General features: G+C 40.1%; 50 protein-coding genes (1 of these 50 running past the window's edge). 14 read left to right on the top strand and 36 right to left on the bottom strand.

All coding sequences use genetic code 11. The features are described 5' to 3' along the window. Positions 1-2074, top strand: the 3' portion of a protein-coding gene (locus IE056_RS15365) for a prolyl oligopeptidase family serine peptidase (protein ID WP_189605612.1). The gene continues 62 nt to the left of window position 1, outside the view; only the last 2074 of its 2136 coding nucleotides appear in the window; its start codon lies off the left edge, out of view; its stop codon occupies positions 2072-2074. 121 nt (positions 2075-2195) lie between these two features. Next, the gene (locus IE056_RS15360; RefSeq protein WP_189605611.1) at positions 2196-3170 is read left to right on the top strand and encodes an ABC transporter ATP-binding protein; all 975 of its coding nucleotides are present in this window, start codon (positions 2196-2198) and stop codon (positions 3168-3170) included. A gap of 15 nt (positions 3171-3185) precedes the next feature. Here the strand turns inward: IE056_RS15360 and IE056_RS15355 are convergent, their stop codons facing one another. The 10 genes from IE056_RS15355 to pdxA form a co-directional block, all read right to left on the bottom strand. After that, positions 3186-3641, bottom strand: a complete 456-nt coding sequence (locus IE056_RS15355) for a transcription elongation factor (protein WP_189605610.1) — start codon at positions 3639-3641, stop codon at positions 3186-3188. Between the two features lie 3 nt (positions 3642-3644). Next, positions 3645-4313: a monofunctional biosynthetic peptidoglycan transglycosylase gene (gene mtgA, locus IE056_RS15350; protein ID WP_189605609.1), complete on the bottom strand. Its 669-nt coding sequence runs from the start codon at positions 4311-4313 to the stop codon at positions 3645-3647. A 3-nt stretch (positions 4314-4316) separates the two neighbouring features. Beyond that, entirely contained in the window at positions 4317-5432 is a 1116-nt protein-coding gene (locus IE056_RS15345; protein WP_189605608.1) for an NAD(P)/FAD-dependent oxidoreductase, read from the bottom strand. A 117-nt stretch (positions 5433-5549) separates the two neighbouring features. Further along, complete coding sequence (locus IE056_RS15340; RefSeq protein ID WP_189605607.1) at positions 5550-5933, bottom strand: dienelactone hydrolase family protein; 384 nt, start codon at positions 5931-5933, stop codon at positions 5550-5552. Positions 5934-6079: 146 nt separating this feature from the next. After that, complete coding sequence (accC, locus tag IE056_RS15335; RefSeq protein WP_189605606.1) at positions 6080-7432, bottom strand: acetyl-CoA carboxylase biotin carboxylase subunit; 1353 nt, start codon at positions 7430-7432, stop codon at positions 6080-6082. Positions 7433-7487: 55 nt separating this feature from the next. Beyond that, the gene (gene accB, locus IE056_RS15330) at positions 7488-7988 is read right to left on the bottom strand and encodes an acetyl-CoA carboxylase biotin carboxyl carrier protein (protein ID WP_189605605.1); all 501 of its coding nucleotides are present in this window, start codon (positions 7986-7988) and stop codon (positions 7488-7490) included. A 31-nt stretch (positions 7989-8019) separates the two neighbouring features. Next, on the bottom strand, positions 8020-9015 hold the full coding sequence (locus IE056_RS15325; RefSeq protein ID WP_189605604.1) for a beta-ketoacyl-ACP synthase III: 996 nt from the start codon (positions 9013-9015) through the stop codon (positions 8020-8022). 169 nt (positions 9016-9184) lie between these two features. Next, positions 9185-9382: a 50S ribosomal protein L32 gene (rpmF, locus tag IE056_RS15320; protein ID WP_029033380.1), complete on the bottom strand. Its 198-nt coding sequence runs from the start codon at positions 9380-9382 to the stop codon at positions 9185-9187. 9 nt (positions 9383-9391) lie between these two features. Beyond that, on the bottom strand, positions 9392-9928 hold the full coding sequence (locus IE056_RS15315) for a YceD family protein (protein ID WP_189605603.1): 537 nt from the start codon (positions 9926-9928) through the stop codon (positions 9392-9394). A gap of 96 nt (positions 9929-10024) precedes the next feature. After that, positions 10025-11080: a 4-hydroxythreonine-4-phosphate dehydrogenase PdxA gene (gene pdxA, locus IE056_RS15310; RefSeq protein ID WP_189605602.1), complete on the bottom strand. Its 1056-nt coding sequence runs from the start codon at positions 11078-11080 to the stop codon at positions 10025-10027. A gap of 61 nt (positions 11081-11141) precedes the next feature. On the opposite strand from pdxA, the gene IE056_RS15305 reads away from it, so the two are divergent. After that, entirely contained in the window at positions 11142-11732 is a 591-nt protein-coding gene (locus IE056_RS15305) for a riboflavin synthase (RefSeq protein WP_189605601.1), read from the top strand. An 11-nt stretch (positions 11733-11743) separates the two neighbouring features. Here the strand turns inward: IE056_RS15305 and IE056_RS15300 are convergent, their stop codons facing one another. Further along, positions 11744-12016, bottom strand: coding sequence for an Fjoh_0651 family PID-CTERM protein (locus IE056_RS15300; RefSeq protein ID WP_189605600.1), 273 nt, complete (start codon positions 12014-12016; stop codon positions 11744-11746). A gap of 323 nt (positions 12017-12339) precedes the next feature. Here IE056_RS15300 and IE056_RS15295 point away from each other — a divergent pair, with 323 nt between their 5' ends. Next, complete coding sequence (locus tag IE056_RS15295; protein ID WP_189605599.1) at positions 12340-13407, top strand: transporter substrate-binding domain-containing protein; 1068 nt, start codon at positions 12340-12342, stop codon at positions 13405-13407. Positions 13408-13418: 11 nt separating this feature from the next. On the opposite strand, the gene IE056_RS15290 is transcribed toward IE056_RS15295, so the two are convergent. The 4 genes from IE056_RS15290 to IE056_RS15275 form a co-directional block, all read right to left on the bottom strand. Next, positions 13419-13802 (bottom strand): ribosomal maturation YjgA family protein, encoded by a 384-nt coding sequence (locus IE056_RS15290; RefSeq protein ID WP_189605598.1) that lies wholly within the window; start codon positions 13800-13802, stop codon positions 13419-13421. Between the two features lie 82 nt (positions 13803-13884). Further along, the gene (locus tag IE056_RS15285) at positions 13885-15147 is read right to left on the bottom strand and encodes a hypothetical protein (protein WP_189605597.1); all 1263 of its coding nucleotides are present in this window, start codon (positions 15145-15147) and stop codon (positions 13885-13887) included. Continuing rightward, positions 15137-15685, bottom strand: coding sequence for an RNA polymerase sigma factor (locus tag IE056_RS15280; protein ID WP_189605596.1), 549 nt, complete (start codon positions 15683-15685; stop codon positions 15137-15139). The genes IE056_RS15285 and IE056_RS15280 overlap by 11 nt, the downstream gene beginning before the upstream one ends. Positions 15686-15720: 35 nt before the next feature. Next, entirely contained in the window at positions 15721-16218 is a 498-nt protein-coding gene (locus IE056_RS15275) for a hypothetical protein (RefSeq protein ID WP_189605595.1), read from the bottom strand. A gap of 300 nt (positions 16219-16518) precedes the next feature. Here IE056_RS15275 and IE056_RS15270 point away from each other — a divergent pair, with 300 nt between their 5' ends. Further along, positions 16519-17982 carry an aldehyde dehydrogenase family protein gene (locus IE056_RS15270; RefSeq protein WP_189605594.1) on the top strand — a complete coding sequence of 488 codons (1464 nt, stop codon included), beginning with the start codon at positions 16519-16521 and terminating at the stop codon, positions 17980-17982. Between the two features lie 169 nt (positions 17983-18151). Here IE056_RS15270 and IE056_RS15265 read toward each other — a convergent pair whose 3' ends face one another. From IE056_RS15265 to ric, 12 genes are all read right to left on the bottom strand, one after another. Beyond that, on the bottom strand, positions 18152-19504 hold the full coding sequence (locus IE056_RS15265) for a Gfo/Idh/MocA family oxidoreductase (protein WP_189605593.1): 1353 nt from the start codon (positions 19502-19504) through the stop codon (positions 18152-18154). A gap of 22 nt (positions 19505-19526) precedes the next feature. Continuing rightward, positions 19527-20291, bottom strand: coding sequence for a 3-keto-disaccharide hydrolase (locus IE056_RS15260; RefSeq protein WP_189605592.1), 765 nt, complete (start codon positions 20289-20291; stop codon positions 19527-19529). Between the two features lie 329 nt (positions 20292-20620). Further along, on the bottom strand, positions 20621-20911 hold the full coding sequence (locus IE056_RS15255; protein WP_189605591.1) for a DUF6755 family protein: 291 nt from the start codon (positions 20909-20911) through the stop codon (positions 20621-20623). Between the two features lie 2 nt (positions 20912-20913). Further along, complete coding sequence (locus IE056_RS15250) at positions 20914-21435, bottom strand: QcrA and Rieske domain-containing protein (protein WP_189605590.1); 522 nt, start codon at positions 21433-21435, stop codon at positions 20914-20916. Between the two features lie 10 nt (positions 21436-21445). Further along, entirely contained in the window at positions 21446-22015 is a 570-nt protein-coding gene (locus IE056_RS15245; protein WP_189605589.1) for a 4Fe-4S dicluster domain-containing protein, read from the bottom strand. Between the two features lie 60 nt (positions 22016-22075). Further along, a complete protein-coding gene (locus tag IE056_RS15240) occupies positions 22076-24295 on the bottom strand; it encodes a molybdopterin oxidoreductase family protein (protein ID WP_189605588.1) in 2220 nt (739 codons plus the stop codon). Between the two features lie 23 nt (positions 24296-24318). After that, a complete protein-coding gene (locus IE056_RS15235; protein ID WP_189605587.1) occupies positions 24319-25374 on the bottom strand; it encodes an MFS transporter in 1056 nt (351 codons plus the stop codon). Between the two features lie 407 nt (positions 25375-25781). Beyond that, positions 25782-27377 carry an MFS transporter gene (locus tag IE056_RS15230; RefSeq protein ID WP_189605586.1) on the bottom strand — a complete coding sequence of 532 codons (1596 nt, stop codon included), beginning with the start codon at positions 27375-27377 and terminating at the stop codon, positions 25782-25784. Positions 27378-27397: 20 nt separating this feature from the next. Further along, positions 27398-28891 carry an MFS transporter gene (locus IE056_RS15225; protein ID WP_189605585.1) on the bottom strand — a complete coding sequence of 498 codons (1494 nt, stop codon included), beginning with the start codon at positions 28889-28891 and terminating at the stop codon, positions 27398-27400. A gap of 560 nt (positions 28892-29451) precedes the next feature. After that, positions 29452-29910 carry a hemerythrin domain-containing protein gene (locus tag IE056_RS15220; RefSeq protein ID WP_189605584.1) on the bottom strand — a complete coding sequence of 153 codons (459 nt, stop codon included), beginning with the start codon at positions 29908-29910 and terminating at the stop codon, positions 29452-29454. A 34-nt stretch (positions 29911-29944) separates the two neighbouring features. Then, entirely contained in the window at positions 29945-30412 is a 468-nt protein-coding gene (locus tag IE056_RS15215; protein WP_189605583.1) for a hemerythrin domain-containing protein, read from the bottom strand. Positions 30413-30553: 141 nt separating this feature from the next. Further along, a complete protein-coding gene (ric, locus tag IE056_RS15210) occupies positions 30554-31279 on the bottom strand; it encodes an iron-sulfur cluster repair di-iron protein (protein WP_189605582.1) in 726 nt (241 codons plus the stop codon). 238 nt (positions 31280-31517) lie between these two features. Here ric and IE056_RS15205 point away from each other — a divergent pair, with 238 nt between their 5' ends. The 4 genes from IE056_RS15205 to IE056_RS15190 all read left to right on the top strand — a co-directional run bounded on the left by IE056_RS15205 (position 31518) and on the right by IE056_RS15190 (position 36097). Continuing rightward, on the top strand, positions 31518-32786 hold the full coding sequence (locus tag IE056_RS15205; protein ID WP_189605581.1) for a chloride channel protein: 1269 nt from the start codon (positions 31518-31520) through the stop codon (positions 32784-32786). Between the two features lie 8 nt (positions 32787-32794). Beyond that, positions 32795-33274, top strand: coding sequence for a hypothetical protein (locus IE056_RS15200; RefSeq protein WP_229793781.1), 480 nt, complete (start codon positions 32795-32797; stop codon positions 33272-33274). Between the two features lie 352 nt (positions 33275-33626). Next, the gene (locus IE056_RS15195; protein ID WP_189605580.1) at positions 33627-34433 is read left to right on the top strand and encodes a universal stress protein; all 807 of its coding nucleotides are present in this window, start codon (positions 33627-33629) and stop codon (positions 34431-34433) included. Between the two features lie 410 nt (positions 34434-34843). Next, on the top strand, positions 34844-36097 hold the full coding sequence (locus IE056_RS15190; RefSeq protein WP_189605579.1) for a site-specific integrase: 1254 nt from the start codon (positions 34844-34846) through the stop codon (positions 36095-36097). A 155-nt stretch (positions 36098-36252) separates the two neighbouring features. On the opposite strand, the gene IE056_RS15185 is transcribed toward IE056_RS15190, so the two are convergent. The 4 genes from IE056_RS15185 to IE056_RS15170 are packed head-to-tail and all read right to left on the bottom strand — an operon-like array spanning position 36253 to position 41019. Then, the gene (locus IE056_RS15185; RefSeq protein ID WP_189605578.1) at positions 36253-37497 is read right to left on the bottom strand and encodes an NAD(P)/FAD-dependent oxidoreductase; all 1245 of its coding nucleotides are present in this window, start codon (positions 37495-37497) and stop codon (positions 36253-36255) included. A gap of 12 nt (positions 37498-37509) precedes the next feature. Then, on the bottom strand, positions 37510-38511 hold the full coding sequence (locus tag IE056_RS15180) for a 4-hydroxyproline epimerase (protein ID WP_189605577.1): 1002 nt from the start codon (positions 38509-38511) through the stop codon (positions 37510-37512). A 3-nt stretch (positions 38512-38514) separates the two neighbouring features. Next, positions 38515-40083: an aldehyde dehydrogenase (NADP(+)) gene (locus IE056_RS15175; protein ID WP_189605635.1), complete on the bottom strand. Its 1569-nt coding sequence runs from the start codon at positions 40081-40083 to the stop codon at positions 38515-38517. A 21-nt stretch (positions 40084-40104) separates the two neighbouring features. Beyond that, positions 40105-41019, bottom strand: coding sequence for a dihydrodipicolinate synthase family protein (locus tag IE056_RS15170; protein WP_189605576.1), 915 nt, complete (start codon positions 41017-41019; stop codon positions 40105-40107). Between the two features lie 137 nt (positions 41020-41156). Here IE056_RS15170 and IE056_RS15165 point away from each other — a divergent pair, with 137 nt between their 5' ends. From IE056_RS15165 to IE056_RS15145, 5 genes are all read left to right on the top strand, one after another. Then, positions 41157-42017, top strand: coding sequence for an AraC family transcriptional regulator (locus tag IE056_RS15165; protein ID WP_189605575.1), 861 nt, complete (start codon positions 41157-41159; stop codon positions 42015-42017). 339 nt (positions 42018-42356) lie between these two features. Further along, the gene (locus IE056_RS15160) at positions 42357-45557 is read left to right on the top strand and encodes a SusC/RagA family TonB-linked outer membrane protein (RefSeq protein ID WP_189605574.1); all 3201 of its coding nucleotides are present in this window, start codon (positions 42357-42359) and stop codon (positions 45555-45557) included. Positions 45558-45567: 10 nt separating this feature from the next. Further along, entirely contained in the window at positions 45568-46992 is a 1425-nt protein-coding gene (locus tag IE056_RS15155) for a SusD/RagB family nutrient-binding outer membrane lipoprotein (protein WP_189605573.1), read from the top strand. Between the two features lie 30 nt (positions 46993-47022). Further along, positions 47023-48705, top strand: coding sequence for a gamma-glutamyltransferase (gene ggt / locus IE056_RS15150; RefSeq protein ID WP_189605572.1), 1683 nt, complete (start codon positions 47023-47025; stop codon positions 48703-48705). A gap of 27 nt (positions 48706-48732) precedes the next feature. Beyond that, a complete protein-coding gene (locus IE056_RS15145) occupies positions 48733-49806 on the top strand; it encodes an alpha/beta fold hydrolase (RefSeq protein ID WP_189605571.1) in 1074 nt (357 codons plus the stop codon). A 305-nt stretch (positions 49807-50111) separates the two neighbouring features. On the opposite strand, the gene IE056_RS15140 is transcribed toward IE056_RS15145, so the two are convergent. From IE056_RS15140 to IE056_RS15120, 5 genes are all read right to left on the bottom strand, one after another. Further along, positions 50112-52355: a S9 family peptidase gene (locus IE056_RS15140; protein ID WP_189605570.1), complete on the bottom strand. Its 2244-nt coding sequence runs from the start codon at positions 52353-52355 to the stop codon at positions 50112-50114. Between the two features lie 16 nt (positions 52356-52371). Beyond that, positions 52372-53760: an aminopeptidase P family protein gene (locus tag IE056_RS15135; RefSeq protein WP_189605569.1), complete on the bottom strand. Its 1389-nt coding sequence runs from the start codon at positions 53758-53760 to the stop codon at positions 52372-52374. A gap of 14 nt (positions 53761-53774) precedes the next feature. Then, entirely contained in the window at positions 53775-55451 is a 1677-nt protein-coding gene (locus IE056_RS15130; RefSeq protein ID WP_189605568.1) for a M1 family metallopeptidase, read from the bottom strand. 373 nt (positions 55452-55824) lie between these two features. Then, entirely contained in the window at positions 55825-57132 is a 1308-nt protein-coding gene (locus IE056_RS15125) for a SusR-related protein (protein WP_505973599.1), read from the bottom strand. Further along, positions 57114-57515, bottom strand: coding sequence for a hypothetical protein (locus IE056_RS15120; RefSeq protein WP_189605566.1), 402 nt, complete (start codon positions 57513-57515; stop codon positions 57114-57116). Before IE056_RS15120 ends, IE056_RS15125 begins: the two co-directional genes overlap by 19 nt. Positions 57516-57671 lie beyond the last annotated feature (156 nt).

Here is a 57671-nt window from a genome sequence, read left to right as displayed (position 1 = left end):
AGCACAAGAACAAACTGCCTTGAATTATCCTGAAACTAAAAAAGTAGATACGGTGACCAACTATTTTGGTACCGATATCAAAGATCCTTACCGCTGGCTGGAAGATGACCGCAGCGAAGAAACAGAAGAATGGGTGAAATCCCAGAATGAAGTAACCTTTGGTTATCTTGAATCTATTCCTTTCAGAGAAGAATTGAAAAAACGTCTTTCAGACCTCTGGAACTATGAAAAGATTGGTGCCCCGTGGAAAGAAGGAGATTATATCTATTTTTCCAAAAACGACGGACTCCAAAACCAATACGTTATTTACCGGAAAAAGAATGAAAACGACACACCTGAGATCTTTTTAGATCCGAACAAATTCAGTGAAGACGGAACCACTTCTTTAGGAGGATTGAGTTTTTCTGAAGACGGAAAAACCCTCGCCTACAGCATTTCTGAAGGTGGAAGTGACTGGAGAAAGATCATCGTAATGGATGCTGAAACACGCGAAATCAAAGAAGATACTTTGGTAGATGTGAAATTCAGTGGGGTATCATGGAAAGGCAACGAAGGTTTCTACTATTCCAGCTATGAAAAGCCCGAAGGAAGTGAACTTTCTGCAAAGACAGATCAGCATAAACTATACTACCACAAACTGGGAACAGATCAGGCGAATGATGAATTGATCTTCGGTGGAACTGCCGATCAAAAACACCGTTATGTAGGTGGAAGTGTTTCAGAAGACAATCGCTACCTCTTCATTTCAGCAAGAAATTCGACTTCGGGAGGAAAAATGTTTATGATGGATCTTTCCGAAGCAAATCCACAACTGGTGACTATTCTTGACCATGAAGAAACAGATTCTTACGTGATCGAGAATGTAGGCAGCAAATTATACATTGTTACCAACCGCAATGCACCGAATATGAAGATCGTAACGGTTGATGCTTCCAATCCCGCTCCCGAAAACTGGGAGGATTTCATACCTGAAACCGAAAATGTATTAAGTCCTTCTACCGCCGGTGGATATTTCTTTACCGAATATATGAAAGACGCGGTTTCTAACGTAAAACAGTATGATTACGAAGGAAATCTTGTACGTGAGGTAGAACTTCCGGGAGTTGGTTCTGCAGGAGGTTTTGGAGCCAAAAAAGAAGATGATGTACTATATTATTCCTTCACAAATTATGTAACACCTGGAAGCATTTATAAATATCAGATCGAGGAAGGAACTTCGGAATTGTACAACAAACCAGACATCGATTTCAATCCTGAAAATTTTGAAAGCGAGCAGGTTTTTTATACTTCAAAAGACGGTACAAAGATTCCGATGATCATTACCTATAAAAAAGGCCTGGAACGCAACGGAAAGAATCCGACTATCCTATATGGTTACGGCGGTTTCAACGTGAGCTTAACGCCTTCTTTTAGCATTGCAAACGCCGTTTGGATGGAGCAGGGTGGAATTTATGCCGTTCCTAACCTTCGCGGTGGCGGGGAATACGGAAAAGAATGGCACAACGCCGGAACAAAACTTCAGAAACAAAATGTTTTTGATGATTTCATTGCAGCTGCCGAATACCTTATCGAAGAAGATTATACTTCAAAAGATTACCTGGCAATCCGGGGAGGTTCCAACGGCGGACTTTTAGTTGGTGCCACCATGACCCAACGTCCCGATCTTGTGAAGGTTGCTTTACCTGCTGTGGGAGTGCTCGATATGCTACGTTACCACACCTTTACTGCCGGTGCAGGCTGGGCGTATGATTATGGAACTGCCGAAGACAATGCTGAAATGTTTAATTACCTGTTAAATTATTCCCCGCTTCACAACGTGGATAAAGGAGTAGAATATCCTGCAACTCTGATCACCACAGGTGATCATGATGACAGGGTGGTGCCTGCACATTCCTTTAAATTCGCAGCCGAATTACAGGAAAAACAGGCAGGTAACAATCCTGTTTTGATCCGTATTGAAACAAATGCAGGTCATGGCGCCGGAACTCCAGTAAGCAAAACCATCGAGCAGTACGCAGATATCTTCGGATTTACCCTCTACAATATGGGATTTGAAGTATTACCTGAAAAATAGATAACTAAAGTATAAGGATAACAAAACCTTATTCAAATACTGAAAAGCCTCCGGATTAACATTTTCGGAGGCTTTTTTTATACCCAAATCGTTCCTACCTTTATACTCTTAACTCCCATCAATGCTAAAGGTCAAAAAAATCTCTTTCGGATATTCCAAAAAACTCTTCATTAAGAATCTCAGTTTTAATGTACAAAAAGGAGAAAACGTTTCCATTATTGGTGCCAGCGGATGTGGAAAAAGCACGCTTTTGCAGATCATCTATGGATTGCATCACGTGAAAGGACAAATATTCTGGAATGAAAAAGAGCTTTTAGGACCAAATTTCAATATTGTCCCTGGGGAAGAATTCATAAAATACCTCACGCAGGATTTTGATTTGATGCCACCGCTAACTGTTGCAGAAAACGTGGGCAAGTTCTTATCCAACATGTATCCCCGGAAAAAGCAGCAACGTGTAAAAGAACTTCTGGAGCTGGTAGAAATGGCAGACATGGCCAAAGTCAAAGCAAAATTCCTTAGCGGCGGACAGCAACAGAGGGTTGCCCTGGCCAGAGTTTTAGCCAAGCCTCCCGAAATTTTGCTTTTAGATGAACCTTTCAGCCATATTGACCATTTCAGGAAAAACAACCTGCGCAGAAACCTGTTTTCATACCTGAAAGCACAGAATATCACCTGTCTTGTTGCTACGCACGACAGTACCGACGCTCTCTCTTTTGCCGACAAAACCCTCGCCATGAGGGCCGGGAAAATCATAGCAGAAGGTTCCCCCGAGGAACTTTACCGCAAGCCCAAAAATGTGTATGTAGCATCCCTTTTTGGAGAAGTGAATGAGCTGCCAACAAAGCAGTTTTTTCCACATGAAAGATTAGGGGAAAAAGTCATTCTATATCCTCATGAAATTGAAGTAGGCACAAGTGCAGGTGTGGAAGTACGAGTGAAAAATTCCTATTTTAAAGGTCAGCACTTTTTGATCGAAGCTGAAATCAATGGCGAAAAAATCTTTTTTGAATCTTCGGAGAAATTGCAGCCGGGAAGAATAATGAAGGTAATTGCTTCAGAAAATCTTATAAGATCCAGGCTGGGCAATAACTGAGGTTTTCAACAGAAATTAATAAATTTTTAATATTTCATTTTTTACTCCGTTGAAGGTAAAGAAATCACCCACATTTTTCCCTAACATCGCCTTGGCTACAGGTGAACCTGCTCCAATGGCGTAAAACTTCTCCCCGCCAATTTCTATCTCACCCGCAGGGATGGAAATAAAATAATTTGCTTTTGCAGTTTTTACCACACTGCCAAACTCCACTTTTTCGAAATTCTGCTTTTCTTTGATCATCGAAAGTGTCTTTGTGAGTCGGCTTAATTGTTCCAGTTGACCCGATAGTTTCTCAAATTCCAGGTGCAGCATTGCTCTACCGGTTTCGTATTTATCGCCCATGGAACATTTGGTTTCCAGCTTTAATGCCTCTTCCAGATCGGCTATTGCGGTATGGATCTTTTTTATGCGGTCTTCCACATAAATACCGGCAGCGGCTTTAAGCTTTTGTTTATTATCTAAAGTCATTCGTTATTCTAAATTTAAACGGCCAAGATTCTGCATTTGCCGTTGGATCCAGCCTTTTCTTTGCTGAATGTAACTGCTGGCAGGATTGGCATTGTATTGCCGCGGATTGGGTAAAACAGCTGCGATCGCTGCTGCTTCAGAAGATGAAAGGCTCTGTGCCGGTTTCCCGAACCAGAATTGTGCAGCAGCTTCTGCTCCATATACTCCTTTTCCCATTTCGATGCTATTCAGGTACACCTCCAGGATTCGCTCCTTGCTCCAGAACAATTCTATCAAAAAAGTGAAATACACTTCAAAACCTTTTCTCACCCAGCTGCTTTGTGGCCATAAAAATACATTTTTAGCAGTTTGCTGAGAGATTGTGCTGGCCCCACGTGCCCTGCGGCGGGTTTTATTTTCTTCTATAGCCTTTTTGATAGCTTCGTAATCAAACCCGTTGTGGTTTGGAAAATTCTGATCTTCACTCGCTACCACTGCCAGTGGCAAAGCCGGAGAAATCTCCTCCATCGGAACCCAGTCGTGCCTGATCTCTTCTTCGGGATGTTCAAAATACCGGATCGCCATCAACGGAGTAAAAGGCACCGGAACCCATTTAAATAACACTACCAGAAAAATTGTAATCACAAAAAACCATCCGATGATTTTAATTATGATCCTGAAAAATCGCTTCATAAATTACTTTATTAAATCTGCAAGTTCTTTTCCCACCAGGCTGCCAATAGCAATGCCCATCCCTGCCAGCCGCACTCCGCAGAAAATATTTTCCGATACCTGTTCAACTACCGGTTTCTTCTGGTGTCCAACACCCATAATTCCGCTCCAGCGGCGGTCTACCTCAAAATCTGCATGCGGCAGAATGGTCGTTTTCAGGAGTTCATCCAGCCTGTTCTGTATGAGAGTCGTTTCTGCCATTTCTGTGGTTTCTTCGGTTTTAATATCCAGATTTCTTCCACCTCCCAGTAAGATGCGGTCATCAATATTCCGGAAATAGTAAAACCCTTTATCTAAATGAAAGGTTCCTTTGATCTTAAGATCGGCGATTGGTTTGGTGATCAAAATCTGCGCCCTTGCCGGCTTTACTTCAGTTATTCCAAATCTTGAAGCGAATCCGTTGGTGGCAATCAGTAATTTTTTTGTCAAAAACTCTAATTGATCGGTTTTTACTTTTACAGCTCCGCTAGCTTCCTCCACTTCCTCTACTGTTACATTATTAAGGATCTTCACCCCCACCGCATGAACTTTATGAAGCAGGGCTGCCATCATTTTTCCGGTGTGGATCTGGCCCTCGTATTTACTGTAGATCAGTTTTTCCTGAATATTTTCAAACCTGAATGTATTATCTTTTATACTGAAAATATCCTCTCCAAAAAGAGGTTTCAGCAATTGATTTACCTTTTTGAGGTTTGCACGACAGTGATCATATAGCTCTTTATCTTCGGAAGTAAATAATTCATATCCCCCGTGGGATTCATAGCCAATGATCGCATCTCCCAGGTTCTTCCGAAGCAATTCCAGGCCACTGACTCTCTTTTTGATCAGCTGGAGCACTTCTTCTTCAGGATGATGTTTTAGATCCTCCAGGATCTCCGAAATGCTTCCGAAGCAGGCAAATCCGGCATTTTTCGTGCTGGCACCATTAGGAAGCAATCCTCGTTCAAGGATCAAAATATTGGCATTCGGGAACCGTCTTTTTAACTGAAGTGCGCAATTAAGACCTGTGATACCACTACCAACGATAGTATAGTCAATGTTGGAAAACCAGGTTTGTTGTTCCCAATAGGAGAAGTTCATTTAATAATTAATTTTTAAATCTCAGGGATTTGAAAACCTGTGAGGTTTGTGTCAAGACCTGCGATTCTAGGAAAGGAATCAATTTACTGATTTATTATTAACAACAGAAAACTATTCTTAATTACCAGTAACTTCCAATATCCAGCTTTTGACATCTTCCAGAACTTCAGGGGAAAATGTCTGTTTGATTTCCGAATATTCATTGGGCAAACCATTTTTACTTTCCTGGAACAGATGGTTAAAATTGTCATACTCCTTGATTGTCACATTTTTGTTCCCGGCTTTTTTAAGGCTATTTTCTATGGTTAGTAAATTTATGCTTGAAATTACCTGAACATCATTTTTGCCATTTATTGCCAAAACGGGAATTTTTACTTTTGCCAAAGCAACGGCTGGGTCATTTTTCAACAAACCAACCATCCAGACACCCGTAAATTGTTTGCTTAGTTGTGCAATCTCTTCTTCCTGAAGCGGGAAATTTCCCTTTTTACTATTATCCATTAAAAATAGGAATAATAATAAGAATTTAAAATCTGCTGCTGTTAATCTTAAATATATCAAACAAAAACCTCACAGGTTAAAAATCTGTGAGGTCTATAGAGTTATTTAATATAAAAGAAGCCCCGGAAATTCCGGGGCTTTGATTGTTATTCTTCTATTACAGGTTTCATTTTGAATGTTTCCATGAATTTTGTGGTGTAATTACCCGCCACATAATCTGGCTCATCCATTAACTGGCGATGGAAAGGAATGGTTGTTTTCACCCCTTCTATCACGAACTCATCCAGTGCTCTTTTCATCTTGTTGATCGCCTCTTCCCTGGTTTGGGCAGTGGTGATCAATTTGGCGATCATGGAATCGTAGTTTGGCGGAATTATATATCCACTATAAACGTGAGTATCTATTCTCACCCCATGTCCACCCGGCGCATGCAAATTAGTAATTTTTCCCGGCGAAGGCCTGAAGTTGTTATAAGGATCTTCGGCATTGATACGGCACTCAATGGAATGCAATTGCGGGAAATAATTTTTTCCTGAAATAGGAATTCCGGCGGCTACAAGAATCTGCTCCCTGATTAGGTCATAGTCAATTACCTGTTCGGTAATTGGGTGCTCCACCTGGATTCGGGTGTTCATCTCCATAAAGTAAAAATTCCGGTGTTTATCCACCAAAAATTCTACCGTACCGGCTCCTTCGTATTTAATATATTCAGCAGCCTTTACTGCAGCTTCTCCCATTTGCTTCCGAAGTTTATCGGTCATGAATGGAGAAGGTGTCTCTTCGGTTAATTTCTGGTGACGACGTTGTACAGAACAATCCCTTTCAGATAAATGACAGGCTTTTCCGGAGCTGTCTCCAACAATCTGAATTTCGATATGCCTTGGCTCTTCGATAAGCTTTTCCATGTACATACCGTCATTTCCAAAAGATGCTGCTGCTTCCTGGCGGGCAGAATCCCAGGCGGCACGAAGATCTTCTTTCTTCCAAACGGCACGCATTCCTTTTCCACCACCTCCGGCAGTAGCCTTAAGCATCACCGGAAACCCCATGTCCACAGCAATTCTTTCTGCATCTTCATAAGAAGGAAGAATTCCTTCAGATCCGGGTACGCAAGGAACACCGGCAGCACGCATGGTAGCTTTAGCTGTCGCCTTATCCCCCATTTTATCAATCATATCGGGGCTGGCACCAATAAATTTTATATTATGTTCGGCACAGATCTTTGAAAATTTAGCATTTTCAGATAAGAATCCGTATCCTGGATGAATCGCATCGGCATTGGTAATCTCCGCCGCAGCAATGATGTTTGAAATTTTAAGGTAAGACAAATTACTTGGGGCAGGTCCTATACACACAGCTTCATCTGCGAACCTTACGTGCAGACTTTCGGCATCAACAGTAGAGTAAACAGCCACTGTTTTAATCCCCATCTCCTTACACGTGCGGATAACACGCAGGGCAATTTCTCCCCTGTTGGCAATTAATATTTTTTTAAACATACCTTTATTTTTTATGCAGACGGGTTGACAACCTCATCTGGCGATGGTATTATTTTTAAGATGGATCTACTAAAAATAACGGCTGATCAAATTCTACAGGAGAAGAATCGTCTACCAATACTTTTACTATTTTTCCTGAAACTTCACTCTCTATCTCATTGAAAAGTTTCATTGCTTCGATCACACAAAGAACATCTCCTTCTTTAATAGAAGTTCCTACTTCTACAAACGGACCTTTATCTGGTGATGGTTTACGATAAAAAGTTCCGATGATAGGAGATTTTACAGTGATGTATTTAGAATCATCCTGAGCAGCTGAATCTTTTTCACCAGAAGATGGAGCTTCAGTCTGAGGTGCTTGTGAGGCGGGCTGTTGCTGCATTTGTGGTTGCTGTTGCATTCCTCCCATTGGTACCTGTTGTACAATGGTAGTTTCCCGGTTCTCGTCAGATCCTGTTTTGATGGTGATTTTGATATCATCCATCTCCAGTTTGACCTCACTGGCCCCAGATTTTGCTACGAATTTGATTAAATTCTGAATTTCTTTTAAATCCATAATATTGAATTAAAGTGTTGGGTTTTTTGTTTTAAGAATTGTATGCCCATTTCAAATAGATAGATCCCCAGGTGAAACCTCCTCCAAATGAAGCAAAAATTAAGTTATCTCCTTTTTTCAGTTGCTTTTCAAAATCACTCAATAACAACGGAAGTGTTGCTGAAGTGGTATTTCCGTATCGCTGAATATTCTTAAGAACTTTTGAGTCGTCAAGTTTCATTCTATTTGCTGTGGCATCAATGATACGCATATTTGCCTGATGCGGCACTAACCAGTCAACATCTTCGTTGGTAAGGGAATTGCGCTCCATGATCTCGGCACTAATGTCTGCCATGTTCGAAACAGCAAATTTGAATACTGTCTTTCCATCCTGGTGTACAAAATGCTTTCTATCGGCTACTGTTTGAGCTGAAGCTGGTAAAATAGAGCCACCGGCATCAATTTTCAGGAATTCTCTTCCCTGGCCATCACTTCTTAGCATTTCATCCTGCAGCCCAAATCCTTCATGATTTGGTTCAAAGAGAGCTGCTCCCGCACCGTCTCCAAAAATTATACAGGTAGTACGATCTGTATAGTCAATAATTGACGACATTTTATCTGCGCCAATGACGAGCACCTTTTTATACCTGCCAGATTCTATATAAGCAGCCGCAGTAGACATTCCATATAAAAATCCTGAACATGCTGCCTGTAGATCATACGCAAAGGCATTGGTTGCCCCAATTTCTGTTGCTACATAAACTGCTGTTGAAGCGACAGGAAGATCGGGTGTTGCAGTAGCAACGACCACCAGGTCTATCTCTTTAGGGTCCAGACCAGATTTAGCTATAAGATCTTTTGCGGCATTTATGGCGAGGTAAGAAGTTCCTTTATCGGGATCTTTTAATAGTCGGCGCTCCTTAATTCCGGTTCTAGAAGTAATCCATTCATCATTAGTATCAACCATCGTTTCCAAAACCTTATTGGACAACACAAAGTCGGGTACATATGCGCCTACAGCGGTGATTGCTGCCGTGATTTTACTCATAAAAATGATTTTATGCCCGGTACAAAAAATTAAACATACCTGTATATCAGGAATGTACTAAATGTTCTTTATACAGCGGTGCAAATTAAGGTGTTTTTAGCACTTTTTCAACTTAAAACAAAAAACTCTCACAATGTGAGAGTTTGTCTAAATTTCAAAGCTCTGAAAATTAAGCCTCTACTTCTTCAGTATTATCAATTAAAACCTGCCCACGGTAATATAATTTACCTTCATGCCAGTGAGCTCTGTGATACAAATGTGCTTCTCCTGTTGTAGGATCTGTAGCAATTTGAGGAACAGATGCTTTATAATGTGTTCTTCTCTTATCTCTTCTCGTTTTGGAGATTTTTCTCTTAGGATGTGCCATGGCTGCGTATTATTTATCGTTTAATAAATTCTTTAATTTGTTCCATCGAGGATCAATATCCTCTTCTTCTATTACTTCTTTTTGTTTTGGACTTAACTCCTCAAGTTTTTCCAGTACTTCAGATCTTAATGACCCGTCTATAACTCCCGGGTGAACTCTTTTTGAAGGTACGGCTAAAACGATCAACTCATAAATATACTGTTGTACATTTACTTCAAATTCTCCATGCGGAAGAATTAACAGATCCTCGTTATCATCATTGTACTCCGGCCCGAACTTTACTACCAAAAATAATTCACTGTCAATTGGCTGGTCGTAAGGCTCATTGGTAAGATCACAAAAAATGTTTACCGTTCCCGATGCTTTAAATGTTAATTCCATCATGGTCGACTTCTTATCCAGGATAAGGTCGATCTTTAGGTCTGAACTATTAAATTCATCGTAATCAAAATGTTCAAAGAACTTATTGTCAATACTGTACTCAAACCCGTGCTTTCCCTGTTTCAGTCCTACAAAAGGGATTGTAAACTCCTTTAAATTCCTCATTTCATCATCAGTTTCGAGTGCCTTTCCCTTGGGATAAGGCGGGTGCAAAGATATAAAAATTAATTAATTGGGACTTCTTTATAAACAAAATTATGTTTATATCTTTTTTCCCTGCTTTTTAAGGACATCTTTGGTAAGTTCCATATACTCCATCCTGTTTCTGTAAATATCAATTGCTTTAAACACCGCCTCTTTGAATGAATGGTGATCGGCTTTGTTTTTCCCTGCTATTTCATAAGCCGTACCATGATCTGGGGAAGTACGCACTTTTTTAAGTCCGGCAGTGAAATTCACTCCGTTGCCAAAAGATAGGGTTTTAAATGGAATAAGCCCCTGGTCATGATAGGCCGCGACAACGGCATCAAAATTTTTATAATTTCCGGAGCCAAAAAAGCTATCGGCAGAATAAGGTCCAAAAACCATCTTTCCGTTGTTTCTGATATTTTCAAGTGTCGGTTTCAGCACTTCTTCATCTTCCTTTCCAATGACACCATTATCTCCGCTATGTGGATTAATTCCTAAAACTGCTATTTTTGGTTGCTGAACCCTGAAATCCTGCTGTAGAGTCTTATAGATTATATTTATCTTTTTTTCAATCAATTCAGGAGTAATGGCTGCAGCCACATCTTTCACCGCAACATGATCTGTAAGTAAGCCTACTTTTAATCCGGCTGCTTCAGGAGTGATCATAAACATGAGACTATCACCTTCAAGTTCTTTTGCCAGATAATCTGTATGTCCGGGAAAATTAAAATTTTCGGACTGAATATTATGTTTATTGATTGGTGCGGTCACCAGCACATCTATATGATCTTCCTTCAATGCTTTTGTCGCAGCTTCCAGAGATTTAAAAGAATATTCACCGGCTACTTTATCCTCTTCTCCGAAATTGATAGGCACTGTTTCCTTCCATACATTTACCACATTGACTTTTCCTTCAATGGCCTGGGAAGCATCTTCCACCCCCTGAAACTTGATATCAAATTTAAACCTCTTATTCAGAAAGGAAATAGTCTTTGCTGAAGCGAAAATAACAGGGGTACAGAAATCAAGCATCCTTGGATCTTCAAATGTCTTTAAGGCTATTTCACTCCCTATCCCATTAAGATCTCCAATACTGACTCCTAATTTTATTTTTTCGGCTGACTTCATAATTCGTTCCCCGTTTTTATTGTTAATTTTACAGGCAAAGGTAATTAATATAATAGTAAATATGTTCACAGGTATCATTGAAGAACTGGGGGAAATTGCAGAGCTAAAAACAACAGCCGACAACCTGAATATTAGAGTAAAGGCAAAAATGACTCCTGAATTGAAGGTGGATCAAAGTATAGCCCATAATGGTGTATGCCTAACAGTGGTTGCTATTGATAGTCCCTATTACACTGTTACCGCTATAAAAGAAACTCTGGACAAAACAAACCTTAAGGAACTGAGTACTGGAAGCATTATTAATCTTGAAAGAGGAATGAAGCTGGGAGCAAGACTGGACGGACATATTGTACAGGGGCATGTGGATCATACGGCTGTTTGTTCACATATTGAAGAACTGGAAGGAAGCACCTATTTCACCTTTTCTTATGTTGAATCTTCCGAAAATATTACCATTGAAAAGGGTTCAATTACCGTAAACGGAGTAAGTTTAACAGTAGTAAATTCAGGTAAAAATGAGTTTAGTGTAGCTATTATTCCTTACACCCTGGAACACACCACATTTAAACTGCTAAAAACAGGAGATACGGTGAATTTAGAATTTGATGTAATCGGGAAATATGTGCAGCGGTTAAAGAAACTGGGGAAATAACCAAAGGCCAATTATTTTGCCACCTCTATTCTATGGACTTTATAAGCACCTAAAAGAATTCCGGCGATCAATAAGGGAATCAGGTAATCATTGATTGGCATACATAAACCGGGAGGCACAACAGGATCTGTACCGGAATCATCGAGATCACCACAACCCTGGGTTTCATGAGACATGTAAGTACCATCTGGCGGGGGTGGATTAAATCTCTCCTGCCCAACGGAAAAAAGGGTGAAAAAGCAAAAAGCAGTAAATAAAAAAAGTGTTTCTACTCTATTCTTCATATCTTACACAAACTCCACCCTTCTATCTATCTATAACAGCCAAAAAAGGTGGCCCTGGCTAAACGCAGTCATTAATTATTTAGTACCTAATACTTTATCTAAAAAAGAATAAAGATACTGTTTGGTTTAACTTCTGTCCCAATAAAAGAAATTACTTACAAATTTACGCAAAAATTGTGTGGTATTTCTTATTATGACTTTCTTAAAAACTGATTAACCCACCAATATATCCCCTAAAGAACCCTTTTGAAAGATTTGGCAATCCTTTCGGGGCTGGAAGAAATTTTTCTTAGGTTTGACAACATTGATCCAACATTTCATAGATGAAGAAACTAATACTATTAACCCTTTCCTTTTTATGTTTATCTTCCGGAAATCTATTTCCACAGGATAGCCTGAGAAACCCACCAGGCAGGCTCCTGATTGGTATTACGCCGACACCTCCTTTTGTAAAAAAAGAAGCGGGTAATCTCTCCGGACTTAGTATTTCTTCCTGGGAACTGGTAAATGAGGAACTGGAAAGAGACTACGAATTTAAAGTCTACCCATCCTTAACAGATCTCCTGCAGGCGGTAGAAGATCACGAAGTAGATTTTAGTATAAATCCCATTACCGTGACCGATTTACGGATGAAAAAAATAGATTTTTCTCAGCCGTATTTTATTTCCTATACAGGAATCGCTCAAAAGCAGGGCTCCAAAACCTGGACATATCTAACAAATTTGTTTAGCTGGAATTTCATTTCGGCAATTCTCATTTTAATAGGAGTGATCTTTATTTTTGGCTTACTGGTATGGCTTTTTGAACGCAAAGCAAATAAAGAAGAATTTGGAGAAGGGACTCGGGGAATTTTTCAGGGTTTCTGGTGGAGTGCAGTCACAATGACTACCGTTGGATATGGAGACAAATCCCCGAAAACCCTTGGAGGCCGAATTATAGGGTTCATCTGGATGTTCATGGCTATTATCATGATCTCCAGTTTGACCGCCGGGATAGCATCTTCTTTGACCGTACAGAACATTAATGATGAAATAACTTCGATACAGGACCTAAACCGATTTGATGTGGCAACAGTCGAGCATTCGAGTGCACAGGAGTTACTGGATCAATATAATATTCAAAGTCAAAAAGTGGTGAACGAACAAGAAGGCATCCAGCGCTTGCTTAACAATGAAACTTCCCTTTTTGTTTATGACCAGCCCATTTTAAGATATGAAATAGATCGTATAAACGCCGGAGACGAACTGGAAGTAATTCAACGTAGCCTGAAGAGGGATTATTACAGCTATAGCTTTCCTAAGGGTTCTCCGTTGGTCGAAATTATAAATCCAGTGCTGGTAGGAACCTTAAAAACTATGGAATGGAATCAGTTGATCCAGGAGTATAAATAGCAATCGAAGAGTTAAAATACAGGTTTGGGATTTTTTCTGAATTTTTCAATTCCGAGAATAACAATAATGCCCAAAGAATAAGCCAGCATATCCAACCACTCAAAATGGCTTCCCAGCACGACCAGAACCAGCTTTCTATTCTCGAACCATGGCAGATCTGCAAGATTCAGTATCTGTAATACCTCTACAAGGCAGGCAAAAAGAAGCACCGAAAAAGCAGCATTTAAAACAGAAATTTTTAAAAAGCTTTTCAGGAAACTATACAGAAGGATCACTACCAGAAAATCTCCTGCGTATGGCCTTATAAACCTGTCACGAACAAACATTGCTATAAAAACTTCTATAAGTAACAGAAGAACAGTAACAAAAAAATAGTTTTTTTTAAAAGTATACATTCTTTACTTTAACTTCAGACATATTTAGCTATCTATCTATCCTTTAAGAGCTTTCTAAATTGTCCCTTTTTAAAAAAATTTATCAGAATTTAAAACTCAACCCTGAATAAATTCCGAAGAAATAAGGTTTAACTCCGGATGAATGTTCAAAAGTATTTAACTGGTATTTAAACATTGGCTCAAGATGTAGCTCAAATTCTTCAGAAATATTATAGTTAAGTCCTACACCAATGTTGGTGCTAAAACTAACATTATTGAGATTTCTTGATTTCCCAAAGATTATCCTGGACTCGGGCGTATCTATGGAATTCATGTTTTCATCCAGCACCAGGGTGCTCGCGCCACCAATAAGACTTAGTCCTACTTTTTTATTGATAAGATTGTACTCCACCTCCAGCGGGATCTCTATGAACCCCATGCTTTGGTCAAGATTACCAGATCCTGGTGAAACGAGATTTTCAGAACCATATTCAATCGCATCAGAATTTAATGCAGAAGCATAACTCATATCGGGTGTACTCCGGCTGAGTTCCACTTTACTCACTCCGGTCCGGATTTTTACTTTTTCTGAAATCTGATACGCTAAATTCACCCCATAAGCCATGGATATCTCTCCCCGGCTGTTTTTGGCAAATTGCGGATCAACAGAATTTCCACTTCCCAGGTTGTCATAATAGACTGCACCGGCAGTGGTTGAAATACTAAATCTCCTGGCAAGAGACTCTTTTTTTTCCTCCTCTTCTTCTTCTGAAAATTCCTGGTTTGCAAGACTTTCTTCCAGATCTGTTAATTCCGGCATTACAGGAACATTCCGGTCATCTTTTTCGGATTCCGCATCAGCAGTATTTTCTTCTATTATAGCGTTGTTTGGAGAATGGACAATTAGATCTTCCGCAACCATTTCTTCTCCGGTTGTATGGATAGGTGTGGCGTGCTCTTCCAGTCTCTCCTGCTTTTCGTTTGCCAGTCCAGGTGAGGTATTAAAATTTTGGGCATTCGCCCTGGAATTTGACATGAGCGTCTCCAGTAAAATTGAGGACCTCAACATGGTTTCTTCATAATACCTGGAAACAGGATTGAAATTATACGTTTTATTTTCGCGGGAAACTGAGTATGAAGGAGAATCTGAAATTATCTGGTCCTGCGAAGGTAACAGGAAAAGAGTGAACAGAATTGCCATGACTGCTGCAACTCCGGCAGCTTTGAACCACCAGGGTAATAATCGTCTTTTTCGTTCTTTTTCATCAAGAGCAGCAGAAATATTATCCCAGGAATCAATGGGAGGTGGAGTCTCCACATTATGGAGTTTTCTCCTGTAAATTTCACCTATCTTTTTATTTTCCATAGCCTTCCTCCATTTTGCTGCTTCTAAGAGCCTCGATCCTTTCTTTTAATTTTAATCGCGCTCTGGCTAAATTAGATTTAGAGGTGCCTTCAGAAATATTTAGCATTTCCGCTATTTCCTTATGGGAATAATCCTCCATGGTGTATAAATTAAAAACCATACGGTAACGTTCAGGAAGTTCCTGGACAATTTTTATCAAAAAATCAACAGAAAGCATTTCTTCATCTATCTCTACTTCGGGCTCTGCCATTTGTTCTTCATCAATGGTGAGGTACACCGCCTGTTTCTGATATTTTTTTAAGGCAGTATTGATTATAATCCGGGTCATCCAGCCTTCGAAAGATCCTTTTCCGGAGTATTGAGATATATTCTGAAATATTTTAATAAAGCCATCCTGTAGGTTGTCTTTTGCCTGCTCATAATTGCCGGAATATTTAAGGCAGAGGGTAAAAAATTTACCGGAATATTCCCGATAAATTTTTTCCTGAGCCTTTCTATCTTGCTTCCTGCACTGGGATATGAGCTTTTTCAAACTCACCGGATGGCTTTTTTAATCATAAAGCAACAGTTGTTTTACTCTTCAGTTTCTTCGTCGGTTTCGTCGTCTGTATTGTCGTCGCCTCCGTCATCATCAGGTGCGCCTACAGGAACAACGATTTCAGTATAAATATCCTTATCATCATCGTCAAGACCCTGCCATAAGAAAAAGGTATAAGGCTCATCCCTGTCAATTAAAAAGTCAAAATCATCCATTTTTTCAAGATCATCATCTTCCAGGTTACACTCTACCAAATCTGCATCTGCATTGGCTACACCCACGATATAGATCTCCCGGTATTTTTCGGCGGTTTCTCCACCTCTCTGTACGTAAATACCAGCATTTTGGTGACAGGCAGTAGGTAAAAGATAGGTAACATCAATATCATAGGTTTCTCCTTTTTCAAAATACTCCGGAAGATCCACCTCGGTTACCTTGGCAAAATAAGTAATTGACTGTGGCCCGTCATCGTCTACATCACAGCTTGTGAAAAGGAATACAAGCCCAAGCATTAAAAAAGCTAATTTTTTCATTGTTTTTATATTTAATTAAAGTTTGTACCTATATGACCCGAAACCTTTAAAAGGTTGCGTCAAAATGGAAAAAAATTTATGTGCTTCTATAGGTCGCTGGAAACCCATTTGTGTGACACAACTATTCTTAATTTAAAAAACTGATCCTCAATTAATTTCTTCTGAACCTTATTCTACCTGCACTTTTACACCTCTTCAATCTTTTTTCCACATCAGTTCTGCGTCCACAAGCTTCTGAATCTTTTTTACAAGTTCTTTAACTGCTTTCCGGCAAGTATTTTTCTACATTAAAAGAAAAAAATGGAAAAGTACAGCAATCTCAATAAACAGTTTATAAACGGAGAATGGCTCGAAGGGAATGATGATTCAGAAATTAAAAATGTCAATCCTTTTGACAATTCAGAAATCAATACTTTTAAAGGAGCAGATAAGAAAGATGTGGACAGGGCTTATAAGGCAGCGAAGGAAGCAGCCAGGGAATGGGGGAAAGAATTACCTCAAAAACGTGCTGCCATTATTCAAAAAGCCGTGGAAATCATTTCTGAAAGAAAAGAGGAAATTATAGAATGGCTTATAAAAGAGGGAGGTAGTTCAAGAGTAAAAGCAGAAGTAGAAATTCAAATCACCCAGGGCATCATGAAAGAATCTGCTTCCTTTCCCACACGTATGCACGGTTATATTTATGATTCCATTACTCAGGGAAAAGAAAGTCGTGCATATAGAAAGCCTCTAGGGGTAATTGGAATTATAAGTCCATGGAATTTTCCCATGAACCTTTCCATGCGCTCTGTTGCACCCGCACTGGCCACCGGAAATGCAGTCGTGCTTAAACCTGCATCTTCTACTCCAGTAACCGGAGCCACATTAACAGCGAAAATATTTGAAGAGGCCGGTCTTCCAAAAGGTGTTTTAAATGTAGTGGTCGGAAAAGGTTCCAGTATTGGCGATGATTTTGTGAAGCACCCGGTTCCTCACCACATTTCCTTTACAGGTTCTACTCCAGTAGGAAGAAATATTGGAAAAATTGCCGGGGAGCATCTTAAAGAAGTATCCCTTGAGCTGGGGGGAAACAATATTTTTGTGGTCATGGAAGATGCTGATATCGACCAGGCTGTTAAAGCCGCTACCTTCGGAAAATTTATGAATCAGGGGCAAATATGCATGTCAGTCAACAGGTTTGTGATTCAGGAAAGCATTGCAGACGAATTTGTAGAAAAATTTGTTGCAGCCACCAAAAAGCTGAAATATGGCAACCCTGCTGAAGATGGTGTTCTTGTGGGGCCACTTATTGATAATGACCAGGTAGAACGGATTTTAAAAGACGTAAATGATAGTGCCCGATCTGGAGCGATTGTAAGAATTGGCGGAAAAGCCAAAGGAAATGTCCTGGAGCCTACTATTATTGATAATGTCACCGATGAAATGCCGATAGCCAGAAGCGAAATTTTCGGCCCCGTTGCACCAATCCTTCGATTTTCTACTGAAGCAGATGCCCTTACAATCGCGAATTCCCAGGACTTTGGACTCACAGGTGCCGTATTCACGAAGAATGTGGAAAAAGGAGTCGCCTTCGCCCGCAAGGTCGAAACCGGAATGATCCACATTAACGATCAGCCGGTGAATGATGAACCTAATGCACCTTTTGGTGGTGAAAAAGGTTCTGGAGTGGGAAGGTTTAACGGGAAATTTGTACTGGAAGAATTCACCAGGCTACAGTGGGTAACCGTGCAACACGAACCTCGTGATTACAGTCCATTTGCTTAGAAACACCATTGAAAAATTTAAACCTCCAAAGTCTCCTTTTTACAGCAGACTTTGTAGGTTTTTTTAACTTAGTTTTTTATTCCCAGCCGATAAAAATTATTTAATATTATCCGGTAAAGAGCCCGGACCGCTGTGCTGCAGTATTAAGAATTAAAAATAATATTTCTCATCAAACCTTCGGCAGCTTCCAGCCATTCCGGTAATCTGCTTTTAGCAATTGGTTAGCTTCGTCATTCCCTATAAAGGATTTTTCCTGTTCGTTCCAGTAAATCTTTGTACCTGTTTTATAGGCTATGTTTCCCATATGCGCATTCACAGCTGCAATGCTTCCGGTTTCGATTCCGCAGTTGAGATTTGAGGCATCACCGGTCTTTATGCTATTAATAAAATTCCTGGTATGTTTATCCAGTGCGTTGCCTGTTCCCTCCTGTAACTCTACTTTTTCAAGCTTCGGGACCCATTCGCCATCCAGATTTTCCCCTTCAGGAATGACTTCCCAGCCTTGCCGGTTTACTACAAGGGTTCCATTATTTCCGATAAAAGCAATCCCCTCAGTCCTGCCGTAATTTCCTCCATCTATGCCAGTGGCATGCTCCCATAAAAGGTTGAAATCATCAAATTCATATATAGTTTGAAGAGTATCGGGAGTTTCAGAAGCATCATTGGGGTAAGCAAATTTTCCTCCGGAAGCCATTACAGATCTCGGAGCTTTTGCACCCATTGCATAAAGTGCGATGTCAATTTCATGAACTCCCCAGTCTGTCATAAGGCCTCCTGCATAATCCCAAAACCACCGGAAATTAAAGTGAAAGCGATTCTCGTTAAATGGTCTTTCAGGAGCAGGTCCCAGCCACATCTTGTAATCCACTCCCGGGGGCGGAGAACTGTTAGGTTTCACCTCCACAGGATTCATCCAACCCTGGTAAGCCCAGCATTTCACCAGCCTTATTTTGCCCAATTTCCCGGATCGAACATAATTTACAGCCTCATCATATTGTGACCCGCTTCTTTGCCACTGCCCTACCTGGACAATTTTGTTATACTTTTTTGCTGCCTCGAGCATCACGTTACATTCCTCTATACTGTTCGCCAAAGGTTTTTCAACATATACATGTTTCCCAGCCTCCAGAGCGTGCACAGCGTTAAGACAATGCCAATGATCTGGAGTACCAATAATGACGGCATCAAGATCTTTGTCTTCCAACATCTTCCTGTAGTCCTTGTACTGCCTGGGAGCCTTTCCCCTTAATTTTTTAACGCCTTCGCTGCGCTCGTCCAAAACCCGCTGATCTATGTCTGCAAGACCCACGCAATTTACTTCGGGCATTTTAAGATGACTTTGCAGGTTAGCCCAACCCATCCCCTTACATCCAATTACTCCTATGTTTATTTTCTCACTGCCAGGAATATTGAAAAAATTTGATGAATAAGGCATCGCTGAGAGGTACGCCGGCAGAGTAAGAGCTGCTGCGGCAACAGAGGTTTTCTTTAAAAAATCCCGCCTGGTGTTTTTGTTTTTCATAATAAGAGCGAATTAACTTCAGTTATTTTAATTCTCTTAACCAGATATTTCTGAAGCTTACAGGGTTTCCATGATCCTGCAAGACAATGGAAAGCTCTTCCGGGTGAGCTTCATAATTTGGTATTCCGGTATAAACGGTTGGTCCTTTTAATTCAAAGTTGTTCTGAACCACCACTCCGTTGTGGAATACGGTAATCTTCGCCGGACTAATCAGCATTCCTTCTTCGTTGAATCTGGGTGCTCTAAAAAGAATATCGTACACGTTCCATTCTCCCGGAGGTCTCGTAACATTGACCAGAGGAGGAGATTGCTTGTAAATACTTCCTGCCTGGCCATTGGTGTAGGTATCGTTTTGATAAGAATCCAGCACCTGTACTTCGTACTGCTCCATCAGAAAGACTCCGCTGTTACCACGTCCCTGGCCTTCACCCTTTACCTCTTCAGGCGATCTCCATTCGATGTGTAACTGCACATCTCCAAATTTCTGACGGGTTTTAATATCTCCCGAACCGGGATTTACAGTCATTGCATCTCCTGATACGATCCAGTTCGTTTCAGAACCGTCAGCGGCGCTCTGCCATTCTTCCTGCCCCGATCCATCGAAGAGCACTACCGCATCAGCTGGTGGTGAACCTGCATCGGTTCCCGCCATCACCACCTCGGGGATAGGTTTATAAAATTCTGTTGCTTCCGGAGGAAGATTTGAAGTGTCCTGAGCTGTTGAAATTTGAGGGATAAGTGCAATTAAAAATAAGATAGATGCTCTAAAAGCTTTAGTTTTATTCATAATCCTGTAGATTTTTAACATTATAATATAAACTTAGGGAATAAAACAAAATTTATGGCTATCTGGAGAGATTTTTAGTTGGCCAGGCGGAGGAATTAAACCTCATTCCTGTCATGAAAGATGGGTCCATTACTTTCTCGAAAGAAAAGAGGCTGTCTAAAAAGCACTTTTAACGTCAAACTGAAATAAATTCAGAAAGACGATTTTAAAGCTTTTTAGACAGCGTTGTCAAAATATTTCCATACAGATCATTTCAAAAACTGAAGCAAGATCATTTATTATGAACCTTCACCAGTAGAAATTAAATTTGAATATAACGATTTCCAATATTAAGGATTCCTGCTGGGGCTGACCTTCGGTTTTTCTTTTCTGGCAGGTTTCTTTCTAAGCGGTTCGGGCAGATATCTGAGTACCCAGATAGATGCTACGGCCATTAATGCTGAACCTACAAAGGTGGTCAAAGCAAAGTAGAAATTCCCTTCCAGGGCATTATTCAGCGCACCAAACAAAAACCAGATCTGGATGCTCACAAACAGGATCTGCAGGATAATTATACCTGTCATGATCGTGTTGGTTTTATTAGGGTGGGCTTCGTTTTGTGATTTTCTGAAGTTACTCATCTCTATACATTTTCATTTGCTTCCTGTTCTTCACGAACATACACTTTTCCATCTCTTACTGCCACATCCAGCTGAGGCAGAGGTCTTGGTGGAGGTCCCTGAAGCACTTCTCCGGTATCGGCACTAAACCATCCATTATGACAGGGACATTGTATCTGGTTTACATCTTTCTGATACCTTACTGCACAGGTCAAATGTGTACATTTTTGCTCAAAAGCCCGCCATTCGTTTTCCTCAAGGTGAATAAGAATATACGGAATATGCTTACCCCCCTGAATCTCAAACTGGAACATTTCCCCCACAGGAACCTCCTCTGCATTTACTATAAAATGCTCCCCCTCCAGGGGTTTATCGGGAAAGGCCATTGCCCTTATCACAATAAAGCCGTTGCTCAAGGCAAAAGCCCCTGACAATAAGCCGAGGAATTTCGCGAATTCACGCCGACTTACATGTGTCCCCCGTTTCATTTCAATAGGAAAGTCACTCTTCCAGCTAGGTTCTTTTTCAGGATCTTCTTTTGACATGTCTTAAAAATTATGGGATAATTAACTGATGTGTGCCTTTCGGCATCATGATATTTACTTTGGTATTTACTTCCTGCTGGCCAAACATGAAAGAATTGACCGGCTCACTATCTGGCCTCATTCTTTCAATTTCTTCCCTCGTTCCGAAGTACAGAGCCTGACTGGGACATACCGTGGCGCACATAGGTTTCTTTCCAGCGCTGGTCCTGTCGTAGCACATGTTACACTTCATCATCAATTCTGCTTCTTCCATTTTCTTCGGAACTCCAAAAGGACAGGCCAGTACACAATTGGAACAGCCTATACATCTTGAAGTATTGGCGCTGTGTACTACTCCAAATTCATCCTGGTGGATCGCATCTGCCGGGCATACATTGGCACAGGTAGGATCTTCACAGTGCATACACACCTGTACCGTCGTTTGGGGACTTTTGGCCCTGTCTACGTAGTTCACGTGAATCATACTTTCCTGCCCGTTCGTTTCGCATTCAGCACAGGCCATTTCACAGGCATGACAACCAATACAACGTTGCATGTCTACGAAAAAAGCCATTTCCTGATCATAATTTGTTTCCGGCATAATTGTTTATTTTGAGGTTAAATGTTTGAACTTCTTTTTTACTGTCTTTCTGTTATTTAATTATAATGAACTTTGATAAGCTGTTTCTGTAAGATGCTGCGATCCTTTCTTTCCTGTTTTTTCCAATTGGCACGCACATACCTTGAACTCCGGAATTTTGGAAACAGGATCAAGGCTATCAATGGTCAGCTGGTTTGCAGAATGTTTACCTCCCCAGTGGTAAGGGATGAAAACCGTGTCTTCCCGAATGGTTTCTACCACATGTGCAGGGAATTCGGCTTCGCCACGTCGGGTTTTTACTTTGATCAAATCATGATTTTCAATACCATACTGAAAAGCAAGTTTTGGATGAATTTCCAGAAGAGGTTCCGGATATTGATCCAGTAATTTCCCGATCCTTCGGGTGGAAGTTCCACTTAAATATTGCGACACCACTCTTCCTGTGGTAAGTACCACAGGATATTCTTTGTTTGGCATTTCGGAAGCAGGACGGTAGCTCACAGGGTTAAAATGTGCTTTTCCGTCGGGAGTTTCGAATTTTTTATCTTCCCATAGCCTTGGGGTTCCGGGGTGATCCAGCGTTTTACAAGGCCAGAAAATCCCCATGTTGTCCACCACTTTTTGATAGGTAATTCCGTAGTAATCTGCAGTACCTCCTTTGGAAGCCACTCTTAATTCATTGAAAATATCTTCACTCGTGGGGAAAGCAAATTTTTCCTTTTCCCCCAGCCTGTCGGCCAGTTCCATTAAAATTTGTCCATCCCTTCTGGTATTTCCGGGAGGAGTAATTGCCTCGTTAATTTTAACTACTCTTCCTTCTGCAGTGGTAACCGTTCCTTCTTCCTCTTCGTGAAGCGAACCTGCCATCACAATATCTGCATGCCTTGCTGTTTCACTCAGGAAAGTGTCGATACAAATGTAAAATTCCAGCTTCTCCAGGGCTTCCCGCACAAAATTATTGTTAGGTAAAGAGACCAGCGGATTAAAACAAATGGAGATCATTCCCTTTATCTCCCCCCGGTGGATTGCTTCAATCTGCTCATAAGCCGATAATCCTTTGCCCGGCATATCTTTTTCATCAATCCCCCAAACTTCAGAAATATATTTACGATGTTCAGGATTAGTGATGTCACGGTTTCCGGGGAGTTGATCACATTTATGGCCGTGCTCTCTTCCTCCCTGACCGTTACCCTGTCCGGTGATGGTTCCGTAGCCACAGTACGGTCTTCCTATCCTACCTGAAGCAAGCACAATGTTTATACAGCTCAATACATTCTCCACACCTTTGGTATGGTGTTCAATTCCGCGGGCGTGCAGCAGAAAGCTAGTATTGGCTTTCCCCCACATTTCGGCAGCCTGGTAAATGAGTTCTTTTGAAATTCCGGTATTTTCTTCGGCCCAGTCCAGGTCATAATCCTTCACGGCATCAATAGTTTCCTGGAATCCGGAAGTATAATTATCAATAAAATCATGGTCCAGCCAGTCATTGTCCACCATGATCTTCAGCATAGCTCCAAAGAGAGCAGAATCCCCTCCCGGACGGATTGGTAAATGAAGATCGGCAGTACGTGCCAGCGGAATCATTCGTGGATCTACCACAATTAATTTTGCTCCGTTATCCCTCGCCTGCCAGATGTAGTGGGTAAGGGTTGGAAAAGTTTCGCTAATATTTGCTCCGGCAACCAAAATAACCTCCGCGTGTTTAAGATCTGCCCAGCTGTTGGAAGTCCGGTCCAATCCAAAGGCCTTCTTGTTTCCACCTCCGGCACTCACCATACAAAGTCTTCCGTTGTAATCCAGGTTGGCTGTTTTTAGAGCAACACGGGCAAATTTCCCGATCATATAGCTCTTTTCATTGGTGAGCGATACTCCCGATAGCATTGCAAAAGCATCTTTCCCATAGGTATCCTGAATCCGTTTTATTTCACTCACGGTTTTGCTCATTGCATGCTCCCAGTCTGTTGTTTCAAAACCTTTACCCTCTACTCTTTTCAGTGGGCTAAGAATCCTGTCCGGGTGGTTGTTCTGCATATAACGCATTACCCCTTTAGGACAAAGTCGTCCTTCATTAAAAGGAAATTCCTCCCAGGGTTCGAATCCGGCTATTTTATTGTCTTTTACTTTTAGTTTGATACCGCACTGCATTCCGCAGTAGCAACAGTGTGTTTTCACCAGCTTATCGGGTTCGGAGTTTCCATGAAAACCAGTTTGTGGTGCATAGGCTTTATGGGGACCAAAATCATCTATTATTTTATCGACTGAAACTGGTAGTTTTGCCATTATTTTTTCTTTTATATATTTTTTTAACCAAAGAATTTTCCTTGTTTCTGGCGGGCCTGTAAGTGAGCCATTGCCAGGGCAGAGCGTTTCCCTTCCGGACTTAGATCCAAATGGTTTCTACCATTTGTTTTGCTGTAATCAAATCCCAATTCATTTGTTACTTTCTTAAGATCTTCAATATGAGTCTGGGTAGCGAATTCATCTTTAGTATGTGGACATACTGCCATTCCTCTGCGGCGGCCTTCTGTCTTGTAAAGATTAGCCCCCAGTTGTGCAAGACGTTGATAGATGTGGAAAAATTTTCCGAAAGGTAACCACACCAGGAATAAGATCACAGTAATGGCATGTGTCACCGCCATAAATTGGTAGGTTTTACCTTCCAGAAAGGTATAATCATAAGAAATTCCGAGCCCGGTAACAGAAATTGCGATAAGCAGGATCAAAGGCAGCCAGTCATTTTCAAAAGACTGGGTTGCGATCAATCCCCCATCGGTAAATCTACGCTGCATCATCAATACCGCACCGATTGTTACCAGAACAGAACTCCATACCAGCCCGTGAAATGCAATAAATGCCAGTGGCGACCCCAGGCTGAAGGATCCTGCTTCAAATCCAAATAATAAAGCGTAATAGGTAGTATCATCGCCGGGTTTTAATACAAAGTGTATCCAGCCAAAGGTTAAGGGAACGGTAATGGCAAAAGCGAGTAAACAACCTGTTGCCAGCAGGAAATGCCCTATCCATCTCCTTCTGCTGCGGAAAGCTATAAATCGTTGAAATAAAATGTTACGGAAAAATAATTTTATGGATCTCCACAAATATGGAAAAAAGAACTTACTGAAGAGGAATTGCATACTACGGCGCCAGTAAAGCTTCGTTGGCGGGCGCTGAATCCAGACAGAATATCTATAGGCAATCCCGAAAATAGCGAAGACCGTTCCGATAAGATATGCTATCAAAGCCGGATCAAAATTCTGAAGATTTCTTGAACCTATCAGCACCAAAATAACTGTAAGAACAGCTGCAATCGTTGCTTTAATTAATGCCAGCCGGTTTAAAGTTTTGAAGAGTCTGTACATAGCTAATGCAGGCTTTAAAAAGTTAAAAAAATCTGGTGGATCATAAATATAAGAATTTAATACTGAGAGGTTTTGCTATTCCTTAATTTAAACTGATTATAAATATGATTTTTAACAGTTTTCTGATTATTCAGTGTAAAAAACAGAATATGCTTGCCAAAGCAATTTCTGTTCCTACGGGACAAAAATGCCTAAACGTGACAGGAAGAAATATGATCATTATCATATTTTCCCAACCGGCTTTTTCCGGAGAAGATTAAAAAGGTAAAATTATTGAAGTAGGAGCCGTAGCCCGGACATAAATGCAAGAGGGAGCTGGTTAAAAGAGAACATTTTCCGGAACAAAAAACCCCTCTCCACCAGAAACAGGCAGAAAGGGATTTCTGTTTAAGTATATTTAAATTCGATCAGCAATCAATTCCTGAACCGGAACGATCATAATACCACCAGTTAAGTCCTAAACAGATTACATAATAAATTCCGAAGCCATACAAAGCATATTCTGGAGTTCCCATCTGGATCTGTTCCCCAAATACCTGCGGAATAATAAAGGCTCCATAAGCCGCAATCGCTGAGGTCCAGCCCAGGACCGGCCCTGCTTTTTCCTTGCTAAAAATATATGGAATACTCCTGAAGGTGGATCCATTTCCAATTCCTGTTGTAACAAATAATACCATAAAACAGGCAAAGAACGGCCACCAGTAAGCTTCGGGAGTAGCACTTTCCCTGGCCTGGACCACAAAGTACGCCACAGCCAAAGTAGCAATCACAGTCACTACAGTACTATAAGTGGTCACTCTGGAACCACTATTCATTTTATCTGAAAGCCAGCCTCCCACAGGCCGCACTAATGCTCCAAGCATGGGTCCTATAAAAACCCAGGTAAGAAAATCAGGCGCATTGGGGTTTGTGTATTGAGGATTAGCAGGATCTGTATAAACGAATATATCCTGACAAAGTTTCGGAAATGCCGCTGAAAATCCAATAAAAGAACCAAAGGTCATCGTATAAATGATGGTCATGATCCAGTTGTGTTTATCCGAAAGAATAGAAAACTGTTTGTCCAGGCTTTGTTTAATATCTTTCGGACTCAGGTATTTCATTAAAAGCAGTGTAAGTATCACCACCACTGGCAATACGATCCACATATTAATCTCCAGTCCCACCAGTAAATAAGAACCAAGAGCGGCAGATAAAAGGCCAATCCCTACCATAAAAAGTGTTTTGGCAATTCCCTGCACAGTACCCGGCAGCTTAGGTGTTCCTGTTACCACATTGTTCATCCCAAAATAAGCCGCAACTGCTGCAAAAACAATAGGTATCCATATCCAGCCCGCATTCTGTAATCCTGCGAGAGGTTGATTTTCTATCACTTCACCTTCGGCACCAACAGCCGAAAAAAGAAAAATACCAATTACAAACGGAATCATTTTCTGCATGATCCCGACCCCAAGATTTCCAATCCCGGCATTCAGGCCTAGAGACGTTCCCTGCATTCTCTTCGGAAAAAAATAACTGATGTTACTCATAGAAGAGGCAAAATTCCCACCTCCAAAACCCGATAAAAGAGCGAGTACCGCAAAAGTGATATATGGCGTATTTTGATCTGCCAGGGCAAATCCAACCCCAAAAGCCGGAATCAATAAAAGCGCCGTGGTTGTAAACACCACGTTTCTGCCTCCGCCCAGTGCTATAAGAAAGGAATTCGGAATTCTTAAAGTGGCACCGGCAAGTCCGGCAATGGCAGGTAATGTATAATATAAGTTATTGATGACCACCAGTTGTTCTTTCACCATTTCTTCAGACATTCCGGGGGTAATCATTCCGAAATGAAAGTTGAATTCCTTCATTTTGGTGGTGATAATACTCCACATCATCCAAACTGCAAAAGAAAGCAGGAGAGCAGGAATAGAGAGCCATAAGTTTCTGTAGGCTATTTTCTTACCTTTCTGTTCCCAAAAAACCGGATCTTCAACATTCCATTCTTCTAAGTTGGTCTTCATAATATCATGGTTTTAGCAAATTATTTTTCTTCTTTCGCTTCGATTTGGCGCATTAGGTCCGGTTGCTCTTTGTGCATCATTTTCTGAATAGTACGGTGCATCCACCAGAGACAGATAGCCGAAAGTATTAAGGTGAACATCCACGCACTCGTCCAGAGTCCGCTACCATTGAGCAGGTAACCAAAAATGATAGGACAGAAAAATCCACCAAGACCGCCAAGAACCCCAACCATTCCTCCCACTACGCCCACTTCTTCGGGGAAATACTCCGGAATATGTTTATAAACAGCAGCTTTTCCCACACCCCAGATGCTACCCAAGATAATGACCAGGAAAGTAAATACCCACACGTTTGCTTCAAAAAATATCTTGGTCTCGCCACCGGCAAGTAATTCTTTTTTCTCAACCTGTTGCCCCACCTGTACCACAGGTTCCTGCCAGGTTTCTTTCTTCGGAAAAACAAAATCTCCTTCTACCTCATCAAAATTTGTTTCATCTTTTGCTATGAGTGGATATTCCACCCCTCCTGCCACAATACGATCTTCAGAAACGTGGGTGACCTCACCTGCCTGTTTCGCCATAATTCCATTTCCCGGAGAATAAATTTCCATCTTCGGAAATATCAGCAGGAAACTTATCACCAATGAGGATCCTAATACCCAATACATTACCTTACGCGCACCCCATTTATCGGACATCCATCCTCCTAAAGCTCTTATAACACCCGAGGGGAAACTAAAGGCCGCAGCAAGTATTCCCGCTGTAACAAGAGGCAGATAATATACGTTTACATAATACGGAACCAGCCATTGCGAAAATGCCACAAAACAACCAAAGACCAGGAAATAGTAAAGACCAAAACGCCACACCCGTATACTCTTAAGAGGCTGCATGAGTTTTTTCATAGTACGTTGTGCCGAAGGTTTTTTATTGGTGGCGAAGACCAGGAAAATGACTGCCATTAACACTAGTATTGCAGCATAAATTACCGGAAGTGTTCTCCAGTTCTCTATATCTGCTCCATTATTGGTAAGATTTTCCAGGATTGTGGGCGCGAACAAAGTAGTAAGCGCAGCGCCGGCATTTCCGGCTCCAAAGATCCCCAGGGCACGTCCCTGCCATTCTTTGTTGTACCAAACCGAGGTATAACCAATCCCCACCGCAAAGCCGGCTCCGGTTAATCCATAGCCAAAGCTACAAAGGGCAAAGCCCAGGAATGAATCTACGTATTGAAGAAGAAACATGGGGACGGCACTTATCAGCAAAAGGCCTCCAAAAACCCATTTTCCGCCGAATTTATCGGTCATGATCCCAAGAGGCAATCTAAAAAGAGAACCGGTAAGTACAGGAATTCCCAGTAGCCAGCCTATTTGTACCGAATCCCAGTCGTAAGCCCCGTTATCTACCAAAAAGGTAACTGTTACACCATTGAACATCCAGACTGCAAAACAAATTGTGAAGGCCAGAGTATTTAGAAAAAGCATCTTGTGCGACGTACTGGTAGGTTTTTCCATATCCTTGTTTCCAGGTTTTAACGATTTACAATTCAAAAAGTCTATTTCAAAATTTTAAAAACCCGGAACAATAACATCATTTTCCATCTTCCGGTTTTTAAAAATTGGTCGATGCAAATATCTGTGCTTAAGCCTGGCACAAAAATGACCATCATCAGTTTAGCTATATTTTTTCTCCCGATTTTCATACATGAAAACACTTTTTCTTATTTCAGGATGTGGATAAAAAACATAGTAACGACGTAAACAAAGTCCCCTTAATATGAAAAAAGGCTCCAGGTGTGGAGTCTTTTTAGTTCCGGAATAATTTCAAAGCTGGTTTCTTATTAAAAAGAGAACCAGCTGTTCATCAAGATCATTCCAACTGCAGGTATTCCTTCAGCTTAAAAAAGAACACGGAGAATTTTTATTTTATTAATGCTATTGCAATAAAGTTATCGGTTTTAGTACAAATGCGCAACTTCAGTATTTAATTTCGAGCATTTAATCAGGATTTTGTGATAATGGGAGCAGGATTCAGTTCCGGAAGAAGATCTTCAGAAATAGAGATTAAAGATTTATTAAACCCAGAAGGTATCTTTCCAGGTATCTTCCGAAAAGTCAATGCTGTCGTGATGCTGCTTCATGCGGGAAAGTTCTTCGGCACCGGCCGCCATTCTTATCTCCTTGTAAAGCGTCCTTTCTTCAAAACGAATGTAAGTAGCCAGTTCTTCCTCCAGCAGGTTCAATACCTTCTCATCGGTACAACTGCAGCTAAGCAGGCGCCGTATGCGCCGGTGATTGGCAAGCGCTTTTTTCACCCTTGCATTGTTCCCCAGCACAGGAAAAATATACTGCTCTTCGAGTTCAAAATGAGGTCCTAAATAATTTTTTTCAAACCAGTCGATATATTTCCTTATCCGGACGGTTTCAATGTTTCGGTGAAGACCTTTGCGGATACGTGCACAAAATTCAAGAGTATGCTTATGTTCGTTCGTCAGAGATTCCAGCGGTTCCTGGTTTTTTGCAAAAACGGTCATGGTTCAATGTTTGAATTATAATAAAAGGTTGTTATTAATTAGAGTTCCAGAAATGGTCTTTCCAGTCATCATCTGAAAATTTGATACTCTGGTGACGCTCCTCGATTTCGGCATATTCTTTTGGGGTAGCTACTTCCTGTATCTTGTTAAAAAGGATCCTTTCTTCAAACCGAATATGCAGGTCCAGCTCTTCTTCAATAGCATGAATGGCCTTAAATACTTCCTCCTCCTGGTTAAACAACCGCCTTAGTCTTCTGTGCTCTGCAAGGGCGCGCTGCACAAGTGCATTTTCATTGCCCAGCACCGGAAAAATATACTGCTCCTCTGCCTCGAAATGAGGATCGAGGTATTTCGTTTCAAACCAATCTATATATTCCTTTATGCGCTGCATCTCGACATTCCGTTTTACTCCTTCTCTAATCTTCCAACACAACAACAGTCCATGGTGGTGTTCCCTGCTCAATGGTTTTAAGGCTTCATGACGTTTTATAGGCTTCTTCATTTGTTTTCTGAGTTTTTACTTCTGAATAATTCTGAAAATTATGGTGCAGGAGCTACCGGGGAATCAGAATTTCTCCCTTTGGTTTATCCTGTAGAGCCCCGGCTGCACGAGTGACAGGCAAGGCTTTCAGGATTTTATATTTTATACTACAGAAAGTTTTTTCTCCAGGTTTAGGGCCTTTGGAAACAGGATATTGTTTTCCAGGTGCACATGTTGATGCAGGTCCTGCTCAAATTCTTCCAGCTTGGCATAAAATGCCCTGAAGGTATTGCAGGCTTCCTGTGGAGGAATATATTTATTGCTTAATGCAGAGATCTGCCGTAGGATTCCACCGGCTTCTTCATGCTCGGTTTCCATCATTTTGATACGGTTGTCTACAGTCCCGAAATCTGGCGGCGAAAAATCGGTTCCTTCTTTCTTCGCCTTTACCATCTTTTTAATGAACGGAAACAAGATCTCTTCTTCCTTCTTTAAATGAGCCCGCAGTTCCCTGGAAATTTCAGAAAATAACCGCTGAATTTGTACCAATTCGGGGTAATTACTTCCATGCACCCGCACTACCCGTAACGCATACTGGTAGATAAGAGGAATATTTTCCTGTACATAGGCATGATGCACATTGATAATATGATCTGTAAGAAAATCCAGTTTCCAGCTGTTGTAATTGTTGGTGCGGCCGGTGGTATTCTCTACTCCCAGCAGGTCTTTTTCAAGGTCTTCATACCTTATTGCTGCTTTTTCGGCTGCCCGTTTTACGCTAATTCCTCCGCCGCAGCAAAAATCAATTCCGTATTTTTTAAAAACATGTGCAGTCTGAATGTTCTCCGTAACCAGATCGGCTACTGTTTTTGATTCCAGTGTGTTCATAGTGCAGTTTTTTTTGATGATTGAATTACAAAAATGAAGAAACATATCCATTTGAATTATGACATGAATCATATTTACCTGATTCTCCGCCTGTTCAGTTCTATTTTCTTGCTTTTCTTCCTGAAACTCCTCTTATATACCTTTTTAGTTACAACCTTCTTCTTCGGAAAACATCTTTCCACCACTTCCTGAGCCTGATAATTTATCTAAATTGCGCCCGAAAAGAACAGAAGCAGCCGTGAAAATAAAGACCCGCAGAAAATTAATTACTTACCTCGATGTCCTGGACCAGCCGTTAAAATTCAATCCTTTTCTTTTTAGCAGGACCTTTCTGCTATGGGCTGTTTTAGGAGTTGCCGGTGGGATCATTTCAGGGGTTTACTGGATCACCCTGGAAATGATCATGCATGCCCTGGCCGTTTTTGAAGGCTGGCAGGTGATCCCCACAATGGCCATCGCAGGGCTTCTCGCTGGTTTTGTGATCCATTTTATAGGCGATCCCGGGGAGATCCATCTTATCGTAAATAACATCAGGTTTAATAAAGGTGAGCTGGAGCCAAAGAACAATCCGTCGATGATATTGTCGTCCCTGCTTTGTGTAGGATCTGGCGGCAGTCTGGGCCCCGAAGCTCCGCTGGTACAGGTCACGGGATCTACGGGAACCTGGCTGGGGAAAATGCTGAGGTTAAAAGGCGAGGAACTCCGGTCGGTTAGTATTGCCGGGATGGCATCTGGCTTTACAGCCCTTTTTGGAGCACCGCTGGGAGGAAGTCTCTTTTCCCTCGAAATCTTACATCACAAACATGCCGCAGAGTATTATCAGGCCATTATTCCGGCTTTGGTAGCGAGCTGTTTCAGTTACCTCATTTTTGCACTCATCATGCATCTTGGGCTTGGTCCAATCTGGGATCTGCCGGCTTATGTCATGGAAGATAAATTTGATTTTGCCTACGCCGTCCTCTTCGGAATTGTGGCAACCTTGTTTGGCTGGATCTTTATTTACTGCACAAAATTCCTGAAATCCCTCTTCGGAAAATTACTGCTTCCTATTTATTATAAAACCCTTATAGGAGGAATTATCCTTGGGATTATTGCTTTTTATTATCCGTTAACCCGATATTTTGGGCATCACGAGATCAACGAACTTTTATTGAATGAATCTTCCCTGAAATTCCTGGGAGCCATTCTTATCTTTAAAATAATTGCTATTGCCGTCACGGTAACATCTGGGTGGAGAGGTGGTTTTATTATTCCGCTGTTCTTTGTGGGAGCCACTTTAGGACTCATCATTCACCAGATTTTTCCATCAACTAATTTGCCGCTGGCAATCGTGACATCCATGGCTGCCATCAATGCCTGTGTCACCAGGACACCTATAAGCACCACGATCCTGTTGTCAACCCTCACAGGATTCACCTATTTCATTCCAATATTGTTCGCCAGCTTAACGGGATATTTCCTGGCGCCAAGAATCCCTTTTATCAGTTCCCAAATGGACAAATTTTAAACTCATTAATGATGGAATATATTACAGTAGCAAGGGTTATTCACATAGTCGCCATTGTACTATGGATTGGAGGAGTATCAATGGTAACCACGGTTATCATTCCGGCGGTCAAAAGAATGAGATCGAAAGAAGAACAAATAGAAACCTTTGAAAAAATAGAAGGCAAATTTTCCCTGCAGGCCAAAATCACCACTGTTTTGACGGGATTGAGCGGATTTTACATGGTCGAGGTAATGAACTCCTGGGGGCGATTTCTAGACCTCACCTTCTGGTGGATGCATGCCATGGTGCTGGTATGGTTCATTTTTACGATCATCCTGTTTATCCTTGAGCCTTTTGTACTGCATAAACTGTTCAGGAAGTATGCAGAAAAAAATCCGGAGAGAACGTTTGACATTCTGCACAAAGCCCACTGGGTTTTGCTCATGCTGAGCATCATTACTATCATTGGTGCCCTGGCGGGTAGCCATGGCCTGTACTTCTTTTAATACTTCCAATTCTCTTCGGAAATATTCCTTCAGTTTTTACAGTAGATTTCTGGCATTTTCAGGTGTCCCTGCAAAATATTCATTTCAGTTTATGATTTAGGTAAATGCAGAAAAATAAGCACTTTTGAAATGCGCTACAGTATCCTCTTCCGAAGAAAAAAATACCGAAGCCTCCTCCTGCTCTGGGTATTAACGCTGATAAAAGCTTTTTTCTGCCGGAAAATCCGATTTTCAGAATTCAGGTTAAAACCGCTAACATATTTCACCTTCAGATCATTAAATAGCTAAAAATCTGATTTTGATCATTTTTCCCGGACCATCATGGGAGTATTTTCGCATCTTAATAATTACAATGATGAACGTACTTATTCTTTCCGATTTTTCAGCAGTGGCTATAAATGCTACCCATTATGCCATGGATCTTCTACAAAAGGAAGAAGTGCATTTCACCCTGCTGAATATTTACGTTTCAGAACCAGGGGCTACAGAAGAAGCCATTACCGAAAAAAGGAATGCTACCAAAGCTATTTTGGAAGAAAGGGTACAGAAACTTAGTGCACGATTTAAAGGCCGACTGCACCGCGTTTCCGGTTGTTACTTTGAGGGAAAACTTGTGAATGCCGCACGGGATTTTGTACAGAAAAATGAGGTGGATCTCATTGTAATGGGTGCTGTTAGCAAAAGGTTCCATCATAAAACCATTTTGGGGGATCATACATTTGAGATCATTTCCAAGATCAAATGCAACATCCTGGCAGTTCCTGAAGACAGCAGTTTCACAGGACTCAAACGAATGCTGATGCCGGTGGATTTTTCTGCCTCTTTTGGCAACCGAAATCTTCAGTTCCTCAACTTTGGCAAGTTTTTCCATAAAACCCGATTAAGCGTAAGGGAAATAATGAACACGCCAGACCGTGAGGACGAAAAACGTCTGAAACAGGAACTTTTCAAAGACCTGAACCACATTCGCGCCGATTTTGCCACGCTCGATGAATCTGCCGTATATGATCAGAAAACCTGGACAGACATCCAGAACAAATTTGACCTGATCGTCATACTCGGAAAAAACATCAAAATTTGCGAACGGCTCCTCCACAACCGCCACGGACTTTACACTTCAGCGCCCAATCGTCTACCAATTTTGGTGTTGCATGATTGAAGCGTAATTAGTTATGGAACTACTCTAAAATGGTTTTAAAGCTCAATACAATTTCAGTACTTAAAATTATTTTGGACGTTTAGTCTAGAACAAAGATGTTCAATAATTCTGAGAATTATCAGTAACCTTTTTTCCAATTACAACACAACTATTACCAGTTGATATTCTGGACTTCGTCTTAAAAGGCTCCGCTCAGGAAAGGCTTCTCGTCTAGGGGGGGGGGAACGAAAAAACCCCGCCAATTTGGCGAGGTTTTACTTTGTGGTCCCACCTGGACTCGAACCAGGGACCACCTGATTATGAGAAGTTAAATTTGGTTTTCTTTTACTTGCATTTGCCTTCTTATTTGCTGATTTACAGTATTTTATGATTTTTTATTTTGCAGCTATTTTCATATAAACTACCTTTAAATGGCAATTTGTTGTACCTATGTTGTACCCGTTTTTAGAAATAATATGATAAACGTCAGGATAGTTTTACGAAAAAAAATTCTCTCTAATGGAGAATTTCCAGTTTGTCTTAGAGTTACGAAAGACAGGAAAACAAAATATTTTAAAACCCTTTTTAACGCGACTGAAGACGAGTGGAATGCCAATCCAGGACAATTCAATAAAAGGAACAGGAATTACCTTCAAAACAATAGACTTTTAAATAAGTTTCAGGATCGAGCTCTGGAAATTCTTGGGAAACTTAAAATGGAAAGCGACGATTTCACATTAGAGGATTTTGAAAAGAATTATCGGGTGATCACAAATCCTGTACAAAATAATGTATTTGCTTTTTGGAATGAGATTATAGAAGAAATGACCCAGGCAGGAAGGATGGGAAATGCCAGAATAAACCGCGAGGCTTATAAATCAATTTTAAAGTTCAATGGGTCTAAAAATTTGACATTTAAAAATATCACTCCCACTTTTCTTAACAAATATGAAGTCCATATGCGGGCAAGAGGCGGTACCGATGGCGGCATAGGAGTTCCTATGCGTGCATTACGAGCCCTCTTTAACTTCGCTATTGAACGTAATATGGTTAAGGAGGAGTATTATCCATTCAAAATCTATAAAATCTCGAAACTAAAAGGGAAAGGATTAAAAAAAGCTCTGAGTATCGAGCAAGTGAAGAAAATAGTTTCACTTGACCTTGAGCAATATCCCGGGTTGACCAACAGCCGTAATTTCTTTGTCTTTAGCTTTTATACCAGAGGAATAAACTTTGCCGACATGATGAAACTGGAGTGGAAACAAATTGATGATGACAAAATATATTATACCAGATCCAAAACCAAAGGTACCTTCATCATTAAAATTGTTCCTCCAGTTAGAGATATCCTGGATTTCTATAAAGAACAGAAGCGAGATACAAAATATGTTTTCCCTATTCTCCTACACGATAACCTTACCCCCTCCCAAATTGCGAACAGAAAACATAAAGTACTTCAAAGATATAATCTCCAATTGAAGGAAATTGCTGAAATCTGTGGGATTAATAAAACTCTGAGCAGTTATGTAGCTCGGCACAGTTTCGCAAATTGTATGAAGCAAAAAGGCGTAGCAACGGATATCATCAGCGAATCTTTGGGACATCAAAATATAGCCGTTACTCAAGCTTATTTGAAGGAGCTTGATAGTTCTGTTTTGGATGAAGCAGTTGAACTTCTAATTTAAGCGCTTCTATTTTCTAAAGTGTAATTCTTTTTGAAGCCAAACTAACTTGTGTTTAGTTAAGAATAATATCTTCAACTTTATAGTTTCCCTTCCGGAGGAACGAATGAAAATACGGGAATTATCTGCAGTAATGTTAACTTAAATATGCTCCACTCCTAATTAAATCGCTCCACTTTAAATGGATCTAATTTTACAGATGTATCACTACCTGAAATAACTTCAGTAATAAGTTTTCCTGTAATAGGACCTAGACTCCAGCCCATCATAGCATGACCAGCAGCTATTGTAAGATTTTTATATGCTGAAGTTCTTCCAATAAAGGGCAACCCATCAGGCGATACCGGACGAAGGCCCGAAACTGCAGCATCTCTTTCCTCTTCAGTAATTACTATATTACGATAGTAATCCTGCACCGAATCTGCGATTGCTTTTACCCTTGGTTTCCTTATAATGGAGTTCATACCAGAAAACTCCATGGTACCCGCAAAACGTGTAAAATCTTTCATAGGTGTAACGGCAACTTTAGCTTCAACCAGAATTGCCGGAATTGTTATACCCATAGGTCTCTGTACATTAATCGAGTATCCTTTTCCTCCCTGTATAGGAATATTTATTTTTAATGATTTTGCTAATGAAGAGGTCCAACACCCTGCTGCCAAAATAAATTCATCTCCTTCAATAACAGCACCCTGAGTTTTAACAGCAATAATTCTATTATTTTCTGATACTATTTCCTTCACCTCCTGATGTAAAATAAACCTCACCCCCTGTTTCTCTAGCCAGGATTTAAGATTTTTCATAAATTCATTAGGTGTAGTATGGGCGTCGCATTCATAATGTACAGCTCCTATAACCTCATCAGAAAATATTGGATACCGCTTTTTAAGTTCTTCTTTAGAAATATTTTTCGCCTCCAGTCCTTCATTAACTGCACGCTCTGCCAGTTTCAATTCATGCTTTTCACTTTCCGTATTTTTGTAGACCATTAAAAGTCCCTTTCTCTCATAATGAAAATCGAAATCTAGTGATTCCAGCATGCTCTCATAAAGATCCCGGCTCTTAAGGTTGATCTCTGTTAGAACAGGTATGGCCTTTTCGACTTTTTCTAAAGTAGCAGATTTCTTAAAATGAAATGCCCATTTAAAAAATTCCATGTCAAATCGTGGTTTTATATAAAAAGGACTGGAACTTCTTAGCATCCATTGGAGGCCTTTAGTTATCATTCCCGGTTCAGCAAGTGGAGTAAAATGACTAGGCGTTAAATAACCGGCATTAATAAAAGAAGCTCCGGTTGAAATATCCCCCTGATCGATCACCGAAACTTCATAACCTTCTTTAACAAGGTAATAGGCAGAGCATAAACCTGATATTCCGCCTCCTACAATAACTACTTTCTTCAACCGATTTTATTTTTATAAGACCTGAAAACCATGTGCATAGGGATCGTCATCATCAATAATGATAGTGTTGTAGCCAGTAACTTGCGCCCAGCCTTCTATACTTGGTATGATAGCTTTCTTTCCATTTAATTCCGCTTCTTCTTCTATTCTACCTGTAAACCTGCTCCCTATGATACTTTCGTGAACAAATTCATCTCCTTTTGCCAATTTTCCTTTGGCATACCATTGTGCCATTCTTGCACAAGTTCCTGTACCACAAGGGGAACGGTCTATAGCTTTATCTCCATAAAAAACAGCATTACGGGCAGTCGAATTTTCATCAATGGTTGCTCCCGTCCAAAGAATATGGCTAAGTCCATTAATTGTAGGATCTTCAGGATGTACAAAACTCTCATTTGCATTAAGGCTTTTCCGCACTTCCCTACTCCAGGAGATCAGTTGATTTTCCTGATAGTGTTCCAGACCTTTAAAATTATCCTGAACTTCTACAATGGCATAAAAATTTCCACCGTAAGAAACATCTACATTTAGCAATCCTAAATCGGGGCATTCAACTGAAATATTTTCAGCAGCCAGATAAGATTTAATATTTGTAAGCCTTACTGATTTCACCTTCTTTCCCTCCTGCACATAGGTTACCTTCACTAGCCCTGCAGGTGTTTCCAGCCTTAAGATTCCCGGTGTTTTGGGGGCAACCAAACCTTCCTCAATCATTACCGTTACCGTACCTATAGTACCGTGACCGCACATTGGTAAACAACCACTGGTTTCGATGAATAAAATACCCGCATCATTTTCAGGATTGGAAGGTGGAAAAAGAATGCTACCACTCATCATATCGTGTCCACGAGGTTCAAACATGAGTCCTGTTCTTATCCAGTCATAAGTTTTTAAAAAGTGCTGACGTTTCGCACTCATATTTTCTCCTTCAATAAAAGGACCGCCACCTGCTACTACCCTCACAGGGTTTCCACAGGTGTGCGCATCTATACATAAAAAAGTTTTTCTTGCCATTTATTACAAAGCATCTTTAGTAACTTTTCCATTTACATTTCTTGTTATTCCCATAGGATTGCCATTCTTCAATTCTTCCGGAAGTACGAAATCCGGCCAATCCTGGAAAGACACAGGACGTACCCACCGTTTAACAGCTGTTAATCCAACAGAAGTGAATTTACTGTCTGAAGTTGCAGGAAAAGGCCCTCCATGAGTCATGGCAGCACATACCTCGACGCCTGTTGGTACTCCATTAAAGATTAGGCGCCCTACTCTTCCCTTAAGAGCATCTATAGTTTCTTTAAATTCTGACAGTTCATTTTCTTTCGAATTCAGAACAGTTGCTGTAAGTTGCCCCTCAAGATTGTTGATTATTGCAGTAAGCTGCGATTTATTCTCACATTTTACAACCACAGAGAAAGGTCCAAATACTTCATTATGGAAAGATTTGTTATTCATAAATACGTTTCCCTCTACTGCTATAACCTTCTGCTGAGCATAATTCGGGTTTACTTCATCAGGAAAATCAGCGACTTCGGTAAAACCCTGTTGTGAAAGTATTTCATTTTTTGATTTCTCATATTGAGCTTTAATGTTAGGGTGCAGCATACACGTGGGATCGATCTTGCGAATTGAATCTCCTAAAACCTGAATAAAATTATCCAGAGCGTCTCCTTTTATTCCCAGGATTAATCCAGGAGCGGTACAAAACTGTCCGGTCCCTAGGGTAATAGATCCAGCATATTGTTCGGCCCAAAAATCTCCTCTTTCATTAAGAGCAGAAGGCAATGCTACTACCGGATTTACACTACCCATTTCTGCATACACAGGGATTGGTTCTTCTCTTCCGGCAGCAAGTCTGCATAATGCAGTTCCTGCTTTTATACTCCCGGTAAATCCTACTGCTTTTATCTTTGGATGCTTCACCAACCATTGCCCAACTTCTATCCCACTACTATTCAGGTTAGAAAAGACTCCATCTGGCATTCCGGTTTTAGTGGCTGCCTTTATAATGGCTGATGAAACCAGTTCTCCGGTTCCGGAATGCATAGGGTGTGATTTCACCACAACAGGACAACCTGCTGCCAATGCGCTCGCAGTGTCTCCACCTGCGGTGGAAAAAGCAAACGGAAAATTACTTGCTCCAAAAACCGCAATCGGACCAACAGGTGTGAGCATTCTCCTGATATCTGGTTTGCCTTCAGGATTGCTTATAATTGCTTCAACCCAAGAACCCTCCCTTAGCATTTCTGCAAAAGAATGCATTTGAGCAACTGTTCTTCCAAATTCTCCGTTAGCCCTTCCTTCAGACAAGCCCGATTCATTTACATAAATTTGGATTAACTCTTCCTTTAAGGTCTCAAATTCCGATGTAATGGCTTCTAGAAACCTTGCTTTTTCGGCAGCAGATTTATTCTTGTAAACATCAAAAGCTTTACTCCCTTTTTCAACTGCAGTATTTAATTCATCCTTTGTGGCTTCAATAAATTCCTGTTCATTCTCTGAATTCTTTTCAGGGTTGATGGTTTTATAAGTTGTTTCACCTAAAGCGGAAAGCTCTTCTCCAATATAATTTTTTCCTGTAATCATTGCTTTCTGTTTTTCCATTTTTTATAAATTCTTGTATTCCGGGAGTCGAGGCCGACATAACATTGCCTTTTCTATAATAGTAAGAACCCTTTTTCGCTCTTCTCCCTGTAAAGGTAAGCGTGGAGGTCTTACATTTTCGGTACCTAAGCCCGTGGCTACTTCGGCCAGTTTAATGTTTTGCACCAGTTGTGGTGAAATATCGAGCTCCAGTAGAGGCATGAACCAACGGTAAATTCTAAGTGCCTCTTCAATTTCACCGGCTTTTACCAGTTCGTATATAGCGACTGTTTCAGCAGGATATGCTGCAACAAGACCGGCCACCCAGCCATCTGCTCCTGCAACAATACTTTCTAGGGCCAATGTATCTACTCCACAGAGTATTTTCAACCTGTCACCAAACCTATTTTTGATGCGGGTAACATTACTTATATCACGGGTTGATTCTTTTACCGCCTTAATATTGCTCTCTTTTAATAAAATTTCGAACATATCCAGTGTTACCTCAATTTTGTAATCTACGGGATTGTTATAAATCATTATCGGCAGGGATGTGCTTCTCGCTATCTCCTGGAAATATACTGTAGTTTCATGATCTGTCGCCTTATAACGCATAGGAGGTAACAACATCAGTCCATGAGCACCAATTTCTTCTGCACGTTGTGCAACTGCTACAGCGCCTTCAGTGGATTGCTCTCCAATATTTATTATTACCGGCACAGCCCCCTTAGTGAATTCCAGAGTCTTAACTATCAATGTTTCCTTCTCCTCACTTGTCAAAGTACTTGCTTCCCCTAAAGTTCCTCCAAGAATAATTCCGTTGACGCCGGCATCCAGTTGTGCTCTAATGTTCTTTTTAAAACTTGTTAGATCTAATTGATCGCCATCAGTGAATTTTGTTGTTACAGCAGGCATTACGCCTTCCCAAATAAGTTCCATTATTATATATTTTTTCCAAATTTATATTTTATAAAATAAGCAGGATTTGTATTTATTATCGAAAACTTATATTATATTACCTGGTATAAATAGTAATTAGTATTTATACCAGGTAATTTTTACAAAAACATTAGAAATTGAAAGTTTTACCTTTTAAGATTCCCAAACCAGAAGACGGAGCACTCGTTTATCAAGAGGATCACGAAATCGTATTCTATGATCAACTACATCAACACGAAGAAATCCAAATAAGCTACATAGCTGCTGGATCAGGTTCTTTAATCGTTGGAGACAGTATTAACTATTACAAAAAGAATGACATTTTGGTAATTGGCGAAAACATCCCGCATGTATTTAGGAGTGATGCGAATGCCTCATCAAAATCCATTATGTATACACTGTTTTTTACCAGGAATTCTTTTGGAAAAGGTTTTTTTAAAATAAATGATCTTATAGAACTGGATACCTTTTTCAAAAATTCCATATATGGGATGAAAATTACTTCCAACCAAACCAAAATTATTTTTCAATTTGAAAGATTGAGGAACATAAATGGAATTGAACGTATTGCCTCTCTTCTCATAATTTTAAATTTAATTCTTTCTTCAGAAAAAGAGCGATTATCCTCTTTTGTTTATAATAAAAAATATACAGATGCTGAAGGGAAAAGGATGAATGAAGTTTTTCAATACGTCATGGATAGGTTTAATGAACCCATATCTTTGGATGAAATTGCTGCAACAGCGAACATGAGTAAAAATGCTTTTTGCCGTTATTTCAAAAAGCGCACTAATAAAACTTTTTTTCAATTTCTTATTGAATTGCGGATTGAAAATGCGTGCAAATTATTGTATAAAAATAAAGAACTTTCTGTTGCTTTGATATCAGAGCTCTGTGGTTTCCAAAATATAGCCAACTTCAATAGAAAATTCAAAGCTTTAAAAAATATGACTCCTTCTAAATATCGTTTGCAATTTCAAAAAACCGACTCTGTTTAAGCCTAATTGTTTTGCTGTTTTTTCACCTGTGAATCTCCACTTTCATCTGTCTTAGCCAAATAAAATTTATCTCAAATTGGCTGTTTAATAAAAATATCTTCTTATAGGAAAATATCAGTTAACAATATTTTCTCAAATTACCTGTCAAAGAAAAGACTGAAGCTACCAATCATCCCCACTATATCGAAGAATACACCTACAATATACCTAAAAATTTTTAGTAAAATCTTTATTTCGGTTAAGATAGTATAACTTTAAGTTAATAAAATGTTATCTATTTTTTGTGACTATCCTCTAATTTGGTATAAATTATTTTGAATTTTTTAACAAAATCATAATATGAAGAAGAAACTATTACTCCTGGTTGTTTTTGGATTATTTCAAATTTCAACCATTTATGCTCAGGAAATGACAGTAACAGGTACTGTTACAGATGATTCAGGTGTACCTTTACCTGGTGTTAATGTTGTGGTAAAAGGAACCTCTAACGGAGTCCAAACTGATTTTGATGGGAATTATTCCATTGAGGCCGGTAAAGGACAGGTTTTAGTGTTTTCCTTTGTTGGTTTACAAACTGCAGAATTACCTGTGACTGACGATCCCGTTGTTGATGTAACTCTTGCACCTGATGCGACAGAATTAGAGGCCGTGGTGGTAACAGCCTTCGGGATTCAACGAGAAAAAAACAACCTACCCTATGCTGCTCAACAAATAAGCGGAGAGGACGTGAATGAGACCAGGGTCGGTAATGTAGCTAGTGGTCTTTCTGGTAAAATATCAGGACTTCAGATTACACAAGGGAATGCCGTAGGTGGTTCTGTGAATGTAGTTATTCGAGGTGCAAGTTCTTTAACAGGAAATAACCAAGCTCTGTTTGTCGTAGATGGTGTGCCTCTTGACAATTCAAACACAAATTCTGCATCCCAACAGACAGGAGGGGGAGGCTATGATTATGGTAATGCTGCTGCAGATATAAATCCTGATGATATTGAATCCATTAACGTACTAAAGGGAGCAGCAGCAAGTGCTCTTTATGGATCAAGAGCTGCAAATGGAGTTGTGATGATTACTACGAAAAAAGCCAGTAGGGGTTTAAATATTTCTATAAATTCCGCTGTGATTGTAGGCCAGATTGATAAATCAACCTTTGTAGAATATCAGCAAGAATATGGTGCCGGTCGTTCTGATCCACAGGACAGAGATGGATTTCTTTACTTTGATGTCAATGGAGATGGAGGAAATGATCTTGTAGTACCAACTTTTGCGCCTAGATCATGGGGTCCTCGTTATGATCCTAATCTTATGGTCTACCATTGGGATGCTTTTGACCCAAGTTCACCCAATTATTTACAATCAAGGCCATGGGTAGCACCGGAAAACGGACCTGAGACTTTTTATGAAACTTCAGTATCTACGAATAATAGTATAATAATTGATGGAATGGTTGGTGAAGAAGGTTCTGTTAAATTCGGATATACCAGAAATGATGAAAGAGGAACGCTACCAAACAGCAGAGTGTTGAAAGATATCTTCAATCTCCATACAAGTTATAATATAACCAATACCTTGACTGCTAGCGCAATGGTAAATTATTCTCAAATTGAAGGCCGAGGCAGAGCCGCAACAGGTTATGACGGTGGTCGTAACATAAATAGTGTTTTCCGTCATTTTAATCAGACGAACGTAGATATTCAGAGGCAAAAAGATGCATATTTTAGGACTGGCAGAAACATAACCTGGAATTGGTCTGACCCTACAAGGCCTGAAGGTCTCCGACCAGCTTTTTACAACAACACGTATTGGACTGTATACGAAAACTATCAGGATGATACCAGAAACCGGGTTTTTGGAAATGCCTCCCTCGTCTATAATCCAACTAACTGGCTTGAATTTTTAGCTAGAATCTCTGTGGATCAATATGATGAAAGTCAACAGGAAAGACGGGCAGTAGGAAGTTCTGGTATTCCTTCTTACTCCCGGTTTGACAGAAATTATAATGAAACAAATTATGACTTACTAGCAACTGCAGAGCGAGATTTGACAGAAGATCTTGCTCTGAATGCACTTGCAGGAATCAACCTCCGAAGAAACACGATTTCTTCAGTTTCTTCCTCTACAACAGGAGGACTGGTTATTCCCAATCTGTACGCGATTTCAAATTCCTTAGGCACCATACCTGCACCCATAGAAACCTTTCGGCCAAGGGCAGTCAATGGTTATTTTGGTGGATTGACTTTAACATATAAAGATTACCTAACTTTAGATGGAACCTTAAGGAGAGATGTCTCCTCAACACTTCCTTCAAATGACAATGCCTATAATTATTATGCTTTATCAGGAAGCTGGCTTTTTTCTCATCATTTAGCCGATTTTGAATGGTTATCCTCTGGAAAGTTCCGAGCTAATTATGCCACTGTGGGGAATGATGCTCCCTGGGGAAGTCTACAAGATATATATTCCAAACCCGACCCTTTTGGTGAGACTCTTTTATTCTCTTTGCCAGATACCAAAAATAATGCTGCTTTAAAACCGGAGACTACCATCAGTAAAGAGGTGGGATTAGAAATGGCATTCTTCAAAAACAGGTTTGGATTTGATGCATCCTATTATCATACGAATACAGTGGATCAAATAATGCCCGTTGCAGTGTCTTCCGCGACAGGATATACCAGTAGATTTTTAAATGCTGGTGAAATTGAGAACAAGGGTATTGAGTTGTCCTTTTATGGGGCTCCAATAAGGAATACGGAATTTTCTTGGAACGTGAACGTAAATTTTACTCGAAATAGAAATAAAGTACTTTCCTTATATGAAAATAGTAGTAATTTACAATTAGCTTCATTTCAGGGTGGAGTTAGTCTGAATGCTTCTGTCGGAAGACCGTATGGTGAACTCCAGGGTGCTACCTATGAAACTATTGAAGGGCAGAGATTAATAAATGATAATGGACTTTATGCGATTACTAATACAACTTCAAATGTAATTGGTAATGTAAATCCGGATTGGATCGGAGGAATTCATAATTCATTTAGGTATAAAAATTTGTCCTTGAGTTTTCTAGTAGACGTAAAAAAAGGAGGAGATGTTTTTTCACTTGATATGCTCTATGGATCTATGGCTGGTCTTCTACCGAGGACAGCTGGCACAAATGACCTTGGAAATCCTGTACGAGATGCCGTCGAAGATGGAGGCGGAAGGATATTACCTGGAGTTACTGCAGACGGTACTCCGAATACCCAAAGAGTTACGATAACATCTAATAACAGTGCTTTCGAACCTCAATCGGAATTTGTTTATGATGCGAGTTATGTCAAGTTAAGGGAATTATCTTTGTCGTTCTCATTCCCAGAAAGTTTAGTTCCTTCGAACGTACAAGACCTTGAACTGTCAGTTATTGGCAGGAACTTATGGATCATTCACAAAAACGTACCTTATGCTGATCCTGAAGAAAATCTCTCTTCCGGAAATGTGCAAGGCTACCAAAGCGGATCGTTACCCACTACAAGAACCCTTGGTTTAAACCTAAATATAAAATTATAAGATGACCATTATGAAAAAGATTATTTTAATTATTCCGATCATCCTCTTTTTAGGCTGTACAAGCGATATTACTGATCTGAATGAAGAAACGAAAAGAGCTGCAACTGTACCTCAGGGACCTTTATTTTCTAACGCAATTAAAACCTTGTCTGATGGTTTAGCTACTGCCAGTATAAACATGAACATTTATAGGCATTTTGTCAGTCATTGGGCTCAAGCTGTCATCCAGCAGGAGACGAATTTTGATTATATCACTAGGGCTATCCACGAGAATTGGTGGGAAATGCTGTACAAAGATGTTTTAACAGATTTGGAAGAGGCTAAATCCATTATTTCGGAAGATGCTACCTTATCTCCGGGGCAACAAATGAATCAGACGGCAATGGCCGATATAATGCAGGTTTATGCATATTACACTCTTTTAACTACATATGGTGACATTCCTTATTCAGAAGCATTGAATGATGAAACTTTATTTCCGGTATATGATGATGCTCAGACGATTTATTATGACCTACTGGAAAGGCTGACAGAAGATATCAATAACCTAGATCCCTCCTCTCCGGGGTTTTCTTCATCAGAAGATATCATTTATCAGGGAAATGTTTCTCACTGGGTTAATTTTGCGAATTCACTAAAGCTGAGAATGGCAATGACCATTGCTGATGTTGATGAAAATACAGCTCAAACTGCTTTCTTGGAAGCAAATCCAGAAGCAATTTCCTCTCCAGAGGATAATGCTTTCATTCAATACTACAGTTCGACTCCAAATAACAATCCATTATACGATCAATTAGTTTTAGCCGGCAGAACTGATTTCATTGCTTCCGAAGCTTTAATGAGCCAGTTAACAGATTTAGATGATCCGCGTTTACCAGGGTTCTTTGGGGTAAATGAACAGGGTGAGTATGCAGGAGGCGTGCTTGGCCAACAAAATAACTATGGGAATATGTCCAAACCAAGCGAAAGAGTGGCAGCTCCAGACGCTCCACATGTTCTTATTGATTATGCTGAGGTGGAATTTCTTCGTGCTGAAGCTTTGGAAAGAGGTTTCGATATTCCTGGAACTGCAGAAGAACATTACAACAATGCGGTAACAGCTTCAATTCAATATTGGGGAGGTACTCAAGAAGAAGCTGAGGAGTATTTGAATCAACCTGAAGTAGATTATAACACTGCTTCCGATGACTGGAGAGAAAAAATAGGCGTACAAAAATGGGTTGCTTTATACAACCGTCCTTTTATGGCCTGGGTAGAGATAAGAAGATTAGATCATCCACAACTGGAACTACCTGTTGCAGCGGTTTCCGGTTATCCTAACCGATTAAGATATCCTGGAAATGAGCAACAACTGAATAATGACAATTATAGTGCAGCGGCTTCGAATATAGGAGGAGATGAGACAGAAACTAAGTTGTTTTGGGATGTATTTTAAAAAAAATAACATTATATCAATCGAAACCGAATGAATAAGTATCTAGTAGTACTGTTTTTGATAATCCAATTTACAGCTTTTGCCCAAGACCGACTGACAGGAAGAAATTTCGCTACCCGGTCAGAGGTGATCGCAAGTAATGGAATGGTCGCTTCTAGCCATCCTTTGGCAACCCAAATAGGGGTGGATATTTTACAACAAGGAGGGACAGCAGTAGATGCAGCCATTGCAGTTAATGCTGCTTTAGGACTAATGGAACCAACCGGGGGTGGAATAGGTGGTGATCTTTTTGCTATTGTTTGGGATTCAGAATCTAAAAAGCTCCACGGCATTAACGCCAGTGGAAGGTCCCCCCAATCGTTAACTATAGAACATTTTAAGGACAAAAATTTGAAAAGCATTCCTTCAACAGGCCCACTTCCGGTTTCTGTTCCTGGTTGTGTTGATGGTTGGTTCGAATTACACAGCAAGTTTGGCAAATTACCTATGACGAAAATCCTCGCTCCTACTATAAAATATGCTGAAGAAGGATTCCCGGTTACAGAACTAATCGCTTATTATTTAAAAGGATCTGTAAACCGTTATATGAGGCAATTTCCAAATGTGGAAGAAACTTATACCAACAATGGAAAAGTTCCGGATAAAGGAGATCTTTTTAAGAACCCCTTTCTAGCATCCACATATAGAAAATTAGCCGAAGAAGGAAGAGACTCTTTTTATAAAGGGGAAATCGCGGTCACAATTACAGACTTTATAAAAGAGCAGGGAGGGTTTTTATCTGTGGAAGATCTGGAAAGCCATACCTCAACTTGGGTTGATCCAATTTCAACCAATTACAGGGGATATGACATTTGGGAGCTGCCGCCAAATGGGCAGGGTTTGGCCGCACTTCAAATGCTAAACATTATAGAAGGTTTCAGTTTCGATGAGATTTCCTTTGGGAGTGCGCAGCATTTACACATAGTAAATGAGGCTAAAAAATTAGTCTATGAAGACAGGGCAGAATATTATGCAGATCCAGAATTTGTTGAGGTACCCGTAGAACAGCTTTTATCAAAAGATTATTCAGAGAAAAGAAGAGAGTTAATCAATTTAGAACGGGCAGGAGAATTTAAAGCAGGAAAGGTCGACCATACCGGTACAGTGTATCTTACGGTGGCGGATAAAGACGGAAATATGATATCTCTGATCCAAAGTAATTATAGAGGAATGGGTTCGGGAATGGTACCGCCAGAACTGGGTTTCATGTTACAAAACAGAGGAGAATTGTTCGATTTGGAGGAAGGGAAGCCAAATTCCTATGCTCCTGGAAAGCGACCTTTTCATACCATAATTCCAGGCTTTGTGACTAAGAATAATGCGCCGTACCTAAGTTTCGGAGTGATGGGTGGTGATTTTCAGCCTCAGGGACATGTTCAAATTATTATGAATCTTATTGATTTTGGAATGGGTCTGCAGGAAGCAGGGGACGCGCCCAGATATGAGCACGTTGGCTCCTCTTCGGTAACGGGAGAACTTTCCGAGGGTAAAGGAGAAATTTTAGTTGAAAGTGGTTTTGATTTTGAAGAAACTCTAAAATTAATGGCCCTAGGACATAAAGTTGGCTTTGGTGGTTACTATGGGGGTTATCAAGCCATTCTATATGATGCTGAAAGAGGCGTTTATTTTGGAGCCTCTGAATCAAGAAAAGACGGCCATGCGGCCGGATATTAATTTAATAATAAACAAAAATTAGCAATTATGAATAATTTTCTACTATCATTATTTCTATTTCTAGGAAGCTTTAGTTTGGTTGGGCAAGATTATCCAACTCCTGTGGAAGGTAATTATGTTATTGATGGATTTGAATTTGAAAGCGGTGAAAAATTGAAGAATTTAAATCTTCATTATACAACCCTGGGAAAACCCATTAAAGGTAAAGATGGAAAAGTAAATAATGCCGTTTTGATCAAGCACGGCACAACCGGAACGGGGCAGCAATTTTTGAGTTCAAGATACGCGGGAAACCTGTTCGGTCCGGGCCAGACTTTGGACGCAAACAAATATTTCATAATCCTGACAGATGACATTGGCCATGGACAATCTAGCAAACCAAGTGATGGTTTGCGCATGGACTTTCCAAAGTATACTTATGATGATATGGTCCGTGCCAACTATAAATTATTGACAGAGCATTTAAAAATAGATCATTTACGTTTGGTTACTGGTACTTCTATGGGCGGTATGCAGTCCTGGGTATGGGGATATACATATCCAGATTTTATGGATGCTATTATGCCCTTGGCAAGTTTACCGGTAGAAATAGCGGGAAGAAATAGGATGCAACGGGCAATGATAGTTAAATTGATCAAAATGGATCCTGAATGGCAAAATGGCAATTATCAGGAGCAGCCAAAAGTTGGTTTATCAGGAGCTATAGGGCAACTAATGTTTATGGTGAGCAGCCCTCTCCAATGGCAAAAACGTGCCCCTACAAGAGAAGAATCGGAAGAAATGCTGAACAACCTTCTTAAGAGGTATTTATCAATAATGGATGCCAATGATATGATCTACGCCTTTGAATCATCACGTAATTACAATCCCGCGCCTCATCTATCTAAAATAAAAGCCCCCGTAATTGCTGTTAATTCTGCTGATGATCAAGTTAATCCTCCAGAATTAGGTTTAATGGAAAAAGAAATCCAAAAAATTGAAAATGCAAAATTTGTACTGCTTCCTATAACAGAAAAAACCAGCGGCCACGGAACTCATTCTAATCCTACCATTTGGGGGAAATACCTTGAGGAATTATTAGCCATCTCAGCAGAAAAATAAGTATACGGCTAGCTTATTTCAATAAAAATTTAGTGTTGATTGTTTAATATTTGAATAGCCATCATCGGCTCGGGCAAAACCCAAGCCGATTTTTTTTGATATAAGCATCGGCTCCAAATTATAAATTATTTTAGGAAGAAAACTTTGATCAGATGAAGATTCATTGCACCTTTCTATAAGCAATTTCCCATCCAGGTGGCTAACCTTAAAAGGTATTCACTATTTGCTGTTCAATTCCAGTTTTGAACGCAACTTTTATTTGTATTCCGATAATACTAAAGAAGAATGGCACAATTAAACCCGGATCATTTATTATACTCTAAAAGAAAACTTGTCATCAAAGCATACAAATGCCGTTGAGTATTTTTTCCCTCATAAATCCCATGGGAACGGTTAGGGTAAGACATCATCTGGAATTGCTTATTGTGACGAATTAACTCATTCACTAGGTATTCCATATTCTGGTAGTGTACATTGTCATCTCCCGTGCCGTGAATGATCAGTAAGTTACCCTCCAGATTTTTTGCATATGTGGCAGGAGATCCTTCTACAAAATCCTGAAGGTTCTCTTCCGGCAAACCCATATAGCGTTCCTGGTAAATATTGTCATAAAATAACTGATTGGCTACTGCTGCCACTGCAATTCCTGTATTGTATATTTCGGGATAACGAAACATCAGGTTTAAGGTCATAGAACCTCCACCGCTCCAACCCCATACGGAAACTTTTTTATTATCTATAAAACCCCATTTTAAAACTTCCTTCGCAGCCAGAGCTTGGTCGCGGGTATTTAAAACTCCTACTTTCCGGTAAATACTTTTTCGCCAGTCGCTCCCTTTTAAAGAAGGAGTACCTCTGTTATCCATATTTATAATTATGAACCCCTGCTGAGCAAGAAAAATATCATACAAGCCTATCCAGGTATCGGTTGCCATTTGCCCCCAAGGTTCGCCGTACACGTGAAAAATTACAGGATACTTTTTTGAAGGATCAAAATCTGCCGGCTTTGTCATTCTTCCCTCTACTTCCACTCCTTCTGAAGTGGTTATCTGGAAAAATTCTACCACAGGCAACTGAAGGGTCTTCAGCTTATTCTTCAACTTTTTATTTTTTAAGAGCTTACTAATGGTTTTGTGCTGCGGCAGACTAATAAGCTCAACGGTATGAGGTTTATCAACATTCGTATGAGTGTGGATAGCATACTTTCCGTTAGGTGAAATATTGTAGGTATTAACACCGTCAAAATATTCTGGTGTCAATCGCTGTACTTTCCCTTTTCCGTTTAGCGAGGCACTATATAAATAACGTTGGGCAGGATTATCGGGAGAGGCACTAAAATAAATCGCTTTTTCGGAAAGGGCATAATAAGTGGCAACATCATATTCTCCCGGAGTTAGCAACGTCTTGCTTCCATCTTCGATATTAACCTTATAAATGTGACGCCAACCGTCATTTTCAGTCATTCTTAGAAATGCCAGATTTTTATCAGTAAGTAAAAAATCATTGTTCCCCCATTGCTTAGAGGAAATATCAGGGTACCGTAGGTCTACCCAGGTCTCTTCATTTTCAGTATAAATCTTTTTAAAGGTTTTTGAAGAGGGTTTGTAGGTGTAAATATTCAGCTCATTTTGCTTTCGGTTGAGCTGCTGAATGAGCAAAAGGTCATCATTCACCCATTGCATTCCTGGCAAATAATGTTGTACGGCATCACCGGGAACAGGGATCCATGTAATTTCTCTGGAATTCACATTGACCACTCCCACTTTAGCCGAAGAAGGATTTTCACCAGCCTTAGGATATTGAAGCGGAATAAGCTTTGCATAGGTAGAATCGGTATTATTGATCATATAAAAAGTACCTATTTCTGAAGCATCCAATTGCCAGAAAGCGATTTCTTCAGCATCAGGACTCCAGGTAAAGCCGTCGCGCATACCGAATTCCTCTTCGTATACCCAGTCAAAAGTTCCATTGATAATATCTCCGGTACCATCGGCTGTTAGTTGGGTAACCTCTCCTGTAGAAAAATTTTCTTTGTAAATATTGAAATCTTGCACATAAGCCACAAAAGCATTGTCATTAGAAAATTTCGCAAACATCAAAGAAGACGAAGAGAAAGGTTTTCCTATTTGCTGTAACCTGCCGGTCTCAAAATCATAAACCCAATAGTCTCCTTTAGTATTGGATCTCCACACCCTGCTGGTATTGGTGAATATCAGCAACTTTGATTCATCAGGAGAAAGTCTAAAATCTTCTATTTTCAATCCTGTGGTTTCCCCTTCCGGCGTGATTTCTGCTGCTGATAGGTACAAACTTTTTTTATTGTTCTTGCTGGAATATTTTATAAGTTGATCTTCTCCTTCTTTTGTACTTTCTATGGTCACAAAAGCATCTCCTTCTTCAATCCAGAATATTGGCCGCTGATTTTCACTCCGAAACTCAGCCGAGTTATAAATGCGATCAATTGTAAGCAAAGAATCTTCAACATGTTGCGCAGGAACTACTCCTGTGACAAAATAAAATAGGGCAAGTAGGAAAAAAGGTCTTTTCACGTTTTTATGGAATTAATTAATGTTTAAGATTCTCAATATCTTCAGGAGTTTTTGCCAGAGGATCTCCCAAGAGCTGACTTCCGGTTTCTGTAATTATAAAATCCTCTTCCACACGAATTCCGCCGAAATCCCTAAATTTTTCTATCTCATCATAATTCACAAAATCCGTATATTTATTTTGCTCCTTCCATGAGTCGATCAAAAAGGGATTAAAATACAACCCAGGTTCCACCGTAAGGACGTACCCTGATTCCAATGACTTACCAAGCCTTAGAGATTTAAGCCCGAATTCAGTGCTTTTCTTCAAATCTTCAGTGTATCCGACATATTGCTCTCCTAAGTTTTCCATATCGTGTACATCCATTCCCATCTGGTGGCCCAATCCACATTGAAAGAAAAGGGAATGAGCACCGGCAGCAACAGCTTCCTTAATATCACCTTTCATTAATCCTATTTCTTTAAGCCCCTCCGCAAGTTTTGTACTAGCCAAAAGATGTACATCTTTAAAGAACACCCCGGGTTTGAGTGCTTCTATGGCTGTATTATGTGCACTCAATACAATATTATAAATCTCCTTCTGCAAAGGCGAAAAAGCTCTCCCGGCAGGAAAAGTTCGTGTCATATCACCAGCATAATTCATTGCAGTTTCAGCCCCGCAATCACAAAGGATGATATCACCTTCTTCAATCACTGCATTTGTAGCATGGTTGTGGAGATACTGACCGTTTTTTGTTAGAATAATGGGGAATGAAATATTACCACCACCGCCTATTGCTATAGCCTGGAGGTCTCCGGCAATTTCTTTCTCTGTTTTGCCAGGCACAGCATTTATAATAGCATATTTATGCATTTCTGCGGTTATATTTACGGCTTTATGCAGCTCCTTTATCTCTTCGGAAGACTTTACAGAACGTTGGTTTACCACTGCCTTTATAAAAGTTTCCGACTTTTTATTATGCACCTCCTGCACCGGAATATCCAGAAAAGTACTTAACTCAACTGTAATTTCTGACCTGTAAGGTGGAAGGTAATGAACATTCCTTCCTTTTTGTTTTTGATCCTTCAGAAAAGATGGAAGGTCCCTGATTGACTTAACAGTTGATATTCCTGATTTTTCAGCAAAAACCGCAAGGGGCTCAACGGCACCAGTCCAAACCATTTCTTCAGGGGTAGGATCATCTCCAAACAGGATCTCCCGGTTGTTATCAATATCTATTAGAAAATAAATATTCGCAATGTTGTTTATTCCGGTGTAATATAGAAAGCTACTGTCCTGCCGGAAGGGATACCAGTTATCTTTATAGTTCATACTACTCTCCCCATTTCCAGGAAAAAGCAAAACTCCTTGTTTTACATTGTTCTTTAAATTCCGCCTACGGGCAACATAAGTGTCTTTTGAAAACATGAATTTCTTAATTTTTATAATTCGAGCGATTTCACTTCCTTCACCTCCACATAATACATTTTCTCTATAGCTTCCGGAGTGAATAACTCCTTTTCATCAGGACTTACTGTGACCTGCTGCCATTCCAGGTTTGGAACAATCCTGATGTCAGCATTATTATTCTTTAGGGATATAGGCAGGTTGAATCCTTTGATACTGTTAGACCATTTGTAATACACTTGATTGTTTTCAATATCTTTAAAAAGGTTTAATTGCGGAATCTGAGTCGTTGTCAAATATTGTTCAAAAACCTTTGAGTAGTCATAACCGGCTTTTTCTGAAATGTAAGCCTGAATCTGGCTGCCATCAACAGTTTCGTGATAGAATGATTGATTTAATCCTGCCAATATATTCCTGAATAGCTGATCGTTATTGATGCTGTGCCTTATGCTGTGTAACATATTACCACCCTTGGGATACATATCTCCGCTACCCTGTCCGTTCACTCCATAAGCTGGAATAATAGGCTTATCGTTTCGAATACCCTGCCTGATTCCATAATTATATTCGTTTGCAGCTTCTTCTCCAAACATGGAATCTACAAAAAGGGTCTCACTATAATTGGTAAAGCTTTCATGGATGTACATATCGGCAAGGTCATTCGTCGTAATATTGTTACCAAACCATTCATGTCCACTTTCATGGATTACGATAAAATCCCATTTCATTCCCCATCCTGTTCCCGAACCGTCCCTTCCTCTATAGCCAGGCTTATAATGGTTCCCATAAGCTATGGCTGACTGATGTTCCATACCGGTGTGTTCAGTTTCTATTATTTTATAACCATCTTCATAAAAAGGGTAAGGCCCAAACCAGTATTCAAAACTATCAAGCATATTGTGCACTTCCTTTGGCAAATAATCTTTGGCTTTATTTTCATTGTAATCCAGCACCCAATAATCAAGATCCAGATTTCCTTTCAAGCCTAAATAATTTCCTTTAAAATTAACGTAATGTCCAATATAAGGTATGATATTATAATTATTGATAGAGTTTTCCACTTCCCATTTGTAGGAAAGCTTTTCATTTAAAGCTTTCTTCTTTTCAATAAGTCTTCCGTTCGCTACAGCCACAAGATCATTGGGAACAATCATAGTAAGGGAAGCTCCTTTATCCGGTTCATCGCTTTGATGGTCTTTGTTGGGGTACCAAACAGAAGCTCCCAAACCCTGGCAGGTAACCGTCATCCAAGGCCTGCTCAGCGAATCTTTGGTGAAGGTCCATCCTCCATCCCAAGGTGCACGAACCGCTTCACGGGGTTTTCCGTGATAAAAAACAGTAATTTTATTTACAGAATTTAGCCGCTGATTTCCTGTTTTTACATGCCAGGCACTGCCCTCTCTTGTGAAAGTGAGTTTCTGTTTATCATTATAAATAATACTGTCAATTTGCAGTGGCTCCTGCAGGTCAATCTGCATATAAGGTGAATGTTTTTCTTGTACGATTTTATAGGTAATAATATTTTTCCCGGTAGTCATCTTTTGATGAAAATTAGGTTCTATAGTAATGTCATACCTCTGAACATCCCACCATTCTCTTTCTGCATTTAAGGAGCCTCTCAAAGAATCGGTATGAGTTAATTGTGAATCATTTTTTTGGGCGACCCCCTGAAATGAAATCAAAAGGAAAATAAAAAAGCAGCTTCTTTTCATACTGATAAAAGGTTATAAGATAATGTAAGTATATAATCTTATCCAACTCTCCCAAATTTGTAAATAATATGCATCTAATCCAATTCAAATTGCATTTCTTGTTAATAAAGTATTATAATTGGATAAAATCCTATTCAATATGTTTTGAAAAAAAATTTGGACAACGGCAGCCCGGCAAAAAACCTTGATTAAAAAAGTTATATCTGCTATCCCAGAATTACAGTCCATTAACCAATTATCTCCTCAAGAATCAAATTTTTGGTCTTCAGGGTAATTTGTCATGAGTTTTTGCTCCCCAACTGTTGCCCACTCCTGATTGTTTGAAATCTATACTAAGATTTACTAGAATTTTATCAGAGAGAATTAATCTCCCTCAGAGAGATTTTATCGACATTATCTTCTTCTCAAAATCACTTCCGTAATTTGATTTCGATCTAATACGGGTTTTATAACTGTAGATGGTAGCTACTGTGAGATCCAGAAAATCGGCAATTTGGTTTGCATCCTGGATCCCAAGCCGGTAAAGGGCAAAAATCCGCATCTCCGTGTTTAGAAGGATGCCAGCTCTTATTTCCCGCTGTTGTCCTTCTGGAAAGAGACTATTAAAATCCTCTCGAAATGTAGGAAAGAGCTTCAAGAAAACTTCATCAAATTCCCTATGTAGGCTCTCTCTTTCTTTCTTGACGCTGTATTTCTTAAGATTTTTTAAAATTTCCTCCGACTTTTTGGCCAAGATTTTTTGTGTGGTGGTTTTCTGTAGCCGGTCGATTTTCTTAATTAGGCCTGAGGTGGCACTGAGGAAATAACGAATGTACTCCTCTTTAACTGTATCAGATTCCTGAAGATTTGAATTCAACTCCTGTAGCTTAATGTTAGATTCTGCCAGCGCTTTTCTTGATTGGTTCTTTGCCTTAAGCTGTGTGAAAATTATCACAAGGAATGTAATAACTGCGAAGGCCAAAACTCCCAGAATGAAGGCTATTCTTTCAAGTTTATCATTTTGTTCTTCTATCCTTATTTGTTGTGCTTCTTCAATGATGGGCAAGATGGAAGAGATCTCAAGTTTCCGGTGCCGTGCTTTATAGACAGTAGCATCCTCCATTGCAGCTCGGATATACTTGTTCGCTTTTTCTAAGTCTCCCTTTATGTATAGTTGGTTGGCCAAATTTCGTAAGGCTACGTTTTCCATCGTTGCGTTCTTTACGTCGGCTATCGCCGCTAAAGCAAGGTAATGGATCGCCTGATCTGTGAAACCTGTCTGCGAATATATATGTCCTAAGCTTGAAGTCGCAACTCCTCTGAATTCCGGAGTGAGGTCAAAATTATTGATCCAGTAGGTAAAAGCAAATTTAGCTCCATTCCAGTTCTGGTGCTTCATCCTGCGAAGACTTTCCGCTGCCCAATATAACGAGGAATCGGGATCGGGGTATTTTAAAGCTTTTTCAATATGCCAGTTGCCTTTTCTAATATAATCTGTACTGAATTTCGGATCTTTTGTATAATCCGCTAAATCATAATAGGAGCGGGCGGTGACATAATGATAACGATATTTTTCTCTCTCAGCAAAAACCTCAGGTTCTATGCTATTCAGGGTGTCAATGGCTTCCTTGAACAAACCTGCTGATAGTAAGATAAAACCTTCCTGAATTTTAGCTTTTGACACTAATACAGGGTCTTCCACCAAATGCGCATTAGCCTTTGCTCTTTCCAGATAATAATAAGCGGAAGCTGCTGGAACTGTCTCTCCGTTTTAACTGCGGGTAACTGGTGTTTCTTTCGGACCCAGGATACAAAATTAAAAACTGTCTTCTGGGATACTACAGGAAAATCGGGATAGTTCTCCTTAAGCCAGTCATGCATCTGTGCTGCAGGGGTGTTTCTAAATTCTTCAAGACGCTGCCTGACAAAATCCTCAAAGGGAAGTAGTTTCTTCTCTCTATTGGTTTGTTTAATCAGGAATTCTTCATACTCCGCTTCGCTCATCGACAGGTATTTGGATACCGTTCGTCTGTTGAGCACTAAGAATTCACTGATCTTGCTAATGGAATGCCCTTCACGGTGCATTCGGTGGATTTCAAAATAAGTTGCATAATCCGCTGAAAGCGGACAGGCGTTCTAATTTAGCCCCCAATAAGATCGGAGTGATATTTTAAATTTCAATTTATACCTTTGAAATATGAAATACAAGAGATGGAGCTTATCAGAAAAGTTAGAGATATT

Source organism: Salinimicrobium marinum (assembly GCF_014651535.1).
Lineage (GTDB): Bacteria > Bacteroidota > Bacteroidia > Flavobacteriales > Flavobacteriaceae > Salinimicrobium > Salinimicrobium marinum.
This window is presented reverse-complemented; position numbering and strand designations above follow the sequence as displayed.

What these genes read in the sequence shown, in the direction of transcription:
- IE056_RS15360 (WP_189605611.1), top strand. Translation starts at nt 2,196, where the DNA reads ATGCTAAAGGTCAAAAAAATCTCTTTCGGATATTCCAAAAAACTCTTC.
- IE056_RS15355 (WP_189605610.1), bottom strand. Translation starts at nt 3,641, where the DNA reads ATGACTTTAGATAATAAACAAAAGCTTAAAGCCGCTGCCGGTATTTAT.
- mtgA (WP_189605609.1), bottom strand. Translation starts at nt 4,313, where the DNA reads ATGAAGCGATTTTTCAGGATCATAATTAAAATCATCGGATGGTTTTTT.
- IE056_RS15345 (WP_189605608.1), bottom strand. Translation starts at nt 5,432, where the DNA reads ATGAACTTCTCCTATTGGGAACAACAAACCTGGTTTTCCAACATTGAC.
- IE056_RS15340 (WP_189605607.1), bottom strand. Translation starts at nt 5,933, where the DNA reads ATGGATAATAGTAAAAAGGGAAATTTCCCGCTTCAGGAAGAAGAGATT.
- accC (WP_189605606.1), bottom strand. Translation starts at nt 7,432, where the DNA reads ATGTTTAAAAAAATATTAATTGCCAACAGGGGAGAAATTGCCCTGCGT.
- accB (WP_189605605.1), bottom strand. Translation starts at nt 7,988, where the DNA reads ATGGATTTAAAAGAAATTCAGAATTTAATCAAATTCGTAGCAAAATCT.
- IE056_RS15325 (WP_189605604.1), bottom strand. Translation starts at nt 9,015, where the DNA reads ATGAGTAAAATCACGGCAGCAATCACCGCTGTAGGCGCATATGTACCC.
- rpmF (WP_029033380.1), bottom strand. Translation starts at nt 9,382, where the DNA reads ATGGCACATCCTAAGAGAAAAATCTCCAAAACGAGAAGAGATAAGAGA.
- IE056_RS15315 (WP_189605603.1), bottom strand. Translation starts at nt 9,928, where the DNA reads ATGAGGAATTTAAAGGAGTTTACAATCCCTTTTGTAGGACTGAAACAG.
- pdxA (WP_189605602.1), bottom strand. Translation starts at nt 11,080, where the DNA reads ATGAAGTCAGCCGAAAAAATAAAATTAGGAGTCAGTATTGGAGATCTT.
- IE056_RS15305 (WP_189605601.1), top strand. Translation starts at nt 11,142, where the DNA reads ATGTTCACAGGTATCATTGAAGAACTGGGGGAAATTGCAGAGCTAAAA.
- IE056_RS15300 (WP_189605600.1), bottom strand. Translation starts at nt 12,016, where the DNA reads ATGAAGAATAGAGTAGAAACACTTTTTTTATTTACTGCTTTTTGCTTT.
- IE056_RS15295 (WP_189605599.1), top strand. Translation starts at nt 12,340, where the DNA reads ATGAAGAAACTAATACTATTAACCCTTTCCTTTTTATGTTTATCTTCC.
- IE056_RS15290 (WP_189605598.1), bottom strand. Translation starts at nt 13,802, where the DNA reads ATGTATACTTTTAAAAAAAACTATTTTTTTGTTACTGTTCTTCTGTTA.
- IE056_RS15285 (WP_189605597.1), bottom strand. Translation starts at nt 15,147, where the DNA reads ATGGAAAATAAAAAGATAGGTGAAATTTACAGGAGAAAACTCCATAAT.
- IE056_RS15275 (WP_189605595.1), bottom strand. Translation starts at nt 16,218, where the DNA reads ATGAAAAAATTAGCTTTTTTAATGCTTGGGCTTGTATTCCTTTTCACA.
- IE056_RS15270 (WP_189605594.1), top strand. Translation starts at nt 16,519, where the DNA reads ATGGAAAAGTACAGCAATCTCAATAAACAGTTTATAAACGGAGAATGG.
- IE056_RS15265 (WP_189605593.1), bottom strand. Translation starts at nt 19,504, where the DNA reads ATGAAAAACAAAAACACCAGGCGGGATTTTTTAAAGAAAACCTCTGTT.
- IE056_RS15260 (WP_189605592.1), bottom strand. Translation starts at nt 20,291, where the DNA reads ATGAATAAAACTAAAGCTTTTAGAGCATCTATCTTATTTTTAATTGCA.
- IE056_RS15255 (WP_189605591.1), bottom strand. Translation starts at nt 20,911, where the DNA reads ATGAGTAACTTCAGAAAATCACAAAACGAAGCCCACCCTAATAAAACC.
- IE056_RS15250 (WP_189605590.1), bottom strand. Translation starts at nt 21,435, where the DNA reads ATGTCAAAAGAAGATCCTGAAAAAGAACCTAGCTGGAAGAGTGACTTT.
- IE056_RS15245 (WP_189605589.1), bottom strand. Translation starts at nt 22,015, where the DNA reads ATGCCGGAAACAAATTATGATCAGGAAATGGCTTTTTTCGTAGACATG.
- IE056_RS15240 (WP_189605588.1), bottom strand. Translation starts at nt 24,295, where the DNA reads ATGGCAAAACTACCAGTTTCAGTCGATAAAATAATAGATGATTTTGGT.
- IE056_RS15235 (WP_189605587.1), bottom strand. Translation starts at nt 25,374, where the DNA reads ATGTACAGACTCTTCAAAACTTTAAACCGGCTGGCATTAATTAAAGCA.
- IE056_RS15230 (WP_189605586.1), bottom strand. Translation starts at nt 27,377, where the DNA reads ATGAAGACCAACTTAGAAGAATGGAATGTTGAAGATCCGGTTTTTTGG.
- IE056_RS15225 (WP_189605585.1), bottom strand. Translation starts at nt 28,891, where the DNA reads ATGGAAAAACCTACCAGTACGTCGCACAAGATGCTTTTTCTAAATACT.
- IE056_RS15220 (WP_189605584.1), bottom strand. Translation starts at nt 29,910, where the DNA reads ATGACCGTTTTTGCAAAAAACCAGGAACCGCTGGAATCTCTGACGAAC.
- IE056_RS15215 (WP_189605583.1), bottom strand. Translation starts at nt 30,412, where the DNA reads ATGAAGAAGCCTATAAAACGTCATGAAGCCTTAAAACCATTGAGCAGG.
- ric (WP_189605582.1), bottom strand. Translation starts at nt 31,279, where the DNA reads ATGAACACACTGGAATCAAAAACAGTAGCCGATCTGGTTACGGAGAAC.
- IE056_RS15200 (WP_229793781.1), top strand. Translation starts at nt 32,795, where the DNA reads ATGATGGAATATATTACAGTAGCAAGGGTTATTCACATAGTCGCCATT.
- IE056_RS15195 (WP_189605580.1), top strand. Translation starts at nt 33,627, where the DNA reads ATGATGAACGTACTTATTCTTTCCGATTTTTCAGCAGTGGCTATAAAT.
- IE056_RS15190 (WP_189605579.1), top strand. Translation starts at nt 34,844, where the DNA reads ATGGCAATTTGTTGTACCTATGTTGTACCCGTTTTTAGAAATAATATG.
- IE056_RS15180 (WP_189605577.1), bottom strand. Translation starts at nt 38,511, where the DNA reads ATGGCAAGAAAAACTTTTTTATGTATAGATGCGCACACCTGTGGAAAC.
- IE056_RS15175 (WP_189605635.1), bottom strand. Translation starts at nt 40,083, where the DNA reads ATGATTACAGGAAAAAATTATATTGGAGAAGAGCTTTCCGCTTTAGGT.
- IE056_RS15170 (WP_189605576.1), bottom strand. Translation starts at nt 41,019, where the DNA reads ATGGAACTTATTTGGGAAGGCGTAATGCCTGCTGTAACAACAAAATTC.
- IE056_RS15160 (WP_189605574.1), top strand. Translation starts at nt 42,357, where the DNA reads ATGAAGAAGAAACTATTACTCCTGGTTGTTTTTGGATTATTTCAAATT.
- IE056_RS15155 (WP_189605573.1), top strand. Translation starts at nt 45,568, where the DNA reads ATGAAAAAGATTATTTTAATTATTCCGATCATCCTCTTTTTAGGCTGT.
- ggt (WP_189605572.1), top strand. Translation starts at nt 47,023, where the DNA reads ATGAATAAGTATCTAGTAGTACTGTTTTTGATAATCCAATTTACAGCT.
- IE056_RS15145 (WP_189605571.1), top strand. Translation starts at nt 48,733, where the DNA reads ATGAATAATTTTCTACTATCATTATTTCTATTTCTAGGAAGCTTTAGT.
- IE056_RS15135 (WP_189605569.1), bottom strand. Translation starts at nt 53,760, where the DNA reads ATGTTTTCAAAAGACACTTATGTTGCCCGTAGGCGGAATTTAAAGAAC.
- IE056_RS15130 (WP_189605568.1), bottom strand. Translation starts at nt 55,451, where the DNA reads ATGAAAAGAAGCTGCTTTTTTATTTTCCTTTTGATTTCATTTCAGGGG.
- IE056_RS15120 (WP_189605566.1), bottom strand. Translation starts at nt 57,515, where the DNA reads ATGCACCGTGAAGGGCATTCCATTAGCAAGATCAGTGAATTCTTAGTG.